Genomic DNA, 40,915 nt, shown 5'->3' on the forward strand with positions numbered 1-40,915 from the left:
GACCGCCACCGGCGGTCCGCAGCCCTGGGGCGTGTCTGACAGTTCGCGTCGGATCAGGGCGCGGCGTTGGGGTGCGTGCATCGCAAGGCGGAGGAGGGAGTCCATGCGGAGCATCGGCGACCGACGACAACGCGGCGAGGTGCGTGCACCCGGCGTCGCGCACCCGGCGGGAACTGTCAGACACGCCCCGAAGTCGGGTCGGAGCCGGTCAGGCCTTCGGGACGCGCACGATCAGCGCGTCGCCCTGGCCGCCGCCACCGCACAGCGCGGCCGCGCCCACCCCGCCGCCGCGGCGCTGCAGCTCCAGCGCCAGGGTCAGCACCACCCGGGCGCCGGACATCCCGATCGGGTGGCCGAGCGCGATGGCGCCGCCGTTGACGTTGACGATGTCGGAGGTGACGCCCAGGTCCTTCATGGACTGGTGGGCGACGGCCGCGAAGGCCTCGTTGATCTCGATCAGGTCGAGGTCGGCGACCTCCAGGCCCTCCTTGGCCAGCGCGTGCCTGATCGCGTTGGACGGCTGCGACTGGAGCGAGTTGTCCGGGCCGGCCACGTTGCCGTGCGCGCCGATCTCGGCGATCCAGGTCAGGCCCAGCTCCTCGGCCTTGGCCTTGCTCATCACGACCACGGCGGCGGCGCCGTCGGAGATCTGCGAGGAGGTGCCGGCGGTGATCGTGCCGTCCTTGGTGAAGGCCGGGCGCAGCTTGGCCAGGCCCTCGACGGTGGTGTCCGCGCGGATGCCCTCGTCCTGGCTGAACAGCACCGGCTCGCCCTTGCGCTGCGGGATGGCGACCGGGACGATCTCGGCGTCGAAGACCCCGTCGGCCTGCGCCTTGGCGGCCCGCTGGTGGGAGGCGGCGGCGATCTCGTCCTGCGCCTCGCGCGGGATGCCCAGGCGGGTGTTGTGCTTCTCGGTGGACTCGCCCATCGGGATGTTCTCGTAGGCGTCGGTGAGGCCGTCGTGGGCCATCGCGTCGAGCATCGCGATCGCGCCGTACTTGAAGCCCTCGCGGGACTTCGGCAGCAGGTGCGGGGCGTTGGTCATCGACTCCTGGCCGCCGGCCACCACGATGTCGAACTCGCCGGCCCGGATCAGCTGGTCGGCGAGCGCGATGGCGTCGAGGCCGGAGAGGCAGACCTTGTTGACGGTCAGCGCCGGGACGTTCATCGGGATGCCGGCCTTGACGGCGGCCTGGCGGGCCGGGATCTGGCCGGCGCCGGCCTGGAGCACCTGGCCCATGATCACGTACTGGACCTGCTCGCCGGTGATCCCGGCCCGCTCCAGGGCCGCCTTGATCGCGACGGCGCCGAGGTCGGCGCCGGAGAAGCCCTTGAGGGAACCCAGCAGGCGACCCATCGGGGTCCGCGCACCGGCAACGATCACAGAGGTGGTGTTGGTCATGGGACGGGCCCCTTCGCACGTCGTGGCCAGGTGAGGATGCGCTCAATGTACTGACCTGTTACCCGCCCGTCACCGGAGCGACGGTGTGATCGAGCGCACTGGCACCATCCAGTCAACACCGTGCCGACCCGCTCCGGGTGAACCGCCCGCGGGCCGTCCGCCGGGCGGCCCGCCGTGTGAGCAGGCTCGCACGCCCGGCACTGGCGCCCGTCGCGGGCCATGCGCTGCACTGGGTGCACCTTTAGCCCCACCACCTTCTCCCCACCTCCCGGAGGCCGTCGTGCTGACCCGCATCGACCACATCGGCATCGCCTGCCGAGACCTCGACAAGACGGTCGAGTTCTACCGCGCCACCTACGGTTTCGAGGTCTTCCACTCCGAGGTCAACGAGGAGCAGGGCGTCCGCGAGGCCATGCTCCGGATCAACGGCACCGACGACGGCGGCGCCTCGTACCTCCAGCTGCTGGAGCCCACCCGGCCCGACTCCACCGTGGCCAAGTGGCTGGAGAAGAACGGCGAGGGCGTGCACCACATCGCCTTCGGCACCGCCGACGTGGACGGCGACTCCGAGGCCATCCGGGACAAGGGCGTCCGGGTCCTCTACGACCAGCCGCGGATCGGCTCGATGGGTTCGCGGATCACCTTCCTGCACCCCAAGGACTGCGGCGGCGTGCTGACCGAGCTGGTCACCTCCGCGCAGCAGGGCCACGACGGGCACTGACCCCCTCCCGGCCCGCCCCCGGGCGCGCGGCGTCCCGGGGGCAGCCGACGGTCCGTCGGTCATGACCCGTCAGTAACCTGGCGGGAAGAGCCGGAAAACACCCCTGCGGCCATTCCCCCGCAGTGCGCTCCCACTACAATGCCCAGGTGCGCGAAGGCTCCGGGGGACGGAGGCGACGGGCACGGCCGAAGACAGGCCTGTCCGCCCTCCGGCGGTCGGCCCGTCGCAAGGGGAGTCCATTACGCGGGCACGGCTGAACAGTCGCAAGACGGATCTGTCACCATTCTCCACAAGGCAAGAGTTCGCCCAGGAGTCCACTCGGACGGGGGAACGCGGCACCCCCGCGCTCCCGCGCCCCGGATTCCGACGACCGCGGCGGGCGGCCCCGGCATGGCGGGGGACCGTCCACCGGCTGCGGATGCAAGGACCAGTCGGACCGGCGCCCGGGATACCGGAGCCCGGAACCGGCCGGGTCGAGGACGCGACCAGGAGATGGATGGGACCGCGGAGTGCGGGGCAACGACCGCTACGAGGCTGACGATCACCTCTCCCAGTTCGAGGCCGAGATGGGTCGGACTCGGAAGGAGCGCGACAAGGCAGTCGAGCATGCCGAAGACCTCGCCTACCAGGTGGAGGTCCTGCGGGCGAAACTGCACGAGTCCCGCCGGATGCTGGCCCAGCCGCGCGCCTTCGACGCCGTCTCCGGCCAGGCCGAGCAGATGCTCCGCACCGCCGAGATGCAGGCCCAGCAGCTGCGCGCCGACGCCGAGCGCCAGCTGCGCGACTCCCAGGCCGCCACCCAGCGGATCATGGCCGAGGCCGCCGAGCGCACCGCCCGGCTGGAGGCCGACCTCGCCGCCCGCCGCCGCCAGCTGGAGGACGAGCTCGCCGAGCTGCGCCGCTCCGCCGAGCAGCACGTCAACGGCTGGGCCGAGCAGACCCGGGCCGGCTCCGAGCAGGAGGCCCAGCGGCTGCTCCAGGACGCCCGCGCCGAGGCCGAACGGATGGTCGCCGCCGCCCGTGCGGAGGCCGTCGCCCTCTCCGACCACGCCCGCGCCCAGACCGCCGCCGACGTGGACGCTGCCCGCGGCGAGGCCCAGGCCGCCGCCGAGGCCGCCCTGCAGCGGGCCCAGAACGACGCCGAGCGCCTGCTGCGCGCCGCCTCCGAGCAGGCCCAGCAGGCCGGCGCCCAGGCCGCCGCCGACGTGGACGCCGCCCGCGGCGAGGCCCAGCAGCAGCTGGCCGCCGCGCACGCCGCCGCCGAGGGCCAGCTGGTCGCCGCCCAGGCCGAGATCGGCCGGCTCAAGGCGCAGGCCGCCAACGAGCAGGCCCGGGCCGAGCAGCAGCTCGCCGCCGCCAAGGCCGAGATAGAGCGGCTGCGCGCCGAGGCGATCGCCGAGGCGGAGCGCACCCGCCACGAGGCCACCGAACTGCGCGCCCAGGCCGAGCAGGCCGCCGAGCAGCTCCAGGCCGACGCCGAGGCCGCCGCCGAGCGCCGGGTCGCCGACGGCGAGGCCGCCAACGAGCAGCGCTCGCAGACCGCCCGGGCCGAGGTGGCCCGGATGGTCGCCCAGGCCACCAAGGAGGCCTCGGCGATCCGGGCCGAGGCCGAGGGCGTCCGCACCGAGGCCGCCACCAAGCAGGCCGAGGCCGACGCCGCCCGGGCCGCCGCCGCCGAGGAGAGCGAGCGGCTGCGGGCCACCGCCGAGTCGGTGGCCTCCGAGCTGAAGGCCGAGGCCGAGGCGGCGATCGCCGAACTCCGCGCCTTGGCCGAGCGGGACGTCGCCGAGCTGCGCGCGCACGCCGAGGCCGACGCCCAGCGACTGCGCGGCGAGGCCGAGGAGGCGGGCCGGGCGGCCGGCGCCAAGGACGCCACCGTCCACCTCGCCAAGGCCGCCAAGACCGCCGAGGAGGTCCTCGGCCGGGCCGACCAGGACGCCGAGACGGTGCGCGGCGAGGCCGCCGCCGAGGCCGAGCGGATCCGCGCCGAGGCCGCCGCCGAGGCGCAGCGCCTGCGCGAGCAGGCCCAGGCCGCCGTCGAGCAGGCCCAGAACGCCGCCCTGGACGACGCCGCCGCGATCCGCGAGCGGATCGAGCAGATGCAGGACGAGGCGGCCCGGCTGCGGGCCGAGGCCGAGGAGCTGCGCGCCCAGGCCGCCGCCGAGGCCGACCGGGTGCGCGGCGAGGCCCGCCGCCAGGCCGTGGTCCAGATCGAGGAGTCGGCGAAGAACGCCGAGGAGCTGCTCACCAAGGCCAAGGCCGACGCGGACGAGCTGCGCGCGGGTGCCGCCGGGGAGATCGAGCGGCTGCGCGAGCAGGCCCAGGAGCAGGCCGCCGAGACCCAGGGCCGGGCCGAGCAGACCCTGACCCGGGCCCGGGCCGAGGCCGGGAAGATCACCGAGGCCGCCGAGCAGCAGGGCCAGGACGCGCTCGCCGCCGCCAAGGCCGCGGCCGCCGAGAACCGGTCCGCCGCCGAGCGCGAGACCGCCGAACTCCGGCGCGACGCAACCGAGTTCGACCAGCGGGTGCGTGCCGAGGCGACCGCCGCGGCAGAGGCTACGACCACCGAGGCACAGGCCGAGGCGAAGGCCGTCCGGGACGCCGCGGTGGCCGACGCCGAGCGGGTGCGCACCGAGGCCGACACCGAGGCCGCCCGGGCCCGGGCCGAGGCCGAGGCGGCCGCGAACGCGCTGCGCGAGGAGAGCCGGCGCGAACGCGAGGAGGCCGCCGACGGCCTGCGGCGCGAGCGCGAGGAGACCTCCGAGCACCTGGACGCGGCCGAGGCCGCCCGCGAGCAGGCCGAACAGGCCGCCGCGGAGACCAGGGCCGAGGCCGAACAGGCCGCCGGGGAGCTGCGGGCGCTCGCCCAGCGCGAGACCAGTCAGCAGCGCGAGGCCGCCGAGGCCCACGCCGACCGGGTCCGCACCGAGGCCGAACAGCACGCCACCGACCTCACCGAACGCACCGCGGCGGAGACGACCGAGGTCCGCGAGACCGCCGACCAGTACAGCGCCGAGGTCCGCGAAGCGGCCGACCGGTACGGCGTCGAGGTCCGCGAAGCCGCAGACGCCTACGCCGACGAGCAGCGCACCGCGGCCGACACGTACGCCACCGAGCAGCACACCGCCGCCGACACATACGCCACGGAGCAGCACACCGCGGCCGACGCCTACGCCGCGGAGACCAGGGCCGAGGCCGAACAGGCCGCCGGGGAGCTGCGGGCCCTGGCCCAGCAGGAGACCACCCAGCAGCGCGAGGCCGCCGAGGCCCACGCCGACCGGGTCCGCACCGAGGCCGAACAGCACGCCACCGACCTCACCAAGCGGACCGCGGCGGAGACCGCCGAGGTCCGCGAGACGGCCGACCGGTACGGCGCCGAGGTCCGCGAGACCGCCGACCGGTACGACGTCGAGGTCCGCGAAGCCGCCGAGAAGCACAGCGTCGAGGTCCGCGAGGCCGCCGACACGTACGCCGGCGAGCAGCAGACCGCCGCCGACGCGTATGCCGCCGAGGTCCGCGAGCAGGCCGACGCCCACACCGCCGAGCAGCGCGCCGCCGCCGACGAGGTGCTGGAGCGCGCCGAGGCCACCGCCGAGCAGCGCCGCGCCGAGGCCGCCAAGGACGCCAAGGCCACCCGCGAGAAGGCCGCCGCCGAACTGGCCCTGGCCAACGAGCAGGCCTCGACCGTCCGGGCCGAGGCCGGCCGCGAGCTGTCCGAGGCCCGCGCCACCGCCGACGGCATCCGCGCCGAGGCCGGCGCCGAGCTGGAGCAGGCCAGGGCCGACCGCGCCGAGCTGATCGCCGCCGCCAAGGCCGAGGGCGCCGAGCTGGTGGCCGCCGCCGAGGACGAGGCCGCCGAGGTCCGCCAGTCGGTGGCCGGTATGCACGAGGCCGCCGCCGAGCAGATCGCCGCGCTCAAGGCCGCCGCCGAGCAGGAGGCCACCGAACTCCGCGAGGCCGCCGAGCAGGACGCCACCGAGCTGCGCACCCTCGCCGAGTACGAGACCACCGAGCAGCGGGAGCTGGCCGAGCGGGAGAGCACCGAGCAGCGCGAGTCCGCCGACGCGTACGCCGCCGAGCTGCGCGGCCTGGTCGAGCGGGAGAGCGCCGAGCAGCGCGAGCTCGTCGACCGCGAGACCGCCAACCTGCGGGCCCGCACCGAGGCCGAGACCACCGCCCTGCGCGAGCAGACCGAGCTGGAGCTGGCCGCCGAGCGGGAGGCCGTCGAGGACGAGCTCGGCCGGCAGCGCGCCGAGGCCCGGGCCTACGACGGGCAGCTGCGCGCGGAGGCCGAGGCCGAGCTGCGGGCCGCCCAGGAGGCCGCCGAGCAGCTGCGCGCCGACGCGGAGGCGCAGGCCGCCCGTACGGTGGCCGAGGCCGAGGCCCAGGGCGCCCGGAGCATCGCCGACGCCGAGGAGCTGTCCGCGGCCCTGCGCGCCGAGGCCGACGAGTACGCCCTCGCCACCCGCACCCTGGCCGACGACTACGACTCCGCCACCCACTCCCGCGCCGACGCCTACGACGCGGAGACCCGGGAGGCCGCCGAGCAGTTCGACAAGGCCACCCGCGAGCACGCCAAGTCCGTCCTGGAGAAGGCCTTCGCGGACGCCGAGGCGCTCGGCGAGGACGCCCAGACCACCGCGCTGGCGACCACCGCCGCCGCCGAGGAGCAGGCGGACGCCATGGTCGCGGCCGCCCGCAAGGAGGCCGACCGGCTGGTCGCCGCCGGCGAGGCGGCCGGTCAGGCCGAGGTCGAGAAGGGCCGCTCCGACGCGGACACCCTGCTCGCCGAGGCCCGCCGGGACGCGACCGCGATCCGCGAGCGCGCCGAGGAGCTGCGCGAGCGCACCGACGCCGAGGTCGAGGCCCTGCACGAGCGCGCCCGCAAGGAGAACGCGGCGGCCATGAAGTCGGCCGGCGAGCGGGTGGACGCGCTGGTGACGGCCGCCCAGGAGCAGCTGACCGAGGCCGAGGAGCAGGCGGTGGCCACCGTCGCCGAGGCCGAGGACCGCGCGGCGGCCCTGGTCGCGGCGGCCGAGGACCGCGCGGCCGAGCTGACCTCGGAGGCCTCCGCGGAGGCCAGCAAGGTCCGGCTGTCCGCCGTCCGCAAGGCCGAGGGCCTGCTCAAGGAGGCGGAGACCAAGCTCGCCAACTCCACCGACCGCGCCGAGGCGCTCATCGAGAAGGCCGAGGCCAAGCTCCGGTCGTCCGAGGCGGAGGCCGAGGAGCGGCTGGACCGGGCCTCCACCGAGGCGGAGAAGCGGCTGCGGGACGCCGACGAGTCCGCGGACGAGCAGGTCGAGCTGGCGAAGGCGGAGGCCGAGCGGCTGCTCGCCGAGGCGAAGGCCGAGGCGAAGCGGGTCACCGACGAGGGCCGGCGCGAGCTGGACGAACTGGTGCGCCGCCGCAAGGACATCAACACCGAGATCTCCAGGGTCCAGGACGTGCTGTCCGCCCTGGAGGCGTTCGAGGCGCCGTCACCGGTCGCCCAGGCCAACGGGGGAAGCAGCACCAAGAAGGACGGGGGCGCCAAGGCCGGTGCCGGAGTTGGCTCCCCCCGGTCGGGTGGCAATCGCTCCAAGAGCTCACCACCCGATTGAGCGGACATTGGCGGTCATTGTCCGTGAGAGAACGGCATAACGCCGTCGACACTCCGGTACCGTGTCAGGATTCCCTCAACCACCTCAGCGGTTTGACGACAGGAAGCCCAGAACCCCATGAGCGACAGTCACTCCCCTCACGGCTTCGACCTGGTGCGCCGTGGGTACGAGCGCGCCCAGGTCGACGAGCGGATCACCAAGCTGGTGGCCGACCGTGACAGTGCCCTGACCCGGATCAGCGCGCTGGAGAAGCGCATCGAGGAGCTTCACCTCGAGACCCAGTCCGCCCAGGCGGCGGTCACCGAGGCGGAGCCCTCCTACGCCGGTCTCGGCGCCCGGGTCGAGAAGATCCTGCGACTCGCCGAGGAGGAGGCCAAGGACCTGCGCGACGAGGCGCACCGCGCCGCCGAGCAGCACCGCGAGCTCGCCGAGGCCGCCGCCCAGCAGGTCCGCACCGAGGCCGAGAACTACGCCAAGGACCGCAAGGCCAAGGCGGAGGACGAGGGGCTGCGGATCGTCGACAAGTCCAAGAGCGACGCCGCCCAGCTGCGCGCCGAGGCCAACAAGGACGCCCAGAACAAGCGCGAGGAGGCGGACGCCCTCTTCGAGGACACCCGCACCAAGGCCGCCCAGGCCGCGCTGGAGTTCGAGACCAACCTGGCCAAGCGCCGCGAGCAGTCCGAGCGCGACCTGGCCGCCCGTCAGGCCAAGGCCGAGAAGCGCCTGGCCGAGATCGAGCACCGGGCCGAGCAGCTGCGCCTGGAGGCCGAGAAGCTGCGCACCGACGCCGAGCGCCGCGCCCGCCAGACCGTCGAGACGGCCCAGCGCCAGTCCGAGGACATCGTGGCCGACGCCAACGCCAAGGCCGACCGCATCCGCAGCGAATCCGAGCGCGAGCTGGCGGCGCTCACCAACCGCCGCGACAGCATCAACGCCCAGCTGACCAACGTCCGCGAGATGCTGGCGACGCTGACCGGCGCGGCCGTGGCCGCCGCCTCGCTGCCGACCGACGACACCCTGGGCGTGCCCGCCCAGCAGTCGCGCTGACGCACACCGGCCGAGCCGCACCGCAGGCCCTCACCCGCCCGGGTGAGGGCCTGTCGGCTTGTCGCGCCGTCATCGCCTCGGGCGCGGCTTGACGAAGGGTCCCTAGCGGGGGTAGGCGCCGTCCGGCCGCTGGTACCCGCTGCTGAGCTGGTTGCCCTCGTCGTCCGAGACGGTGCCGAACCAGGAGGTGCACCAGACCGACACCGAGTCCGGCCAGTACTGCACCTCGAAGGGGTGCCCGGGCCCGTAGTCGCCGTACGAGGTGACGATGAAGGTCTCCCCCGGGCGCATCCAGTAGTCCTCGCCGAGCGGTTCCAGGGTCAGCTCGACCAGCCCCTCGCCCCGGTTGGTCACCGGCATCCGGCCGCTCACCTCCAGCGCCGAGAAGTCCCAGGCCGCCGCGTCCTGGCTCTCCTGGCTCATCCGGCGGCCACCCGGGCGAGCAGGGCGCGCACGACGGCGTCGAAGGCCTCCGGCGCCTCCAGGGCGCTCAGGTGGCCCACCCGGGGCAGGACGGTCAGCTCGGCGTCCGGCCGGGCCCGCAGCATCGCCTCGGCCTCCTCCGGCGCCACCAGGGCGTCCTCGGCGCCCGCCACGACCGCGACCGGCACCGGCAGGCCGGCCAGCACGTCCAGGGAGTCCGGGCGGGCCGCCATGGCCCGCTGGGCCCAGGCGACGGCGGCCGGCGACGCGGCGGCGACCATCGCCTCCACCCGCTCCACCAGGTGCTGCGAGTCCGGCCCGAGCTGCCCGGCCGCGACCCGCTCGTCCAGCAGCAGCCGCACGCTGTCCCGCGCGGTGACGACGGCGGCCACCCGCTCCCGGTTGGCCCGGACCGCGTCGGTGTCGGCGGTGGCCCGGGTGTTGGCGAGCAGCAGGCCGGCCAGCCGGTCGGGGTGGCGGCGGGCCAGGGCCAGCGCCGCGTAGCCGCCCATGGAGAGCCCGGCGACCACCGCGCGTTCGATTCCGGCGGCGTCCAGCAGCAGCGCGAGGTCGTCCGCGACCAGGTCCAGCGAGGGCTCGTCGTCGCCCAGCCCGGTGCCGCCGAACCCCCGCTGGTCGGGGGCGAGCACCCGCGCTTCGTCCCCGGTCAGGCCGGGCAGCGCGTCCAGCTGGGACGACCACATCGAGGCGTTCAGAGGAAAGGCGTGCAGCAGCAGGAGTGGTGTTCCGGTACCGCTCTCGCGGACCGACACTGCGGAGGGGAGCTGGGTCATGCCACCAACCTATTCCGGCACGCCCGGCGGGCCCACTCAGCGGGCCGCGATACCCCCTTTGTCCTAGCCTGGCAAAGACCTGAGGGAGCGCGAATGATCGAGTTGCACGACCTGACAAAACGTTACGGCAAGACCCTCGCGGTGGACCGCCTCAGCTTCCAGGTCCCCCAGGGCGTGGTGACCGGCTTCCTCGGCCCCAACGGCGCCGGCAAGTCCACCACCATGCGCATGATCCTCGACCTCGACCGCCCGACCTCCGGCCGGGTCACCATCGACGGCAAGCGCTACGGCCAGCTCAGCGAGCCGCTCAAGTACATCGGCGCGCTGCTGGAGGCCAAGGCCGTCCACCCCGGCCGCACCGCCCGCGACCACCTGCTCTGGCTCGCCCAGAGCAACCGCATCCCCGAGCGCCGGGTCGACGAGGTGCTCGCCCTGGTCGGCCTCACCCCGGTGGCCCGCAAGCGGGCCCGCGGCTTCTCGCTCGGCATGGGCCAGCGCCTGGGCATCGCCTCCGCGCTGCTCGGCGACCCGGAGATCGTCATGTTCGACGAGCCGGTCAACGGCCTGGACCCGGAGGGCATCCTCTGGATCCGCAACCTGATGAAGCGCCTCGCCGGCGAGGGCCGGACGGTCTTCGTCTCCTCCCACCTGATGAGCGAGATGGCCGTCACCGCCGACCACCTGGTGGTCATCGGCCGGGGCCGGCTGCTCGCCGACCTGCCGATGCCGGAGTTCATCCGGCGCAACTCCCGTTCCGCCGTACGGCTGCGCGGCCCGGAGCCCGAGCGGCTGCTCGACGTGCTGGCCCGGGCCGGCCTGCGGCACGAACCCGGCCCGGACGGCTCCTACGAGGTGGTCGACGGGGACATCGCCCGGCTCGGCGAGCTGTTCGCCGGCCAGGGCGTGGTGCTGCACGAGCTCAGCCCGCAGCAGGCCTCGCTGGAGGAGGCCTTCATGCAGATGACGGCCGACTCGGTGGAGTACCACGCGGGCGACGGACCGGGCCTGGACGCGGCCGGCGCGCCCACCGAGTGGGGCGCCGGCTGGAAGGCGGACGGCGCTCCGCAGAACACCACGGCACGGCAGGAGGAGAACTGAGATGGCGTCCTTCCCGGCGGTCCTGCGCTCCGAGTGGACGAAGATCCGCAGCGTCCGCTCGACGGTCTGGACGCTCGCGCTGACCTTCGTCGTCACGGTCGGCATCGGCGCGCTGCTGTCCCTGCTCACCAACAACAACTTCACCGAGTTCCGCCGCGGCGACCAGTCCCCGTTCGACGCCACCGGGACGTCCTTCTCCGGCATCATGCTCGGCGAGCTGGCGATCATCGTCTTCGGGGTGCTGGCGATCGGCAACGAGTACAGCAGCGGCATGGTCCGGGTCACCCTGGCCGCCGTCCCGCAGCGCGGCACCCTGCTCACCGGCAAGGCCGTGGTGCTCGGCGCGCTGGCCCTCGCGGTCTCGCTGGTGACGGCCTTCGCCACCTTCTTCGCCGGCCAGGCGCTGCTCGGCGCGCACTCCACCACGATCGGCGAACCGAACGTGCTGCGGGCGGTCTTCGGGGCGGCGCTGTACCTGACGCTGCTCTGCCTGTTCTCGGCGGGCGTCACCACGATGCTGCACAACCAGACGCTCGCGCTCGGCGTGCTGGTGCCGTTCTTCTTCCTGCTCTCGCCGATCCTCTCGGCGGTGCCGAAGGTCAAGACCCTGGCCCACTACTTCCCCGACTATGCGGGCTCCCGGATGCTGCTGGTGTACGAGCAGCACGGCCAGCCGTACGGGCCGTGGACCGGCTTCCTGATCTGCCTCGCCTGGACGGCGGCCGCGCTGGTCGGCGGCGCGCTGGTGCTCAAGAAGCGCGACGCGTAGCCGTCCCGGCGGCCCGGCCGTCAGTACCGCGGAGCGCCGCGGCCCCGCAGCAGGTTGGAGGCCCGGCGCTCCCGCGCTCCCCAGCAGGCGCGGTGCCAGTGCCGCCGGTCGTCCACGCCCGCGCCGTGCATCGGCCAGGCCACCACGTGGCCCGTCCCCGGCGGGATCTCCTGGTCGCAGCCCGGGCAGCGGTAGAACCGTCCGGCCGTCCCGGCGACCGTCTGGACCACCCAGTCGTCGCCCTGGTAGCTCTCGGTGCGGCGCAGCGAACCGCCGAGCGGGGCGGCCGGTTCTGCGCTCTCGTGGGGGGCGGCGCTCTTGATCCGGTTGCGGCGCGGCGACACGGCGGACTCCCTCTCCTGCTGGCCTCTGGGTCGTTCCAGCCTACGGCCGCCCGGGGCCCCGTACGGCCACTACCACGGCTCCGTCCGGCACTTCGGCGTTTTTGCCGAGATCCACCCGATCATCGGGGAAATTCGGGGTTCGGCGTGCCATTGGCACATGACATCCGATACCCACAGGGGGAGAAGGCGGGGCCCGCAGACCCTGCGCGCACCCGAGGAGGCCCCACGATGAGCAAGACCAGCGCCCGAGCCGAGAGCGGCCGGCCCGTCGGGGTCCGGTCACCCGCCCCCGGCCCGACGCTGACCTCCGTCCCCCCGGTGACGGCCGTCGCGGGCGAGCCGCTGCCGGCCACCCAGTGGGCCGGCGCGCTGCCGCCGGCCACCGGTCCGGTGCGGGTCGGCCTGTTCCTGCTGTCCGCGCAGTTCCCCGGGCAGAGCCACGGCGAGGCGCTGGAGCGCACCGTCCACTCCGCCGTCGAGGCCGAACGCGCGGGCCTGGACAGCGTCTGGCTGGCCGAGCACCACTTCGTCCCGTACGGGGTGTGCCCGGACGCCGCCACGCTGGCCGGGCTGCTGCTCGGCCGCACCCGCCGGATCGGCGTCGGCACGGCGGTCAGCGTGCTCTCCACCCGCCACCCGGTGGGGCTCGGCGAGCAGGCCGCGCTGCTGCACCTCACCTCCGGCGGACGGTTCACGCTCGGGGTGGGCCGCGGCGGCCCGTGGATCGACCTGGACGTGTTCGGCGGCGGCGTGGACGCCTTCGAGAACGGCTTCCCGGAGCGGCTGGACCTGCTGCTGCGCTGGCTGCGCGGCTCCCGGGTGGGCGCGGACGGCCCGCAGTTCGCCTTCCCCGAGGTCGCGGTGGTGCCGCGGGCCACCGAGCCGGTGCGGCGGCCCGGCCTGAGCAGCTGGCTCGGCCTGGGCCAGCGGTCCGGCCCGGTGCGCTTCCCGCGCCAGCGCCGGGACGACGGGGGCCTCGGCGAGGAGCTCACCGCCTCCGGGCGGCCGGTGTCAGGCCCGCCCGTGGTGGTCGCCTGCACCTCGCCGGGCGGGGTGCGGATGGCCGCCGAGCGCGGCCTGCCCATGCTGCTCGGCATGCACTCCGGGGACGACGACAAGCTGCGGATGCTGGAGCTGTACCGGTCCGCCTGGCTGGCCGCCGGGCGGTCCGAGGAGCAGCTGCGCCGGATCGGTCGCCGGCACGTCGCGGCCGGGGTGGCCCAGGTCGACGACCGCGCCGCGGCGGCCCGGTCCACACTGCTGAACGCGATGCCCGGCTGGTTCGAGTACGGGCTCGGCGCCCACCGCACCGTGGACGGCCGCGAGCGCAGGATGCGCGACCCGCGCCAGTACACCGAGCTGCTCTGCGACCTGCACGCGGTGGGCACCCCGCGGCAGTGCGCCGACCGGCTGCTGGCCACCGCCGAACGCACCGGCATCCGGCGCTTCGCCCTGCTCGCCGAGGGCAGCGGCGACGAGGAGACGACCCTGCACAACATCGCCCGGCTCGGCTCCGAGGTGCTGCCGCAACTGGGCTGAGCCCCGTACGGGTCACGGGCCCGGGCCGCCGCCCCTCCCCCCGCACCGGGGAACGGGGCGGCCGGCGCCGCGGCACCGCGGGAAGGCGATCAGCAGTCCCGCAGCTCCTCGGACTGGTTGAGCAGCTGCTCCCGGACCGAGGTGAAGCGGTCGTACCGCGCCGCGTTGGCCTCCGACGGCAGGAACACCGCGACCCGGTGACAGTTCTGGAACGCCAGCCGGACCCCGAAGTGGCGCTGCAGGGCGCCCCGGATGGCGTCGCTGGCGAGGGCGCGCAGCAGCTGGCCACGGGCCTGCTCGCTGGGCGGTGGCACCTGGTTGTCGGCGAAGTCGGTGCCGTCGACCTTCGCCTGGGCGACCAGCGAGCTGATCAGGTCCCAGGCGTACGGCAGCGAGACGCGGACGCAGTCGACGAATTCCCGCTCGTCGACCTCGCCCCGCTCGGCCTTCTCCAGCAGGGCCGGTGAGACGTCGAGCGACATGGATTCTCCTCTCGCGGTCCACCCGCGCGGCGCCCGGGTGGTCGTGCGTAGGTCAAGCTCACAGTGAGGGTGGTGGTTTCGCATGGGGCGTCCGGAACACCGAGGGACAGGGGTTTCCGGCGCCTTCGCGACGGCGGCGGCGCCACGGGACGTGACGTCCCGGACACCGAACGCGCTCACAACAGCGTGGCAGTCAACGGAGCGGCGGGCCCGTCATTCCTGTGGATTGCTTCGGAAACACAGTGCGGTGCACCAGATTGGCCGGATCCCGTCGGATCGTTCATCTGAAGTCTCCATCCCCGTTGACAGCGATCCCGCGAGCGTGTCGTCACACACCGTAGCGACCCGAGGGTGGGGGCGCCAGGCCTCGACGGGCGGTAGCCGGACCGCAGGACCTCAATGTTGGCCGGGTTCGCGCTTTCTTCACCCAGCCGTCGCGGAATCGCATCAACTGGCCCCGGTGGGCTAGCGTGGTCGACCGTGCGTCTCGTAATTGCCCGCTGCTCAGTCGACTATGCCGGTCGGCTCTCCGCCCATCTGCCCTCCGCCACCAGGCTGATCCTGGTCAAGGCCGACGGCAGCGTCAGCATCCACGCCGACGACCGCGCCTACAAGCCGCTCAACTGGATGTCCCCGCCGTGCGTCCTCAAGGAGGCCGACGGGGTCTGGACGGTGGAGAACAAGGCCGGCGAGAAGCTCATCATCACGCTGGAGGAGGTGCTGCACGACTCGTCCCACGAGCTCGGGGTCGACCCGGGCCTGATCAAGGACGGCGTGGAGGCACACCTCCAGGAGCTGCTCGCGGACCGGATGGAGGTGCTCGGTGCCGGCTGGTCGCTGATCCGCCGCGAGTACCCCACGGCGATCGGCCCGGTCGACATCCTCTGCCGCGACGCCGACGGCTCCACGGTGGCCGTCGAGATCAAGCGCCGCGGCGAGATCGACGGCGTCGAACAGCTCACCCGCTACCTCGAACTCCTCAACCGGGACCCGCTGCTGGCCCCGGTCAAGGGCGTCTTCGCCGCGCAGGAGATCAAGCCGCAGGCCCGCGTGCTGGCCACCGACCGCGGCATCGGCTGCGTGGTGCTGGACTACGACGAGCTGCGCGGCATCGACGACGACAAGCTCAAGCTGTTCTGACCGTTCAGGACGGGCTCGCGCTCGCCGTCCCGCTCGGGGCCGTCGGCGACCCTGACGTGGGCGGCGGCGAGCTCGCGGTGGACGCCGGGGCCGACGAGCTGTGGCCCGTCGTCGGCGGCTGCGAGGGCTGCCCCGTCTGCTGGGGCGGCGGCGACTGACCCGGCGGCTGGACCGGCGGCTGCGACTGGCCCGGTGCGGGCGGCTGCGACTGCTGCGGGGCCTGCGACTCGCCCGCCCCCGGCGAGGAGCTCGGCCGCCTGGTCGGCGAGGCGCTCGACGCGTGCGAGGCACTGCCGCTCGTGGACGGCTGCGGGCCGCTCCCCTGCCCCGCCGGGCTGCCCGGCCCGGCACCGGCCGTCCCCGCCCCGGTGCTGCCGGAGGGCTGCGGGAACGGCGCCTCCTGGGTGTCGCCGCCGCCGTCCATCCGGCCGCTGTACGGGTCCTTCCCCTTGACCTCGTCCGGCCCGCTGAAGCTCATCGCCACCGCCGTGCCGAGCACCCCCAGGGTCAGCACCGCTGTGGAGACCACGGCCGCCCGCCGCCGCCGGCTGGACTTCAGGCGGGCCGGCACCCGGGCCGCGATCTTGCGGATCACCGGGGCCCGGCCGGGCCCCGCCACGGCGGGCGCGGCGGCCGGCAGCTGCCGGCCCTCGGCGCGCAGCAGGTCGAGCATCCGGCCGACGGCGGCCACCCCGCGCTGGTCGCCCGCGGCGGCCCGCAGGGTGAGCGCGGTCTCCAGTTCGGCGATGGCCCGGGAGGGCTGCTGGAGGCAGATCGCGTGCACGCCCGCCTCGTGGTGGAACCAGGCCTGGTCGACCGCCGAACCGGTCTGGCGGGCCGCCTCCAGGCCGAGCTGGAGCACCCGCTCCCAGGCGCCCCAGCGCAGCGACAGCGCCAGCGCGGGCGCCGCCGCACGGGCGAGCCGGACCACCGCGTCGTGCCGCCCGGCGGTGCGGTCGGCGAGCAGCACCCCGATCATCACCTCGGCCTCGGCGGCGATCTGCTCCAGCGTCACCGAGCTGTGCCCGACCCACCAGGCGAAGTGCTGGGCGGCGCCGTCGACGCAGCCGCGGGCCGGCCAGTGCGGGGCGAGCAGGTCCTGCGCGCCGGCGGTCAGCCGGTGGTGCCCGCCGATGGACACCGCCAGTCCGGCGTCGGCGAGTTCGGCGAGCGCGGCCTCGCCCTGCCCGACGTCGATCAGCGCCGGCAGGTGCGGCGCGGTGGGGCACTCGCCGCCGAGCGCGACGGCGAGCCGCAGCACGGCCTGCGCGGGCTCGCTCAGCCCCTCGGCGAGCCGGACCGCGGGCGAGGCGGTCTCCGCCACCGAGGGCAGCGGGACGGTGCGGCGCAGCGCGTCCTCCCGGATCGCCGGGTCCGGGTCGTGGACGGGCCCCTCGACGGCCCCGAAGACGTCCATCCGGTCGTCCTCGGCGGCGACCAGCGCGTCCACCGCGACGTCCCGCTGGCGCAGCAGGGCGGCGGCCTGGACGAAGCGCAGCGGCAGGCCCTCGGACTCGAACCAGAGGTCCACCGCCCAGGCCTTCTCGTCGACGTCCAGCGGCCGCCCGGCCAGCCGGGCGGTGAGGGCGAGGCAGGCGGAGCGGGAGAGCCCGGCCACCAGGTGGTCCTGGAGCCGGGAGCCGGCCGGCAGCGGCGGGCCGTCCGGGGCGGCGGAGATCAGGAAGGCGCAGCCGGGGGCGGCGGCGAGCAGCTGCTCCAGCTCGGCGCCCGCGGGCTCGGCGGAGTCGATCACCACGATCGCGCCGACCTCGGCGAGGTGGGCGGCCAGCTGCCCGGGGTCGGGGCGGTAGCCGGGGGCGTGGTGGGTGGCCGCGAAGAGGTCCTGGAGCAGGTCGGGAAGGGTCCGGCGGTGGCCGCAGAGCTGCACCACTCCACCGGGGGCGAGGTCGGCGGCGGCCTCGGCGACGGCCGACAGCAGCGCGCTGCGGCCCGAGCCGGCCTGGCCGACCAGGCGTATCGAGCGGCCCTCGGAGAGCAGGCCGAGCAGTTCGACGACGTCGACCTCGCGGTCCAGCATCGGCAGGTCGGCGGGCCCGGCGCCGAGCGCGAGCGGGCCGACCGCGCGGCCGACGCCGCCGACCGGACCGCGGGCGGGCTCGCTGCGTCCGGTCCGGCGCGGACGCGGACGCCACTCCTCGGGACAGGTCCTGGCCTCGGAGCCGTCCGGTGCGCCGACGCCCACCAGCAGGCCGCCGGAGACCAGTTCACCGCCACGGGTGCGGACGGCCTCCTGCCGGAACTCACCGGATGGCTGTGACACGTTCTGCTCCGCATCGTGCTCGGCCGTCGGCGCCCCGCGCCGCCCGGCTGACGTCCCGCTCGCGGCCGCGGCCGGGCTGGAGGCAGCCCCGGCGGCCGTCTTCTGACGGGCAGACTCTTGCACATCCGGCCCCGACCGTGCAGAGCGGTCCGTGGCTGACGACCGGTCGGCGGCGCTGACCAGGGACGTTGCGCGGGCGGGGTCGGACGTACGCGGGCGTGCGGTCCGGCGCGCGGAGCAACCGTGTCTAGAGCGCGACCCCGTGCGCCTCGGCGACGCCCGCGGCGCCGTCGACGGCCAGGATGCGGTGCAGCTTGGTGGCCACCAGCAGCCGCTGGAGCTGGGCCGGGACGGAGCGCAGCACCAGGCGGCGGCCGATCCGGCCGGCCCGCCGGTGGGTGCCCATGATCACGCCGAGTCCGGTGGCGTCCCAGAACTCCAGCCGGGCGAGGTCGAGCACGAGGTCGCCGAGGCCGCCGTCCACGGCCTGGTGCAACCGGACCCGCGCGTCGGCGGCGGTGCGCACGTCGAGGCGGCCTTCGATGGCCAGCGCCGTGTGGTCGCCGGTGATGCGCATGCTCTCCTCCTTCGCCTGGACGGCCTGGTGCGGGGCGGGTCCGCCCCGGCCGTGCCGGGTACGGGAGCGGGGGGTTCGTCCGGGCGGGCCGCAGCCCCTCACCCGGCCCCGGGCGGAATGCCGGGTTCCCTCATCTGACGGTGAACCGGCTCCGCAGGTTGCTGGTTCCGGCCAGATCTGAAGCAACTTCACCCGTCCGAGGGAATATACGCAGGTCGGCCCCACACCTACGCTCGATTACCGCCCAAATCACCCGTCTGCGGCACGCTGCGTGAGGAAACTCACCCGGCCCGGCGGAGCGGGCCGTACGATGCTCCGATCGCACGGCCCGCCGGTCGTTCAGCCCCGCCGGCTCACTTGCCCTCGTACGGGTAGAAACCGCGGCCGCTCTTGCGTCCCAGGTCACCGGCGGTGACCATGCGGGCCATGATCTCCGGCGCGGCGAACTTCTCGTCCTGGGTCTCGTCGTAGATGTTGCGGGCGGCGTGCAGCAGGATGTCCACGCCGGTCAGGTCGGCGGTCTGGAGCGGGCCCATCGCGTGGCCGAAACCGAGCCGGCAGGCGGTGTCGATGTCCTCGGCGGTGGCCACGCCCGACTCGTACAGGCTGGCGGCCTCGACGACCAGCGCGGTGATCAGGCGGGTGGTCACGAAGCCGGCCACGTCGCGGTTGACCACCACGACCTCCTTGCCGACGCCCTCGGCGTAGGCGCGGGCGGTGGCCAGCGTCTCGTCGCTGGTCTTGTAGCCGCGGACCAGCTCGACCAGCTTCATCATCGGGACCGGCGAGAAGAAGTGGACGCCGACGACCGACTCCGGGCGCTCCGTGGCGGCGGCGATCCGGGTGATCGGGATGGCGGAGGTGTTGGAGGCCAGCACGGCGCCGTCCTTGGCGAGCTTGTCGAGCTCGCGGAAGACGCCCTCCTTGACCTCCAGCTTCTCGAACACGGCCTCGACCACGATGTCGGCCTCGGCGACGGCGCCCAGGTCGGTGGTGGTGGTGATCCGGCCCAGCGCGGCCTCGGCGTCCTCGGCGCTCAGCCTGCCCTTGGCGACGAACTTCCCGTACGAGGCGCGGATGCCCGCCAGGCCCCTCTGGAGCGCCTCCTCGGTGACGTCCCGCAGCACCACCGGGTGGCCGGCCTGCGCGGACACCTGGGCGATGCCGGCGCCCATCAGGCCGGCACCGATCACGGCGATCTGCTTGCTGGACGCATTGCTCATGGCTGGGTCTCCCGATGCCGTCGCCGCCCTGCGGGCGGGCCCTGAAGGCGGCTCAGGACAGGGGTCACCCGCCGTAGGAGCCGCATCGCTCTGGCCGGACTCTAATGCCCAAATCCCCCGTGCAATAGCAATCGGGAGTGTGATCTGCAACCGACCTGGTCGGTCGCCCAAGAAGGCGACCGGAGGGCGACAAGAGGGTGATCAGATGGTCAGCCCGAGGTCCTGGGCCAGGATCGCCGCCTGCACCCGGCTGCGCAGCCGCAGCTTCGCCAGGATGCGGCTGACGTGCGTCTTGGTGGTCGCCTCCGCCATCTCCAGCCGGGCCGCGATCTCCCCGTTGGACATCCCGGAGCCGATGCAGGCCAGCACCTCCCGCTCGCGGCCGGTCAGCGCCCCCACCGCCGCCCGGGCCTCCGGTCCGACCGTCCGCTCGGGGCGGGCGAAGGCCCCGATCAGACGCTTGGTCACCGAGGGCGCCAGCATGCCGTCCCCGCGCGCCACCGTACGGATGCCCTCGACCAGGGTGTCCGCCTCCAGGTCCTTGAGCAGGAAGCCGGACGCGCCGGCCCGCAGCGCGCCGTAGACGTACTCGTCCAGGTCGAAGGTGGTCAGCACGAGCACCTGCCCGGCCCCGGCGGCGACCACCTCGCGGGTCGCCGAGACGCCGTCCAGCCGGGGCATCTGCACGTCCATCAGCACCACGTCCGGCCGCAGCTCCAGCGCCAGCCGGACGGCCTCCTCGCCGTCGGCGGCCTGCCCGACCACCTCGAACCCCGGCTCGGCGCGCAGGATCATCACCAGCGCCGCCCGCACCGCCGCCTGGTCCTCGGCCACCAGTACCCGGATCGTCATGCCCGCCCCTCGTTCCCCTGGGCGCGCGGCAGCACCGCGCGCACCCTCCAGTACCCGTCCCGCGGCCCGGCCTCGAAGCTGCCGCCGAGCAGCCCGGCCCGTTCCGCCATGCCCACCAGCCCCGCCCGGGCGCCGGGCAGCCCGCGGCCCGGCCCGCCCCGGTACGGGCTGTCGACGGCGATCCGCAGCTCCTCCGGCGCGAACTCCAGCCGCAGGCTGACCAGTCCGGGCCCGGCGTGCTTGAGCGCGTTGGTCAGCGACTCCTGGACGATCCGGTACGCGGCCAGCCCGACCGGCACCGGCAGGTCACCGCGCTCACCGGACTCGGACAGCTCGAAGTCCAGCCCGACGTCCTGGCCGGCCGCCCGGGCCTTGGCCAGCAGGGCGTCCACCGCGGCCAGGTCGGGCGCCGCGTAGGACTCGTCCACCTCTCCCCCGCCGCTGTCCCGGAGCAGCCCGATCATGCGTCGCATTTCGGCCAATCCCTGGACGCTGTTCTCCCGGATCACCGCCAGCACCTCCACCAGCGGATCGTCCTCGGGCAGGCTCCGGCGCCGGGCCACCGACTGGGCGCCGGTGGCGTGGATCGCGATCGCCGACAGGTGGTTGGCCACCACGTCGTGCAACTCCCGTGCCATCCGGGCCCGTTCGGCGCCGATCGCCTCGCGCCGGTCCATCTCCGAGAGCAGCGCGGTCTGTTCCGCCCGCAGCCGCTCGGCCTCCGCCTCCTCCCGGTGCTTGCGCACCACGTCCCCGGTCCACACCGGGGCCAGGAAGACCAGCGAACTGACCACCACCACCAGCAGCGCCCCGGACGTCCCGCCGTAGATCGCCGCGAGGGTGGAGAGCGCCAGCACGGTGGCCCCGCCGCTCAGGTGCAGCACCCGGGACATCCGCGGGGTGCCGTAGATCACCGCCGCGTACAGCAGGTCGGTGTACATGATCAGCGTCGCCAGCAGGCTGCCGGCGAACAGGCTGCCCGCGAAGGCCAGCCCGCCCAGCGACACCGCGAGCACCGGCCTGGTCCGGCGCACCAGCTCCAGCCCCGCCAGCACCACCAGCGGCAGCACCACCGCCCACAGCGGCACCCGGTCGGCCCGGTCGTACACCTTGAAGACGATCAGCACCGTACCGCCGAGCAGCCCGCAGAGGGCGATCAGCTGGTCCTGCCGGCGCGGGGAGAGGGCGGGGAACGGGAGGGGCACGTTCCCATCTCACCATCCCCGGCGGCCGGCCCGGCTCCGGTCCACGGAGGAGCCCGCTACATCGAAAGGTGCAGGCCGCTACGGCACCGCGCGACGACGACAGCGGCGCGCCCGCGCACCAGGCTGGAAGCACCGCCGAAACACCCGGGAGCAGAACGTGATCGTCACCCTCATCGTCGCGGCCGAGATCTCCTTCTGGATCCTGCTCGGCCTCGGCCTCGCCACCCGCTACCTGCTCCGGTGGCGCCGCACCAGCACCGCGCTGCTGGTCGGTCTGCCACTGGTCGACCTCACCCTCTACGCCCTCACCGTCCTCGACCTGCGCGGCGGCTCCACCGCGAGCTGGACGCACGCCCTCGCCGCGAGCTACGCGGGCTTCTCGATCGGCTACGGCCCCTCGCTGGTCCGCTGGGCCGACCGGCACTTCCTGCACCGCTTCGCCGGCGGCCCCAAGCCGCTGCCCTCGCCCAAGTACGGGCCCGAGCGGACCAGGTACGAGTGGCAGATCGCCGGCCGGACCGTCGTGTCCGCCGCCGTCACGCTGAGCCTGATCACCCTGCTCGTCCCGCTCTCCGCGGGCTCCGCCCACTTCGGCACCTTCCTCCAGTGGTACCTCAAGCTGGGCATCGCCGCCGTGGTCAACGTGATCGTGGCCGGCTGCTACTCGCTCTGGCCCAAGCAGCCGCCGGCCGGCGTGCTGGTCGAGGACGGCCGGGTGGTCACCGGGAAGACCCTCGCCGGGACCACCCCCGGCGGCACGCCCGCCGACCGGCCCTGAACCGTCGAGGGCCCGTCCCCGGACCCCCACGGGGGAGGAGTCCGGGGACGGGCCCTCGTCGCGTTCTAGCGGTTCTCGCCCGGGACCCAGAGCACGTCGCCGCGCTCCTTGTTGGCCACCCGGGCCAGGATGAACAGCAGGTCGGACAGCCGGTTGAGGTACTTCGCGGTCAGCGGGTTGACGCTGTCGCCGTGCTCCGCGATCGCCGACCAGGTGGAGCGCTCGGCCCGCCGGACCACCGTGCAGGCCAGGTGCAGGTGGGCCGCCCCGGCCGTGCCGCCGGGCAGGATGAAGCTGCGCAGCTTCTCCACCCGCGCCAGGTAGTCGTCGCAGTCCGCCTCCAGCCGGTCGATGTAGGACTGCAGCACCCGCAGCGGCGGGTACTTCGGGTCCTCCACCACCGGGGTGGACAGGTCGGCGCCGACGTCGAACAGGTCGTTCTGGACCCGGACGAGCACCGCCGTCATGTCCTCCGGCAGCTCCCCCACGGCGAGGGCCACCCCGATCGCCGCGTTCGCCTCGTTGGCGTCCGCGTACGCGATCAGTCTCGGATCGGTCTTGCTGGTCCGGCTCATGTCGCCGAGCGCGGTGGTGCCGTCATCGCCGGTACGGGTGTAGATGCGCGTCAGATTGACCATGCGGCCAGCGTAGCCGCCGGGTTAGGCGGCGTTAACCCCGCCTGGAGAGGCCGCTACGCGACATTCACCCTCTGCCCGGGCGGGGCCGCCTCCAGCCAGGCCAGGAAGCCGGTCAGCGCGTCCTCGCTCATCGCCAGTTCCAGCGGCGCGCCGTTGTGCAGGCAGCGCAGCACCACCGAGCCGGACAGCAGCGCCAGTTCCTCCTGGCCCTCCGGGTAGCGCCGGCCGAGCACCTCGATCTCCCGGCGCGGAAGCATCTTGCGCGGGCGCGGGGCGTACGAGAAGACCCGGAACCACTCGATCGAGTCACCGCTGTAGCGGCCGATACCAAAAACCCACCCCTTGCCGTCGGTCGGGGGGACCGGGGCTGAGGTGGGTTTGCCGTTCTCGTCGAGGTCGGGCTGCGTCGAGGCGTCGGCGGGCATTTTGAGCCGGTAACTGCAGTCGAAGGTGCCGCCGACCCGCTGGATCAGGCGGCGTCGGACGGCGAAGGCCATCAGCCCGATCACTCCCAGGGCCACGACCGCCGCACACACCACAAGCGCGAGGACCATGCTCACCTACCTCCTCGCTACCCGCGTTCCCCGTAACGGTCGTATCAAGCGACCGCGCTGACCTACCAACTACGACGACAGTCCCGGGGTCACGCTCGCGCGTCCCCGGGACCGTCGGTCGACCCCGCTAAACCGGGGTCCGGCGCACTCAGGCGTGGGCCTTGAGGCCGCGCGCCGCGAACAGACGGACCTCGGCGCGCCGCTCGGCGTGCTCGTCCAGGCCCGACTTGGCCTTCTCCAGTGCGCGCTCGGCACGCGCGACGTCGATCTCGTCCGCCAGCTCGGCGATCTCCGCGAGCAGAGACAGCTTGTTGTCGGCGAAGGAGATGAAGCCGCCGTGCACCGCGGCGATCACGGTGCCGCCGTCCACCGTGCGGATGGTGACGGGACCGGTCTCCAGCACGCTCAGCACCGGGGTGTGGCCCGGCATGATGCCGGTGTCACCGGAGGCCGTACGGGCGACGACGATGGTGGCCGCACCGGACCACACCTTGCGGTCGGCTGCGACCAGCTCGACGTGCAGCTCAGCCAACGTGGGCTCCTAGGCTCATGCAACGCCCGATTACTCGGGAGTTTCGGTAAGAATAACGGCCCCGCGCCTCCGGCATGAAACCGGCGGCACGGATTTGACCGGAATCACAGCCGATGCGACGCGAGGGGTGGGTCCCAGGGCTGGGGCCCACCCCTCACGGTCACGCTCAGCTGCTACCGGCCGCGATTACTTCTTCGCCAGCTCGGCGGCGTTCTTCTCGAGGTCCTCGATGCCACCGCACATGAAGAAGGCCTGCTCCGGGACGGAGTCGTACTTGCCGTCCGCGATCGCGTTGAAGGCCTCGATGGTCTCCGACAGCGGCACGGTCGAACCCTCGACACCGGTGAACTGCTTCGCCACGTAGGTGTTCTGCGAGAGGAAGCGCTCGATGCGACGGGCGCGGTGCACCGTGATCTTGTCCTCTTCGGACAGCTCGTCGATACCGAGGATCGCGATGATGTCCTGGAGGTCCTTGTACTTCTGCAGGATCCCCTTGATACGGATGGCCGTGTCGTAGTGGGTCTGCGCGATGTACCGCGGGTCGAGGATGCGGGACGTGGAGTCCAGCGGGTCGACGGCCGGGTAGATACCCTTCTCCGAGATCGGGCGCGACAGAACGGTCGTCGCGTCCAGGTGGGCGAAGGTGGTGGCCGGCGCCGGGTCGGTCAGGTCGTCCGCGGGGACGTAGATCGCCTGCATCGAGGTGATCGAGTGACCGCGGGTCGAGGTGATGCGCTCCTGGAGGAGGCCCATCTCGTCGGCCAGGTTCGGCTGGTAGCCCACCGCGGAGGGCATGCGGCCGAGCAGGGTCGACACCTCGGAACCGGCCTGGGTGAACCGGAAGATGTTGTCGATGAAGAGGAGCACGTCCTGCTTCTCGACGTCACGGAAGTACTCCGCCATGGTCAGCGCGGACAGCGCGACCCGCAGACGGGTGCCCGGCGGCTCGTCCATCTGGCCGAAGACCAGCGCGGTCTTGTCCAGAACGCCCGAGTCGACCATCTCGTCGATGAGGTCGTTGCCCTCACGGGTGCGCTCGCCGACACCGGCGAACACCGACACACCACCGAAGTTCTCGGCGACGCGGTAGATCATCTCCTGGATCAGAACGGTCTTGCCGACACCGGCACCACCGAACAGACCGATCTTGCCACCCGTGACGTACGGGGTGAGCAGGTCGATGACCTTGATACCGGTCTCGAACATCTCGGTCTTGGACTCGAGGTCCTTGAACTCGGGAGCCTTGCGGTGGATCGGCCAGCGGACCTCGACCTGCTTGTCGAACTCCGCCTTGTCGACGTTCAGCACGTCACCGAGGGCGTTGAACACCTTGCCCTTGGTGATCTGGCCGACCGGGACGGAGATCGCCGCACCGGTGTCGGAGACCTGCGAACCGCGGACCAGGCCGTCGGTCGGCTGCATCGAGATGCCGCGGACCATGCCGTCGCCGAGGTGCTGGGCGACCTCGAGGGTCAGGATCTTCTTGCCCGTGCCGTCGGGGTTGTCCACCTCGACGTGCAGGGCGTTGTACATGTCCGGAATCGCGTCGACGGGGAACTCCACGTCGACGACCGGGCCGATGACCCGCGCGACGCGGCCCGTCGCCGTGGTCGGCTCAACAGTGGTGGTCATACTCATTCGCTCCCGCGGCTAGCGTCGGCGAGGGCGTTGGCGCCGCCGACGATCTCGCTGATTTCCTGGGTGATCTCGGCCTGACGGGCCGAGTTGGCAAGCCGCGTGAGCGACTTGATGAGCTCGCCGGCGTTGTCCGTCGCGCTCTTCATCGCGCGGCGGCGGGCGGCGTGCTCGGAAGCGGCCGACTGCAGCAGCGCGTTGTAGATCCGGCTCTCGACGTACCGCGGCAGGAGCGCGTCCAGGACGCCCTCCGCCGACGGCTCGAAGTCGTACAGCGGGAAGATCTCCGACTTGGCCGGCGACTGGTCGCTGAGCTGGACCTCGTCCAGCTTCAGCGGCAGCAGCCGCGCCTCGACCGCGTTCTGCGTCAGCATCGACACGAACTCGGTGGAGACCAGGTGCAGCTCGTCCACGCCGCCGGTCTCGGCCGTGAAGGCCTCGATCAGGTCGGCCGCCACGGTCTTCGCGTCACCGTAGGTCGGCTTGTCCGAGAACCCCGTCCACGAGTCCGCCACCGTCAGGCCGCGGAACGTGTAGTACGAGACGCCCTTGCGGCCGATGATGTACGTCACCACGTCCTTGCCCTCGGACCGCAGGCGCTCGCTGAGCACCTGGGCGGCCTTGATGGCGTTGGTCGAGTAGCCGCCCGCCAGGCCGCGGTCCGCCGTGATCAGCAGGACCGCGGCGCGCTTGGCGGCCGGGTTCTCGGTGGTGAGCGGGTGCTTGGCGTTGGACCGGGTGGCCACCGCCGTCACCGCCCGGGTGAGCTCATCGGCGTACGGAGTGGAGGCGGCCACCGCGCGCTGCGCCTTGACGATGCGCGACGCGGAGATCATCTCCATCGCCTTGGTGATCTTCTTCGTCGCGGTGACAGAGCGGATCCGGCGCTTGTAGACCCGAAGCTGTGCTCCCATGGGTCGTTACGTCCTTTCCCTCGCTACCGGACTCAGGCCTGCTCGGAGAGCAGCTTGCCGTCAGCGGTCTGGTACCCCTGCTTGAAGGCCTCGACGGCGCTGGTCAGCGCGTCGACGGTGCCGTCGGCCAGCAGGCCGGTCTCCACGATGCCGGCCAGCAGGTCCTTGTGCTGGAGGCGGACGTGGTCCAGGAACTCGCGCTCGAAGCGGCGGATCTCGGCGACCGGGACGTCGTCCAGCTTGCCGGTGGTGCCGGCCCAGATGGAGACGACCTGCTCCTCGACCGGGAACGGCTGGTACTGGCCCTGCTTCAGCAGCTCGACCATGCGCGCACCGCGCTCCAGCTGGGCCTTGGAGGCCGCGTCCAGGTCGGAACCGAAGGCGGCGAAGGCCTCCAGCTCACGGTACTGGGCGAGGTCCAGACGCAGGCGGCCGGCGACCGAGCGCATGGCCTTGATCTGGGCGGAGCCACCGACGCGGGAGACCGAGATACCGACGTTCACGGCCGGGCGGATGCCGGCGTTGAACAGGTCGGACTCCAGGAAGCACTGGCCGTCGGTGATGGAGATGACGTTGGTCGGGATGTACGCCGAGACGTCGTTGGCCTTGGTCTCGATGATCGGCAGACCGGTCATCGAGCCGCCGCCCAGGGCGTCGTTCAGCTTCGCGCAGCGCTCCAGCAGGCGGGAGTGCAGGTAGAAGACGTCACCCGGGTAGGCCTCGCGGCCCGGCGGGCGGCGCAGCAGCAGGGAGACGGAACGGTAGGCCTCGGCCTGCTTCGACAGGTCGTCGAAGATGATCAGGACGTGCTTGCCGTCGTACATCCACTCCTGGCCGATGGCCGAACCGGTGTACGGGGCGAGGTACTTGAAGCCGGCCGGGTCGGAGGCGGGAGCGGCCACGATGGTGGTGTACTCCAGCGCGCCGGCCTCCTCCAGGGCGCCGCGGACGGACGCGATGGTGGAGCCCTTCTGGCCCACGGCGACGTAGATGCAGCGGACCTGCTTCTCCGGGTCGCCCGAGCGCCAGTTGTCACGCTGGTTGATGATCGTGTCGACGGCCACCGCGGTCTTGCCGGTCTGGCGGTCGCCGATGATCAGCTGGCGCTGGCCGCGGCCGATCGGGGTCATCGCGTCGATGGCCTTGATACCGGTCTGCAGCGGCTGCTTGACCGACTTGCGGGCCATGACGCCGGGGGCCTGCAGCTCCAGGGCACGGCGACCGGTGGCGGCGATGTCGCCCAGGCCGTCGATCGGGTTGCCCAGCGGGTCCACGACGCGGCCGAGGTAGCCGTCGCCGACCGGAACCGAGAGGACCTCGCCGGTGCGGCGCACGGTCTGGCCCTCTTCGATGCCGCCGAACTCACCGAGGACGACGACACCGATCTCGCGGGTGTCGAGGTTCAGCGCGAGGCCGAGCGTGCCGTCCTCGAACTTCAGCAGCTCGTTCGCCATGACCGAGGGCAGGCCCTCGACATGCGCGATGCCGTCCGCCGCGTCAGTGACCTTGCCGACCTCTTCCACAGAAGCGGCGTCCGGCTGGTACGACTGGACAAAGTCGGCCAGCGCGTCCCGGATCTCCTCCGGACGGATCGTAAGCTCCGCCATCAGGCTTCCCTGCTCTCCTAGTTTGCGATCCTCGGCCCGCCATTGAGGGCCGCAAGTATTCGACTCTCGGCCGGGTCTTCCGAACCGGCCGTACGATGTGCCGGCTCCTTGGGGAGCCGGTTTCCCGACCGAGGGTCGGATGTGCTGCTTGGGTGCTCAGCCTTCGAGCGACTGGCGAGCGCCCTCGAGGCGGCTCGACACGGTGCCGTTGATGATCTCGTCGCCGATCTGCACCCGGACGCCGCCGACGACCTCGGGGTCGACGTCGATGTTCAGGTGGACCTGGCGGCCGTACATCCGGGCCAGAGCACCGGACAGGCGCTCCTTCTGGGTGTCCGACAGCGGCACCGCGGTGGTGACCAGGGCCACCACGCGGCCGCGGCGCGCGGCGGCGAGCTTCGAGTAGGACTCCAGGCCCTGCTCCAGGCTACGGCCACGCGGCACGTTGACGAGGGCGGTGACCAGCCGGACGGTACCGGCGTTGGCGCGGCCGCCGAGCAGCTTGCCGATCAGCCCGGCCTTCGCGACGGCACCGGCCTTCGGCTCGGTCAGCGCGGCGCGCAGCTCGTGCGAGCCGCTCACCACCCGGCCGAAGCGGAAGAGCTCGTCCTCGACGTCGTCCAGGGCGCCGGCCTTGTCCGCGGCGATGATCTCCGCGTAGGCGGCGAGCTCCTCGGTCGCGTCCACCAGGTCGCGCGAGCCCGACCAGCGGGAGCGGACCAGGCCGGAGACCAGGTCGACGGCCTCGCCGGAGACCTGGCCGGTCAGCAGCGAGGTGACCAGCTGGGCCTTGTCCTGGCCCGACCGCGAGGGGTCGGTCAGGACGCGGCGCAGCGACACCTCGCGGTCCAGCACGGCCGTGACGGCGGTGAGCTCCTCGGCGAGCTTGGCCGCGTCCACCGAGGTGGAGTCGGTCAGGCTCTCCAGGTTCTGCCGGCCGGCGACGAGGGCCTCACGGCTGGCGCCGATCACTTGGCCGCACCCTGAGCAACGGCGGCCTTGGCCTCCAGCTCGTCCAGGAAGCGGTCGATGACGCCGCTCTGCCGGGTGTGGTCCTCGAGGGACTCACCCACGATGCGGGACGCCAGCTGGGTGGCCAGCGAGCCCACGTCCTGACGCAGGGCGGCAGTGGCCTGCTTCTTGTCCGCCTCGATCTGGGCGTGACCGGCGGCGACGATGGCCTCGCGCTGGCGCTGGCCCTCCTCGCGCATCTCGGCGAGCTGGGCGGCACCCTGCTCGCGAGCCTGCTCGACGATGCGGGCAGCCTCGTGGCGCGCCTCGGCGAGCTCGGCGCGGTACTGCTCAAGCAGGGCCTGGGCCTCCACCTGGGCGGCCTCGGCGCGCTCCATCCCGCCCTCGATCGCGTCCCGGCGCTCCGACAGCACCTTCTCGATGCTGGGGAGGAGCTTCTTGCCGAGCAGACCGAAGACGATGAAGAAGCAGAGCAGGCCGATGATGATCTCGGGCCACGCGGGGAGGAGAGGGTTCATCTTCTCCTCGGCCGCGAGCTGGACGATCGCCATGCTCATATCTGGACCTTCCTCAGAAAGGGTCTACGGCGGGATTACTTGTTGCCGAAGACGAACGGCATGACGATGCCGATGAGGGCGAGCGCCTCGGTCAGCGCGAAGCCGATGAACATGTTGGAACGGATGAGACCGGCAGCCTCGGGCTGGCGGGCCATGGCCTGGACACCGTTACCGAAGATCAGACCGACGCCGATGCCGGGGCCGATGGCGGCGAGGCCGTAGCCCAGGGAGGCGACGGAACCGTAGACAGTGCCCTCAGCGAGGATGCTCATTGACGTTGTCCTTTGCAGGGTGGTGAACCGGTGGTGATTGGCCACCGGGCGATCCGGGACGGGAAGTGGTTCTCGGCGGGGCCGGGGCCCCGGGGCTCAGTGCGCCTCTTCCAGGGCACCGGCGATGTAGCTGCTGGCCAGCATCACGAAGATGTAGGCCTGCAGGAACTGGACCAGCAGCTCGAAGGCGGTCAGGCCGACGGCCACGATGAACGAGGCCGAGCCGTACAGCGCGCCCAGGGACGGGCTGAGCAGGTACCAGGAGGCGATGGAGAACATCACGATCAGCAGGTGGCCGGCGAACATGTTCGCGAAGGCTCGGACCGCGAGCGTGAAGGGGCGCACGAAGATGTTCGAGAAGAACTCGATCGGCACCAGGATGAACATGACCCAGCCGGGGATGCCCGACGGCCAGCAGAGGTTCTTGAGACCGCCGACGAAGCCGTGCTTCTTGAAGGTCAGCGTCATGTAGGTGATCCACACGACCGCAGCGAGGCCGGCCGGGAACGCGATCGCCGCCGACACCGGGAACTGTGCGAACGGGATGATCGACATGATGTTCATCAACCAGATGAAGAAGAACATCGAGACCAGCATCGGGACGTACTTCTCGCCCTTCTTGCCGATCGTCTCCAGGACGATGGAGCGCTTGACGAAGTCGTAGCCGATCTCACCGACCAGCTGCAGCTTGCCGGGGACGAGGCGCGGCTTGGCGAAGGCGGCCCAGAAGAACACGACGACCAGGAGCGCGACGATGATCGACAGCAGCATCGGCTTGTTGAACTCGATGCTGCCGATCGAGAAGATCGGCTTGAACTGGAACTCGTTCAGACCCGGGGCCGGGAAGCCACAGCCAGCGTCCCCGAAGTGGCAACTGCCTGAGGCGAGGGACGTGAGTTCAGCACTCACCGCGGACTCCTTCGTCGTGACGCATGGTTACGGCAACCTCGGTGTGTCGGCGTGGCCTGCGACCACGGAGCGGCACTGGAACTTGATGGGTTTCTCGCCGACCCCGCGCGCCGGTGCACGGCACCACAGCGGGATCATCGAAGACTGCGCGGATCAGGGGGGCGATCCGTCCGCTCTCCGGACAGACCAGGCCTCTTCCCGTACTCCGTTGTTGCGACGGACGATAGCAGCCCGTCAGTGCGGCATAAACACCGCCCCCCTCGTTGGGGGGACAGTTGGGCCTCGTCACTGTTGACGCCCCTTGTCGGAGGGCTTGTCGCCCTTCTTTTCGGAGGCGTCGGGGTCGACGTAGAAGGTTTTGGCCTTGAGCGCACCGCGCACCTGGAAGCCCGTCCAGATCAGGGCGCAGCCGAGCAGGGTGAACGCGAAGGCCTGCCGGTTGAACAGCTCGGTGTCCTTGAAGACCGCGAGCACGATGCCGACCAGCAGGATCTGCGTGGTGTACACCAGCAGCGCCGCGGCCATCATGATCTGCGGGTTCGACCTGGTCAGCCGGTCGAGCGCGACCTGGCCGAAGCTGAAGAAGGCCATCACGAGGAGCGCGCCGAAGAGGGCGCCGAGCAGCCCCTTCCCACCGGCAACGGCAAAGGAGATCACCATGGCGATGATTCCGGCGACCGCAGTGGGAATCGCGGCGCCTCGGAGGATCCGGGCGTCGGTGGACGGCATGTCGGCAGCTCCGGCGGCATGTCGATGTGGCGGGGGACGGGCACTGCGGTGGCGGGTGACACCGGACCGAGGCATCGCCGCGGGCCGCCATGTGAGCGACGGGCCCGGTGAGGGAGACCGACAGGGACGGAAGTCATCCACCTGTCAGGTCTTTCGGCGTGTTCTCGATACTCGTGAACGGTATCACAAACTATTTGATGAGAGCTTTACCATGAATGTGTGGCACCTGTCACACCAACGGCGCAACGATTCCGCCGTTCGGGTGACGGCCACCTGTCGTGGCATCAACTCCCTTGTCAGTGGCGGCCGGTGGCCTTGGGGTGGGAGCCGACCGCGGTGGAGCCCACGCCGGACTCCCGCCCGGCTTCACCCAGGAGTTCCTTGTCCTTGGCCGACAGTTCAGCCATCGGACCGCTCTGCTGCCGGCGGTAGCGCGGGGGGACGAAGGACTGCACCGCCCGCGGGGCGCGCGGCCGGAACCGCGGGGTGAGCAGCACCACCAGGCCGACCAGGCAGAGCCCGGCGAGCGTCAGGACGACGGTGCGGCCGGTGTTGGTCACCGAGAAGGCGACCGAGCCGAAGGCGATCAGCGCGGCCCAGAAGTACATGATCATCACGGCGCGGCTGTGCGAGTGCCCCACCTGGAGCAGCCGGTGGTGCAGGTGGCGCTTGTCCGCGGCGAACGGGGACTGGCCCGCCCAGGTGCGGCGCACCACCGCGAGCAGCAGGTCGGCCAGCGGCAGCGCGATGACCGTCAGCGGCAGCAGCAGCGGGATGTAGATCGGCACCAGGGCGTGCACGGCGGCGGTCTGCGAGCCGGCCTCGTTGCTGATCAGGTCCGGGTCGACCCGGCCGGTGATGGAGATCGCGGCGACGGCCAGCATCAGGCCCAGCATCATCGAGCCGGAGTCGCCCATGAAGATCCGCGCGGGGTGCATGTTGTGCGCCAGGAAGCCCAGGCACATGCCGATCAGCAGCACGCTGAACAGCACGGCGGGGGCCGCGTCGGAGATCGTGTAGCCGTACCAGAGCCGGTAGCTGTACAGGAAGAAGGCCATCGCGGCGATGCACACCATGCCGCCGGCCAGGCCGTCCAGGCCGTCGATGAAGTTCACCGCGTTGACCATGACGACGACCAGGGTGACCGAGATGACCATGCCCTGGGTCGGGCTCACCGCGACCGGGCCGACACCGGGCACCGGGAGGGTGATCACCGTGACGCCCTGCCAGACCATCACGCCGGCGGCGATCATCTGGCCGCCGAGCTTCACCAGCGCGTCCACGCCCCACTTGTCGTCGAGCACCCCGAGCAGGAACATGATCCCGGCCCCGGACAGCAGCGCGCGGATGTCGGTGCCCTGGGAGAACACCTTGCTCAGGTTGTCCAGCTGCGAGGCGACCAGGATGCCCGCGCACAGTCCGCCGAACATCGCGATGCCGCCGAGCCGCGGCGTGGGTTCGCGGTGCACGTCGCGGGCGCGCACCGGCGGCATGGCGCCGGCCGCGATGGCGAACTTCCGGACCGGGCCCGTCAGCAGGTAGGTGACGGCGGCGGTGCAGAACAGCACCAGCAGATACTCACGCACCACTGGCCTCCTGCATCACTGTCGAACGGGGAAGTACCGAAGGTACTCCCCTGCCTTCCCGGGGTTCGAGGTGCGTCGCCACGGCACACACCTTATTGAGTCGGACGCCCGGACCGTGCATCGCGGTTCGCCCTCCCGGGTAGGAGATCCGGATACCCGCGGAAGGCCGCCGTCAGGCCCGGTCGGCGAAGGCCGCCGCCAGCTCCCGGACCCGCGCCGCGGCCGGGACGACCGCGTCCCCGGCGAGCACCCGCGCGATCAGCCCGGCGATCTCCGCCAGCTCCGGCTCCCCCATCCCCTGGCTGGTGACCGTGCCCGTGCCCAGCCGGATGCCGGAGGTCTCGGCGGCCGGCGCCGGGTCGTACGGCAGCGCGCACTTGCCGAGCAGCAGCCCGGCCGCCGCGCAGCGCCGCTCGGCCTCCGCGCCGGTCACGCCGAGCGGGCTCACGTCGGCGGTCACCAGGTGGGTGTCGGTACCGCCCGTCAGGGGGCGCATTCCGGCCTCTGCGAGCCCCGCGGCGAGCGCCCGCGCCCCGGACACCGTCCGCTCCGCGTACGCCCGGTACGCGGGCTTCGAGGCCTCCGCGAGGGCCACCGCCTTGCCGGCCACCTCGTTCATCGCCGCGCCGCCCTGGCTGAACGGGAACACCGCCCGGTCGATCCGCTCGGCCAGCTCCGCGGTGCACAGCAGCAGCCCGCCGCGCGGGCCGCGCAGCAGCTTGTGGGTGGCCGCCACCGTGACGTCCGCGTACGGCACCGGGGAGGGCGCCACCCCGGCCGCGATCAGCCCGGTGGTCTGCGCGGCGGAGGCGATCAGGTAGGCGTCCACCTCGTCGGCGATCTCGCGGAACGCCGCCCAGTCCGGGTGCCGGGGGTGCGAGATCGAACCCGCCACGATGGCCTTGGGGCGGTGCTGCCGGGCCAGGTCGCGGACCTGGTCGAGGTCGATCAGCCCGTCGGACTCGCGCACGCCGTAGCCGGTGAAGTCGAACCAGCGCCCGGAGAAGTTGGCGCGCGAGCCGCAGCTGAGGTGGCCGCCGTGCTCCAGCGACATCGCCAGCACCCCGTCGCCGGGCCGCAGCAGCGCCGCGTACGCCGCCAGCATCGCCGAAGTCGCCGACCGCGGCTGGACGTTGGCGTGCGGGGCGGCGAACAGCTCGCGGGCCCGGTCGATCGCCAGCAGCTCGGCGGCGTCCGCCAGCGCGCAGCCGGTGTGGTGCCGTCGGCCCGGGTAGCCCTCGGCGTACTTGTCGATCAGCGGGCCGGTGAGCGCCGCCAGGACGGCGGGGGTGGTCAGGTTCTCCCCCGCCAGCAGCTGGATCGTCTCGGCGCGCCGCTCGGCCTCCGCGGCCAGCAGGTCGGCCAGCTGCGGATCGGCCCGGTGCAGCGCCTCGGACGCCCAGGGGCGCCCGGTCGTGGCGGTCGGGCCGGACGCGGCATCGGTGACGGTCATGGCGGGGCTCCCGGGCGCTGCGGGGACTGTGTCACCCAGCGTAGGACCGCTCCCGCCACCCGGCCCGCCGGGCCGCGGCCGAACGGCCCCGTGCGGCGCCCTGCCCGGGCCCGGCCCGTCAGCGCGGCGCGGGGACGCCGGTCAGCGCGGTGACCACCGGGTCGACCGCGTGGAATATCTCCTCGCCGCAGTTGCGGAACATGCCGATCGGCGCCCCGTACGGGTCGTCCACCTCGTCCGACTCCGGCGTGGCGGCCAGCAGCCAGCCGCGCAGCGCGGCGGCCGCCCGGACCAGCGCGCGGGCCCGCTCGGTGACGTCGGCGCCGCGCCTCGGGTCCGGCAGGGTGCCCGGGTCTATCGTCCGCACCAGGCGGGTGAACTCCTTCAGCGTGAAGGTGCGCAGCCCCGCCTCGTGGCCCATCGAGATCACCTGGGCGCGGTGGTCCAGCGTCGCCGTGAGCACCAGGTCGGCCTCGACCACGTGCTCGTCCAGCAGCTCTCGGCCGGTGAAGCCGCCGCTGTCGGCGCCGTACTCGTCGAGCACGGTCGCGGCGTGGTCCTCCATCGGCGCGCCCTCGTGGCCCCAGGTGCCGGCGCTCTCCACCAGGATCCGGCCGGCCACCCGGGGGCTCAGCCGGGTGTCCAGCTCACGCCGGGTCAGCCGCTCGGCGATCGGCGAGCGGCAGATGTTCCCCGTACAGACGAACAGGATCCGGAAGTGGTCCAGCGGCCTGGGGCCCACGCTCAGGTACGGCGCTATGCCCGGCCCGGCGTGCAGCGAGGCGGTGGGCGTCAACTGCCGGCCTCCAGGTCGGGGACGACCTCCCTCAGCTGCTCGACGCTGATCGCACCGGCCCGCAGCAGGACCGGGACCTTGCCGGTGACGTCCACGATCGACGAGGTGGCGGAGTCCTCGGCCGCCCCGCCGTCCAGGTAGACCGAGACCGCGTCGCCGAGCTGGGCCTGTGCCTCGTCACAGGTCAGCGGGGAGACCCCGCCGATCCGGTTGGCACTGGAGACGGCCAGCGGGCCGGTGCTGTTCAGCAGCTCGATGGCGACCGGGTGCAGCGGCATCCGGACCGCGACGGTGCCGCGGGTGTCGCCGAGGTCCCAGCGCAGTGAGGGCTGGTGCCGGGCGACCAGGGTGAGCCCGCCCGGCCAGAAGGCGTCGACCAGCTCCCAGGCCTGCTCGGAGAAGTCGGTGACCAGGCCGTGCAGGGTGGTCGGCGAGCCGACCAGCACCGGCGAGGGCGTGTTGCGGCCGCGGCCGCGGGCGGCCATCAGCTCGCCGACCGCCTCCGGGGAGAAGGCGTCCGCACCGACCCCGTACAGGGTGTCGGTGGGCAGCACGACGAGTTCGCCGCGGCGGATGGCCGAGGCGGCCTCGCGCAGACCGGTGGCGCGGTCCCCGGCATCGGCACAGTCGTAACGGCGGCTCATCGGTGCGGTCCCCTTCCGGAGTGGCTCATGGCGTTACAGCGCAGCCTTGCGCGCCGTCGTACGGTGCTCGGTGGTCACGACCCGACCCTCCGGGCCGTCGTCCTGTGCCCGACTGTTCACGACCCGACCCTCCGGGCCGTCGTGAAGCGGGGCCGGTTGTTCAGGTCGCGGTGGTCGGCGGTGTCCGTCCAGCCGTGTTCCTCGTTGAAGATCCACGGCACCTGGCCGCCCTGCTGGTCGGCGTGCTCGATCACCACCGCGCCGCCCGGGCGCAGCAGTCGGGCCGCGACCCGCTCGATGCCGCGGATGGTGTCCAGGCCGTCCTCGCCGGAGAACAGGGACATCTGCGGGTCGTGGTCGCGGGCCTCCGGCGCGACGTACTCCCACTCGGTGAGCGGGATGTACGGCGGGTTGGAGATGACCAGGTCGAAGCGGCCGTCCCAGGAGCGGTCGTCCTCGAAGGCCTTGGTGGCGTCACCGGCGTGCAGGGTGACCCGGGCGCGGTCCGGGCTGGCCTCGATGTTGCGCCGGGTGTACTCCAGCGCCCCCTCGTCCAGTTCGAAGGCGTGCACGGTGGAGCGCGGCAGTTCCTGGGCCAGGGCGAGCGCGATCGCGCCGGAGCCGGAGCACAGGTCCACCACCAGCGGCTCGGCCACGTCCATGTCGCGCACCGCGTCTATCGCCCACTCGACGACCGTCTCGGTCTCCGGCCGGGGCACGAACACCCCGGGGCCGACCTCCAGTTCGAGGTAGCGGAAGAACGCCCGCCCGGTGATGTGCTGGAGCGGCTCGCGCGCCTCGCGGCGGGAGACCGCCTCCCAGTAGCGGGCGTCGAAGTCGGCGTCCTTCACCGTGTGCAGCTGGCTGCGCTTGACGCGGTGGACGTAGGCGGCGAGCTCCTCCGCGTCGAAGCGCGGCGACGGCACGCCGGCCGCGGCCAACCGCTGGGTGGCCTGGGCCACCTCGGCGAGCAGCAGGTTCATCCGTACGACCTCTTGTTTCTGCGCTCCGGCTTCGGGCGAAGCGCGGGCTGGGGCGCGCCGGTCTCAGTTCTCTTGGGCCGCGGCGGCGAGCTTGGCCTCCGCGTCCTTGTCGACGCAGGACTGGATCACCGCGTTCAGTTCGCCGTCCAGGACCTGGTCCAGGTTGTACGCCTTGAATCCGGTGCGGTGGTCCGAGATGCGGTTCTCGGGGTAGTTGTACGTGCGGATCCGCTCCGAGCGGTCGACCGTACGGACCTGGCTGCGGCGCGCGTCCGAGGCCTCCCGCTCGGCCTCCTCCTGCGCGGCGGCCAGCAGCCGCGAACGCAGGATGCGCATCGCCTGCTCCTTGTTCTGGAGCTGGCTCTTCTCGTTCTGGCAGGACGCCACGATACCGGTCGGCAGGTGGGTGATCCGGACCGCGGAGTCGGTGGTGTTGACCGACTGGCCGCCGGGGCCGGAGGAGCGGTAGACGTCGATCCGCAGGTCGTTGGCGACGATCTCGACCTCGACCTCCTCCGCCTCGGGGGTGACCAGCACGCCCGCCGCGGAGGTGTGGATGCGGCCCTGGGACTCGGTGGCGGGGACGCGCTGCACGCGGTGCACGCCGCCCTCGTACTTCAGCCGGGCCCAGACGCCCTGGCCGGGCTCGGCGTTGCCCTTGGTCTTCACGGCCACCGAGACGTCCTTGTAGCCGCCGAGGTCGGACTCGTTGGAGTCGATGATCTCGGTCTTCCAGCCGATCCGCTCCGCGTAGCGCAGGTACATCCGGAGCAGGTCGCCGGCGAACAGCGCGGACTCCTCGCCGCCCTCGCCCGCCTTGATCTCCAGGATGACGTCCTTGTCGTCACTCGGGTCGCGCGGCACCAGCAGCAGCCGCAGCTCCTCGGTGAGCTCGTCCCGGCGGGCCTCGGAGGCCTTCGCCTCGGCGATGAACTCCGGGTCCTCCGCGGCGAGTTCGCGCGCGGCCTCGATGTCCTCGCCGGCCTGCCGCCACTGCCGGTAGACCCGGGTGATCGGGGTCAGCTCGGCGTACCGCTTGGCCAGCTTGCGGGCGTTGGCCTGGTCGGCGTGGACGGACGGGTCGGCCAGCCTCGTCTCGAGGTCGGCGTGCTCGACGAGGAGCTCTTCGACTGCCTCGAACATGGGGTGGCCTTCTTCCCGGTGACTCGGAAACGTGTGGGGGGTGGGGAATTCGCGGGGGGACGCGAACGGCGCCGGCCCCCAGCGCCCCCGACAACGAGTACGGGGGCACCGGGAACCGGCGCCGAGGGAGCGCTAGGCCTTCGCGCTGTGCTGCTTGCCGAAGCGGGCCTCGAAGCGGGCCACGCGGCCACCGGTGTCGAGGATCTTCTGCTTGCCGGTGTAGAACGGGTGGCACTGCGAGCAGACCTCGGCGCGGATCTCGCCACTGGTCTCGGTCGAGCGGGTGGTGAACTCGGCGCCGCAGGTGCAGGTCACGCGCGTGACCACGTACTCGGGGTGAACGTTGGGCTTCAAGGGGTTCTCCTAGGTTTCGGGAGGGTACCGGGTCGGCGGCTGGGGCGCCGCACGTGAACCGGGACCGACGGACCAGTCTGCCAGGACCGGCCGCATCTTCCCAAACCGGGTCGCGTTCCGGGATATTCCGGACCCCCCTCAGCGGGTGGCGGTGGCCTTCGCGGACGGCTTCCCCGCGGCCGGCGGGGGGGCCGTGGGGGCCGCCTGGGCGGGGTTCTCCGGCTGTTCGGAGACGATCGCGGAGGGGAACGGCTGGTCGGCCTTGAGCGCCGCCCAGACCTGCCCCGCCTGCGGCTGCAGCGGGACCACCCGGTTCGGGTCGCTGGGGGCCGTCTCCACCGGCAGGGTGACCATGCTCAGCTGGTCCGGGCCTATCCCCTTGAGCTCCTGGGCCAGCCCCACCAGCGAGTTCACCGAGCCGAGCGCGGAGTCGGTGGTGATGCTCCTGGTCACCGTGTCGCCGACCGACCACAGCTTGACCGGGTTGGTGAGCATCCCGCTCCCCCCGACCTGCTGCAGCAGCGACTTCACCATCTGCTTCTGGAGCTCGATCCGGCCGAGGTCGCTGCCGTCGCCGACGCCGTGCCGGGTGCGCACGAAGGCCAGCGCCTGCTGTCCGTCCAGGTGGTGCTCGCCGGGCGGCAGGTCGAGTCCGCTGTCCTTGTCGTGGATGGCCACCGTGGTGGTCACGGTGGCCCCGCCTATCGCGTCCACGACCCGGGCGAAGCCGGCGAAGTCGACCTGCAGGTAGTGGTCCATCCGCAGCCCGGTGAGCTGCTCGGTGGTCTTGACCGCGCAGGCCGCGCCGCCGCTCTCGAAGGCGCTGTTGTACATCGCGCGCTTGGCGCCGGGCACCGGCTTGCCGTTCGCGTCGACGCAGTCGGGGCGGGCGACCAGGGTGTCGCGCGGGATCGAGACGATCTGGGCGCCGGAGTGGGCCTGGTTGACGTGCACCACCATCGCGGTGTCCGAGCGGGCGGTGCCGCCGGTGTCCCCGCCGGCGACCGAGCCGTTGTCGCCGGACCGCGAATCGGAGCCGAGCACCAGGATGTTGAAGGAGCCGTCGGTGGCGGCCGGCGGCCGGGCGTCGCCGAGCCGGGCGTCGATGTCGACGCTCGTGATGTTCCCGTTGAGCCTGAAGTAGGCGAAGAGGCCCGCGCCGGCGCCGAGGACGACGAGCGCGGCGAACGCGCAGGCGGCCGTCCGCAGGATTCTGCGGCGGCGACTCAGGACCCTCTTGTGCTCGGCCATACGGTCCAGAGTAAATCGGACAACATGATCCAAACGCCCCCAAGGTGTCCCGACTCTGGAACAAAGCGGCCAGGACGCACGGAACCCCGGACCGCTCGCGCGATCCGGGGTTCCGTGCTTCGACAGCCGTCCGGCTACGGTCAGTCGCCGGAGCCGGGGGTGGTCTTGGCGATCTGCATCAGGAACTCGGCGTTGCTCTTGGTCTGCTTCATCTTGTCCAGGAGCAGCTCGATCGCCTGCTGCGAGTCGAGCGCGTGCAGCACCCGGCGGAGCTTCCAGACGATGGCCAACTCCTCGCTGCCGAGCAGGATCTCCTCCTTGCGGGTGCTGGAGGCGTCCACGTCGACGGCCGGGAAGATGCGCTTGTCCGAGAGCTTCCGGTCGAGCTTGAGCTCCATGTTGCCGGTGCCCTTGAACTCCTCGAAGATCACCTCGTCCATGCGCGAGCCGGTCTCGACCAGCGCGGTGGCCAGGATGGTCAGCGAGCCGCCGTTCTCGATGTTGCGCGCGGCGCCGAAGAACTTCTTCGGCGGGTACAGCGCGGTCGAGTCGACACCACCGGACAGGATGCGGCCGGAGGCCGGCGCCGCCAGGTTGTAGGCGCGGCCGAGGCGGGTGATCGAGTCCAGCAGGATGACCACGTCGTGGCCCAGCTCCACCAGGCGCTTGGCGCGCTCGATGGCCAGCTCGGCGACGGTGGTGTGGTCCTCGGCCGGGCGGTCGAAGGTCGAGGAGATGACCTCGCCCTTCACCGACCGCTGCATGTCGGTGACCTCTTCCGGACGCTCGTCGACCAGGACGACCATCAGGTGGCACTCGGGGTTGTTGTGGGTGATCGCGTTGGCGACCGCCTGGAGCACCATGGTCTTGCCGGTCTTCGGCGGCGCGACGATCAGACCGCGCTGGCCCTTGCCGATCGGCGACACCAGGTCGATGATCCGGGTGGTCAGCACGCCCGGGTCGGTCTCCAGGCGCAGCCGCTCCTGCGGGTAGAGCGGGGTGAGCTTGTTGAACTGGGGGCGGCCGCGGCCGCTCTCCGGGTCCATGCCGTTGACGGAGTCCAGGCGCACCATGGCGTTGAACTTCTCGCGGCGCTCGCCCTCGCGCGGCT

Annotated in this window: 38 protein-coding genes; 8 read left to right on the top strand and 30 right to left on the bottom strand. The window is 72.6% G+C overall.

What is annotated here, in order from left to right; genetic code table 11:
- Nucleotides 1-208 precede the first annotated feature (208 nt).
- A complete protein-coding gene (locus tag ACFRQN_RS16070) occupies nt 209-1,402 on the bottom strand; it encodes an acetyl-CoA C-acetyltransferase (RefSeq protein ID WP_074001457.1) in 1,194 nt (397 codons plus the stop codon).
- 280 nt (nt 1,403-1,682) lie between these two features.
- On the opposite strand from ACFRQN_RS16070, the gene mce reads away from it, so the two are divergent.
- The 3 genes from mce (at nt 1,683) to ACFRQN_RS16085 (ending at nt 8,770) form a co-directional block, all read left to right on the top strand.
- Nucleotides 1,683-2,123, top strand: a complete 441-nt coding sequence (gene mce, locus ACFRQN_RS16075; RefSeq protein ID WP_049651447.1) for a methylmalonyl-CoA epimerase — start codon at nt 1,683-1,685, stop codon at nt 2,121-2,123.
- Nucleotides 2,124-2,632: 509 nt separating this feature from the next.
- The gene (locus ACFRQN_RS16080; protein ID WP_380740928.1) at nt 2,633-7,723 is read left to right on the top strand and encodes a hypothetical protein; all 5,091 of its coding nucleotides are present in this window, start codon (nt 2,633-2,635) and stop codon (nt 7,721-7,723) included.
- A gap of 117 nt (nt 7,724-7,840) precedes the next feature.
- Nucleotides 7,841-8,770, top strand: a complete 930-nt coding sequence (locus ACFRQN_RS16085; protein ID WP_049655735.1) for a cellulose-binding protein — start codon at nt 7,841-7,843, stop codon at nt 8,768-8,770.
- 102 nt (nt 8,771-8,872) lie between these two features.
- Here ACFRQN_RS16085 and ACFRQN_RS16090 read toward each other — a convergent pair whose 3' ends face one another.
- Both ACFRQN_RS16090 and ACFRQN_RS16095 read right to left on the bottom strand, forming a co-directional pair.
- Nucleotides 8,873-9,193: a hypothetical protein gene (locus ACFRQN_RS16090; RefSeq protein ID WP_049655736.1), complete on the bottom strand. Its 321-nt coding sequence runs from the start codon at nt 9,191-9,193 to the stop codon at nt 8,873-8,875.
- Nucleotides 9,190-9,987: an alpha/beta fold hydrolase gene (locus ACFRQN_RS16095; protein ID WP_380740930.1), complete on the bottom strand. Its 798-nt coding sequence runs from the start codon at nt 9,985-9,987 to the stop codon at nt 9,190-9,192. The genes ACFRQN_RS16090 and ACFRQN_RS16095 overlap by 4 nt, the downstream gene beginning before the upstream one ends.
- Before the next feature lie 93 nt (nt 9,988-10,080).
- Between ACFRQN_RS16095 and ACFRQN_RS16100 the strand changes: the two genes are divergently transcribed.
- Nucleotides 10,081-11,085: an ABC transporter ATP-binding protein gene (locus tag ACFRQN_RS16100; protein ID WP_049655738.1), complete on the top strand. Its 1,005-nt coding sequence runs from the start codon at nt 10,081-10,083 to the stop codon at nt 11,083-11,085.
- Between the two features lies 1 nt (nt 11,086).
- A complete protein-coding gene (locus ACFRQN_RS16105) occupies nt 11,087-11,854 on the top strand; it encodes an ABC transporter permease subunit (RefSeq protein ID WP_049655741.1) in 768 nt (255 codons plus the stop codon).
- 20 nt (nt 11,855-11,874) lie between these two features.
- On the opposite strand, the gene ACFRQN_RS16110 is transcribed toward ACFRQN_RS16105, so the two are convergent.
- Nucleotides 11,875-12,198, bottom strand: coding sequence for a hypothetical protein (locus tag ACFRQN_RS16110; RefSeq protein WP_049655743.1), 324 nt, complete (start codon nt 12,196-12,198; stop codon nt 11,875-11,877).
- 390 nt (nt 12,199-12,588) lie between these two features.
- On the opposite strand from ACFRQN_RS16110, the gene ACFRQN_RS16115 reads away from it, so the two are divergent.
- Nucleotides 12,589-13,737 carry an LLM class flavin-dependent oxidoreductase gene (locus ACFRQN_RS16115; RefSeq protein WP_074001573.1) on the top strand — a complete coding sequence of 383 codons (1,149 nt, stop codon included), beginning with the start codon at nt 12,589-12,591 and terminating at the stop codon, nt 13,735-13,737.
- 89 nt (nt 13,738-13,826) lie between these two features.
- Here ACFRQN_RS16115 and ACFRQN_RS16120 read toward each other — a convergent pair whose 3' ends face one another.
- Nucleotides 13,827-14,219, bottom strand: a complete 393-nt coding sequence (locus tag ACFRQN_RS16120; protein ID WP_030282024.1) for an SCO5389 family protein — start codon at nt 14,217-14,219, stop codon at nt 13,827-13,829.
- Nucleotides 14,220-14,699: 480 nt separating this feature from the next.
- Here ACFRQN_RS16120 and nucS point away from each other — a divergent pair, with 480 nt between their 5' ends.
- Nucleotides 14,700-15,359 carry an endonuclease NucS gene (gene nucS / locus ACFRQN_RS16125; RefSeq protein ID WP_049655746.1) on the top strand — a complete coding sequence of 220 codons (660 nt, stop codon included), beginning with the start codon at nt 14,700-14,702 and terminating at the stop codon, nt 15,357-15,359.
- A gap of 4 nt (nt 15,360-15,363) precedes the next feature.
- Here the strand turns inward: nucS and ACFRQN_RS16130 are convergent, their stop codons facing one another.
- The 5 genes from ACFRQN_RS16130 to ACFRQN_RS16150 form a co-directional block, all read right to left on the bottom strand.
- Complete coding sequence (locus ACFRQN_RS16130; protein WP_380740932.1) at nt 15,364-17,640, bottom strand: ATP-binding protein; 2,277 nt, start codon at nt 17,638-17,640, stop codon at nt 15,364-15,366.
- A 247-nt stretch (nt 17,641-17,887) separates the two neighbouring features.
- The gene (locus ACFRQN_RS16135) at nt 17,888-18,217 is read right to left on the bottom strand and encodes an STAS domain-containing protein (RefSeq protein ID WP_049651796.1); all 330 of its coding nucleotides are present in this window, start codon (nt 18,215-18,217) and stop codon (nt 17,888-17,890) included.
- 353 nt (nt 18,218-18,570) lie between these two features.
- Complete coding sequence (locus tag ACFRQN_RS16140) at nt 18,571-19,440, bottom strand: 3-hydroxyacyl-CoA dehydrogenase family protein (protein WP_049651797.1); 870 nt, start codon at nt 19,438-19,440, stop codon at nt 18,571-18,573.
- 201 nt (nt 19,441-19,641) lie between these two features.
- On the bottom strand, nt 19,642-20,292 hold the full coding sequence (locus tag ACFRQN_RS16145; protein ID WP_074001453.1) for a response regulator transcription factor: 651 nt from the start codon (nt 20,290-20,292) through the stop codon (nt 19,642-19,644).
- Nucleotides 20,289-21,497, bottom strand: a complete 1,209-nt coding sequence (locus tag ACFRQN_RS16150; RefSeq protein WP_380740933.1) for a sensor histidine kinase — start codon at nt 21,495-21,497, stop codon at nt 20,289-20,291. The genes ACFRQN_RS16145 and ACFRQN_RS16150 overlap by 4 nt, the downstream gene beginning before the upstream one ends.
- Before the next feature lie 157 nt (nt 21,498-21,654).
- Between ACFRQN_RS16150 and ACFRQN_RS16155 the strand changes: the two genes are divergently transcribed.
- Nucleotides 21,655-22,275, top strand: coding sequence for a hypothetical protein (locus ACFRQN_RS16155; protein ID WP_063780161.1), 621 nt, complete (start codon nt 21,655-21,657; stop codon nt 22,273-22,275).
- A 65-nt stretch (nt 22,276-22,340) separates the two neighbouring features.
- Here the strand turns inward: ACFRQN_RS16155 and ACFRQN_RS16160 are convergent, their stop codons facing one another.
- The 20 genes from ACFRQN_RS16160 to rho all read right to left on the bottom strand — a co-directional run.
- Complete coding sequence (locus tag ACFRQN_RS16160) at nt 22,341-22,913, bottom strand: cob(I)yrinic acid a,c-diamide adenosyltransferase (RefSeq protein WP_049651800.1); 573 nt, start codon at nt 22,911-22,913, stop codon at nt 22,341-22,343.
- A 53-nt stretch (nt 22,914-22,966) separates the two neighbouring features.
- A complete protein-coding gene (locus ACFRQN_RS16165; protein WP_049651801.1) occupies nt 22,967-23,467 on the bottom strand; it encodes a DUF2550 domain-containing protein in 501 nt (166 codons plus the stop codon).
- A gap of 148 nt (nt 23,468-23,615) precedes the next feature.
- A complete protein-coding gene (locus ACFRQN_RS16170) occupies nt 23,616-23,999 on the bottom strand; it encodes a F0F1 ATP synthase subunit epsilon (RefSeq protein WP_030235805.1) in 384 nt (127 codons plus the stop codon).
- A gap of 186 nt (nt 24,000-24,185) precedes the next feature.
- Nucleotides 24,186-25,631 carry a F0F1 ATP synthase subunit beta gene (gene atpD, locus ACFRQN_RS16175; RefSeq protein WP_049651802.1) on the bottom strand — a complete coding sequence of 482 codons (1,446 nt, stop codon included), beginning with the start codon at nt 25,629-25,631 and terminating at the stop codon, nt 24,186-24,188.
- Nucleotides 25,632-25,633: 2 nt separating this feature from the next.
- Entirely contained in the window at nt 25,634-26,548 is a 915-nt protein-coding gene (locus ACFRQN_RS16180) for a F0F1 ATP synthase subunit gamma (protein WP_049651803.1), read from the bottom strand.
- A gap of 32 nt (nt 26,549-26,580) precedes the next feature.
- A complete protein-coding gene (gene atpA, locus ACFRQN_RS16185) occupies nt 26,581-28,155 on the bottom strand; it encodes a F0F1 ATP synthase subunit alpha (protein ID WP_049651804.1) in 1,575 nt (524 codons plus the stop codon).
- A 156-nt stretch (nt 28,156-28,311) separates the two neighbouring features.
- A complete protein-coding gene (locus ACFRQN_RS16190) occupies nt 28,312-29,127 on the bottom strand; it encodes a F0F1 ATP synthase subunit delta (protein WP_049651805.1) in 816 nt (271 codons plus the stop codon).
- Nucleotides 29,124-29,684 carry a F0F1 ATP synthase subunit B gene (locus ACFRQN_RS16195; RefSeq protein WP_107086439.1) on the bottom strand — a complete coding sequence of 187 codons (561 nt, stop codon included), beginning with the start codon at nt 29,682-29,684 and terminating at the stop codon, nt 29,124-29,126. Before ACFRQN_RS16195 ends, ACFRQN_RS16190 begins: the two co-directional genes overlap by 4 nt.
- 35 nt (nt 29,685-29,719) lie before the next feature.
- Nucleotides 29,720-29,956: an ATP synthase F0 subunit C gene (gene atpE / locus ACFRQN_RS16200; protein WP_031074289.1), complete on the bottom strand. Its 237-nt coding sequence runs from the start codon at nt 29,954-29,956 to the stop codon at nt 29,720-29,722.
- 96 nt (nt 29,957-30,052) lie between these two features.
- The gene (gene atpB, locus ACFRQN_RS16205; RefSeq protein WP_049651806.1) at nt 30,053-30,865 is read right to left on the bottom strand and encodes a F0F1 ATP synthase subunit A; all 813 of its coding nucleotides are present in this window, start codon (nt 30,863-30,865) and stop codon (nt 30,053-30,055) included.
- A gap of 285 nt (nt 30,866-31,150) precedes the next feature.
- Entirely contained in the window at nt 31,151-31,594 is a 444-nt protein-coding gene (locus ACFRQN_RS16210) for a hypothetical protein (protein ID WP_049651807.1), read from the bottom strand.
- A 296-nt stretch (nt 31,595-31,890) separates the two neighbouring features.
- On the bottom strand, nt 31,891-33,180 hold the full coding sequence (locus ACFRQN_RS16215) for an MraY family glycosyltransferase (protein ID WP_049651812.1): 1,290 nt from the start codon (nt 33,178-33,180) through the stop codon (nt 31,891-31,893).
- A 172-nt stretch (nt 33,181-33,352) separates the two neighbouring features.
- Nucleotides 33,353-34,633, bottom strand: coding sequence for a serine hydroxymethyltransferase (glyA, locus tag ACFRQN_RS16220; protein WP_049651808.1), 1,281 nt, complete (start codon nt 34,631-34,633; stop codon nt 33,353-33,355).
- A 118-nt stretch (nt 34,634-34,751) separates the two neighbouring features.
- Nucleotides 34,752-35,411: a protein-tyrosine-phosphatase gene (locus ACFRQN_RS16225; protein ID WP_369808349.1), complete on the bottom strand. Its 660-nt coding sequence runs from the start codon at nt 35,409-35,411 to the stop codon at nt 34,752-34,754.
- 14 nt (nt 35,412-35,425) lie between these two features.
- On the bottom strand, nt 35,426-36,073 hold the full coding sequence (locus ACFRQN_RS16230) for an L-threonylcarbamoyladenylate synthase (RefSeq protein WP_049658072.1): 648 nt from the start codon (nt 36,071-36,073) through the stop codon (nt 35,426-35,428).
- A gap of 116 nt (nt 36,074-36,189) precedes the next feature.
- A complete protein-coding gene (prmC, locus tag ACFRQN_RS16235; RefSeq protein ID WP_049658073.1) occupies nt 36,190-37,056 on the bottom strand; it encodes a peptide chain release factor N(5)-glutamine methyltransferase in 867 nt (288 codons plus the stop codon).
- Between the two features lie 63 nt (nt 37,057-37,119).
- Nucleotides 37,120-38,199, bottom strand: a complete 1,080-nt coding sequence (gene prfA / locus ACFRQN_RS16240) for a peptide chain release factor 1 (protein ID WP_049658075.1) — start codon at nt 38,197-38,199, stop codon at nt 37,120-37,122.
- A gap of 132 nt (nt 38,200-38,331) precedes the next feature.
- On the bottom strand, nt 38,332-38,553 hold the full coding sequence (rpmE, locus tag ACFRQN_RS16245; RefSeq protein WP_030057539.1) for a 50S ribosomal protein L31: 222 nt from the start codon (nt 38,551-38,553) through the stop codon (nt 38,332-38,334).
- Nucleotides 38,554-38,691: 138 nt separating this feature from the next.
- On the bottom strand, nt 38,692-39,804 hold the full coding sequence (locus tag ACFRQN_RS16250) for an LCP family protein (RefSeq protein WP_380740934.1): 1,113 nt from the start codon (nt 39,802-39,804) through the stop codon (nt 38,692-38,694).
- Between the two features lie 140 nt (nt 39,805-39,944).
- Nucleotides 39,945-40,915: transcription termination factor Rho (rho, locus tag ACFRQN_RS16255; RefSeq protein WP_380740935.1), on the bottom strand; the 971-nt coding region annotated here is incomplete at its 5' end.

The sequence above is a fragment of the Kitasatospora sp. NPDC056800 genome, assembly GCF_042789775.1.
In the GTDB taxonomy this organism is placed as follows: Bacteria; Actinomycetota; Actinomycetes; order Streptomycetales; family Streptomycetaceae; genus Kitasatospora.

What these genes read in the sequence shown, in the direction of transcription:
- ACFRQN_RS16230 (WP_049658072.1), bottom strand. Translation starts at nt 36,073, where the DNA reads ATGAGCCGCCGTTACGACTGTGCCGATGCCGGGGACCGCGCCACCGGT.
- ACFRQN_RS16140 (WP_049651797.1), bottom strand. Translation starts at nt 19,440, where the DNA reads ATGAGCAATGCGTCCAGCAAGCAGATCGCCGTGATCGGTGCCGGCCTG.
- atpE (WP_031074289.1), bottom strand. Translation starts at nt 29,956, where the DNA reads ATGAGCATCCTCGCTGAGGGCACTGTCTACGGTTCCGTCGCCTCCCTG.
- ACFRQN_RS16085 (WP_049655735.1), top strand. Translation starts at nt 7,841, where the DNA reads ATGAGCGACAGTCACTCCCCTCACGGCTTCGACCTGGTGCGCCGTGGG.
- atpA (WP_049651804.1), bottom strand. Translation starts at nt 28,155, where the DNA reads ATGGCGGAGCTTACGATCCGTCCGGAGGAGATCCGGGACGCGCTGGCC.
- ACFRQN_RS16095 (WP_380740930.1), bottom strand. Translation starts at nt 9,987, where the DNA reads ATGACCCAGCTCCCCTCCGCAGTGTCGGTCCGCGAGAGCGGTACCGGA.
- prfA (WP_049658075.1), bottom strand. Translation starts at nt 38,199, where the DNA reads ATGTTCGAGGCAGTCGAAGAGCTCCTCGTCGAGCACGCCGACCTCGAG.
- ACFRQN_RS16250 (WP_380740934.1), bottom strand. Translation starts at nt 39,804, where the DNA reads ATGGCCGAGCACAAGAGGGTCCTGAGTCGCCGCCGCAGAATCCTGCGG.
- ACFRQN_RS16195 (WP_107086439.1), bottom strand. Translation starts at nt 29,684, where the DNA reads ATGAGCATGGCGATCGTCCAGCTCGCGGCCGAGGAGAAGATGAACCCT.
- ACFRQN_RS16145 (WP_074001453.1), bottom strand. Translation starts at nt 20,292, where the DNA reads ATGACGATCCGGGTACTGGTGGCCGAGGACCAGGCGGCGGTGCGGGCG.
- atpD (WP_049651802.1), bottom strand. Translation starts at nt 25,631, where the DNA reads ATGACCACCACTGTTGAGCCGACCACGGCGACGGGCCGCGTCGCGCGG.
- ACFRQN_RS16100 (WP_049655738.1), top strand. Translation starts at nt 10,081, where the DNA reads ATGATCGAGTTGCACGACCTGACAAAACGTTACGGCAAGACCCTCGCG.
- ACFRQN_RS16135 (WP_049651796.1), bottom strand. Translation starts at nt 18,217, where the DNA reads ATGCGCATCACCGGCGACCACACGGCGCTGGCCATCGAAGGCCGCCTC.
- glyA (WP_049651808.1), bottom strand. Translation starts at nt 34,633, where the DNA reads ATGACCGTCACCGATGCCGCGTCCGGCCCGACCGCCACGACCGGGCGC.
- prmC (WP_049658073.1), bottom strand. Translation starts at nt 37,056, where the DNA reads ATGAACCTGCTGCTCGCCGAGGTGGCCCAGGCCACCCAGCGGTTGGCC.
- ACFRQN_RS16090 (WP_049655736.1), bottom strand. Translation starts at nt 9,193, where the DNA reads ATGAGCCAGGAGAGCCAGGACGCGGCGGCCTGGGACTTCTCGGCGCTG.
- ACFRQN_RS16160 (WP_049651800.1), bottom strand. Translation starts at nt 22,913, where the DNA reads ATGGTCAATCTGACGCGCATCTACACCCGTACCGGCGATGACGGCACC.
- ACFRQN_RS16120 (WP_030282024.1), bottom strand. Translation starts at nt 14,219, where the DNA reads ATGTCGCTCGACGTCTCACCGGCCCTGCTGGAGAAGGCCGAGCGGGGC.
- ACFRQN_RS16165 (WP_049651801.1), bottom strand. Translation starts at nt 23,467, where the DNA reads ATGGTCCTCGCGCTTGTGGTGTGTGCGGCGGTCGTGGCCCTGGGAGTG.
- ACFRQN_RS16180 (WP_049651803.1), bottom strand. Translation starts at nt 26,548, where the DNA reads ATGGGAGCACAGCTTCGGGTCTACAAGCGCCGGATCCGCTCTGTCACC.
- ACFRQN_RS16105 (WP_049655741.1), top strand. Translation starts at nt 11,087, where the DNA reads ATGGCGTCCTTCCCGGCGGTCCTGCGCTCCGAGTGGACGAAGATCCGC.
- ACFRQN_RS16070 (WP_074001457.1), bottom strand. Translation starts at nt 1,402, where the DNA reads ATGACCAACACCACCTCTGTGATCGTTGCCGGTGCGCGGACCCCGATG.
- ACFRQN_RS16210 (WP_049651807.1), bottom strand. Translation starts at nt 31,594, where the DNA reads ATGCCGTCCACCGACGCCCGGATCCTCCGAGGCGCCGCGATTCCCACT.